41 protein-coding genes (2 of these 41 running past the window's edge) are annotated in these 57671 nt (G+C 53.2%); 30 read left to right on the top strand and 11 right to left on the bottom strand.

Annotation, left to right across the window (positions count from 1 at the left end):
* The 8 genes from KU854_RS05540 to KU854_RS05510 form a co-directional block, all read left to right on the top strand.
* Positions 1–199, top strand: partial view of an STAS domain-containing protein gene (locus KU854_RS05540; protein WP_054779156.1) — the 3' portion only. It extends 128 nt beyond the left edge of the window; the window shows 199 of its 327 coding nt (coding positions 129–327); its start codon lies beyond the left edge, outside the window; the stop codon is at positions 197–199.
* A gap of 26 nt (positions 200–225) precedes the next feature.
* Complete coding sequence (locus tag KU854_RS05535; protein ID WP_054779155.1) at positions 226–1032, top strand: OmpA family protein; 807 nt, start codon at positions 226–228, stop codon at positions 1030–1032.
* Positions 1029–3128: an SLBB domain-containing protein gene (locus tag KU854_RS05530; protein ID WP_218357449.1), complete on the top strand. Its 2100-nt coding sequence runs from the start codon at positions 1029–1031 to the stop codon at positions 3126–3128. The genes KU854_RS05535 and KU854_RS05530 overlap by 4 nt, the downstream gene beginning before the upstream one ends.
* Positions 3128–3835, top strand: a complete 708-nt coding sequence (locus KU854_RS05525; protein ID WP_054779154.1) for a P-loop NTPase family protein — start codon at positions 3128–3130, stop codon at positions 3833–3835. Before KU854_RS05530 ends, KU854_RS05525 begins: the two co-directional genes overlap by 1 nt.
* Before the next feature lie 3 nt (positions 3836–3838).
* Positions 3839–5395: a SpoIIE family protein phosphatase gene (locus KU854_RS05520; RefSeq protein WP_218357448.1), complete on the top strand. Its 1557-nt coding sequence runs from the start codon at positions 3839–3841 to the stop codon at positions 5393–5395.
* A 57-nt stretch (positions 5396–5452) separates the two neighbouring features.
* The gene (locus KU854_RS05515; RefSeq protein ID WP_255555431.1) at positions 5453–7681 is read left to right on the top strand and encodes a PAS domain S-box protein; all 2229 of its coding nucleotides are present in this window, start codon (positions 5453–5455) and stop codon (positions 7679–7681) included.
* Positions 7681–8520, top strand: coding sequence for a response regulator (locus KU854_RS24785; RefSeq protein ID WP_255555430.1), 840 nt, complete (start codon positions 7681–7683; stop codon positions 8518–8520). Before KU854_RS05515 ends, KU854_RS24785 begins: the two co-directional genes overlap by 1 nt.
* 154 nt (positions 8521–8674) lie before the next feature.
* On the top strand, positions 8675–10108 hold the full coding sequence (locus tag KU854_RS05510; RefSeq protein WP_218357447.1) for a sigma-54-dependent transcriptional regulator: 1434 nt from the start codon (positions 8675–8677) through the stop codon (positions 10106–10108).
* Positions 10109–10180: 72 nt separating this feature from the next.
* Here KU854_RS05510 and KU854_RS05505 read toward each other — a convergent pair whose 3' ends face one another.
* Positions 10181–11122 (bottom strand): NAD-dependent epimerase/dehydratase family protein, encoded by a 942-nt coding sequence (locus tag KU854_RS05505; RefSeq protein ID WP_218357446.1) that lies wholly within the window; start codon positions 11120–11122, stop codon positions 10181–10183.
* Between the two features lie 417 nt (positions 11123–11539).
* Between KU854_RS05505 and KU854_RS05500 the strand changes: the two genes are divergently transcribed.
* The 13 genes from KU854_RS05500 (at position 11540) to KU854_RS05440 (ending at position 26150) form a co-directional block, all read left to right on the top strand.
* Positions 11540–12541, top strand: coding sequence for a glycosyltransferase family 4 protein (locus KU854_RS05500; RefSeq protein WP_054779187.1), 1002 nt, complete (start codon positions 11540–11542; stop codon positions 12539–12541).
* 31 nt (positions 12542–12572) lie between these two features.
* Entirely contained in the window at positions 12573–13829 is a 1257-nt protein-coding gene (locus KU854_RS05495; protein WP_218357445.1) for a glycosyltransferase, read from the top strand.
* A complete protein-coding gene (locus KU854_RS05490; protein WP_218357444.1) occupies positions 13826–14968 on the top strand; it encodes a glycosyltransferase family 4 protein in 1143 nt (380 codons plus the stop codon). Before KU854_RS05495 ends, KU854_RS05490 begins: the two co-directional genes overlap by 4 nt.
* Positions 14965–16407: a lipopolysaccharide biosynthesis protein gene (locus KU854_RS05485; protein WP_218357443.1), complete on the top strand. Its 1443-nt coding sequence runs from the start codon at positions 14965–14967 to the stop codon at positions 16405–16407. The genes KU854_RS05490 and KU854_RS05485 overlap by 4 nt, the downstream gene beginning before the upstream one ends.
* A 246-nt stretch (positions 16408–16653) precedes the next feature.
* A complete protein-coding gene (locus KU854_RS05480) occupies positions 16654–17040 on the top strand; it encodes a VOC family protein (RefSeq protein ID WP_218357442.1) in 387 nt (128 codons plus the stop codon).
* A gap of 188 nt (positions 17041–17228) precedes the next feature.
* A complete protein-coding gene (locus KU854_RS05475; protein WP_218357441.1) occupies positions 17229–17378 on the top strand; it encodes a hypothetical protein in 150 nt (49 codons plus the stop codon).
* Positions 17379–17383: 5 nt separating this feature from the next.
* The gene (locus KU854_RS05470; protein WP_218357440.1) at positions 17384–18106 is read left to right on the top strand and encodes an acyltransferase; all 723 of its coding nucleotides are present in this window, start codon (positions 17384–17386) and stop codon (positions 18104–18106) included.
* Positions 18103–19227: a glycosyltransferase family protein gene (locus KU854_RS05465; RefSeq protein WP_218357439.1), complete on the top strand. Its 1125-nt coding sequence runs from the start codon at positions 18103–18105 to the stop codon at positions 19225–19227. The genes KU854_RS05470 and KU854_RS05465 overlap by 4 nt, the downstream gene beginning before the upstream one ends.
* A complete protein-coding gene (locus tag KU854_RS05460) occupies positions 19224–20702 on the top strand; it encodes a GumC family protein (protein WP_218357438.1) in 1479 nt (492 codons plus the stop codon). Before KU854_RS05465 ends, KU854_RS05460 begins: the two co-directional genes overlap by 4 nt.
* 11 nt (positions 20703–20713) lie before the next feature.
* Positions 20714–23071, top strand: coding sequence for a hypothetical protein (locus tag KU854_RS05455; protein ID WP_218357437.1), 2358 nt, complete (start codon positions 20714–20716; stop codon positions 23069–23071).
* A gap of 153 nt (positions 23072–23224) precedes the next feature.
* The gene (locus KU854_RS05450) at positions 23225–24307 is read left to right on the top strand and encodes a glycosyltransferase (protein WP_218357436.1); all 1083 of its coding nucleotides are present in this window, start codon (positions 23225–23227) and stop codon (positions 24305–24307) included.
* Positions 24297–25463, top strand: coding sequence for a glycosyltransferase family 2 protein (locus tag KU854_RS05445; RefSeq protein WP_218357435.1), 1167 nt, complete (start codon positions 24297–24299; stop codon positions 25461–25463). Before KU854_RS05450 ends, KU854_RS05445 begins: the two co-directional genes overlap by 11 nt.
* A gap of 33 nt (positions 25464–25496) precedes the next feature.
* Entirely contained in the window at positions 25497–26150 is a 654-nt protein-coding gene (locus tag KU854_RS05440) for a sugar transferase (RefSeq protein ID WP_255555429.1), read from the top strand.
* Between the two features lie 74 nt (positions 26151–26224).
* On the opposite strand, the gene KU854_RS05435 is transcribed toward KU854_RS05440, so the two are convergent.
* Together KU854_RS05435 and KU854_RS05430 are read right to left on the bottom strand one after the other, a co-directional pair.
* Entirely contained in the window at positions 26225–26659 is a 435-nt protein-coding gene (locus KU854_RS05435; protein WP_218357434.1) for a DUF4399 domain-containing protein, read from the bottom strand.
* A gap of 180 nt (positions 26660–26839) precedes the next feature.
* Positions 26840–28543 (bottom strand): FAD-dependent oxidoreductase, encoded by a 1704-nt coding sequence (locus KU854_RS05430; RefSeq protein WP_218357433.1) that lies wholly within the window; start codon positions 28541–28543, stop codon positions 26840–26842.
* 236 nt (positions 28544–28779) lie between these two features.
* Between KU854_RS05430 and KU854_RS05425 the strand changes: the two genes are divergently transcribed.
* From KU854_RS05425 to KU854_RS05410, 4 genes are all read left to right on the top strand, one after another.
* Entirely contained in the window at positions 28780–29205 is a 426-nt protein-coding gene (locus KU854_RS05425) for a YeeE/YedE family protein (RefSeq protein ID WP_218357432.1), read from the top strand.
* A gap of 9 nt (positions 29206–29214) precedes the next feature.
* The gene (locus KU854_RS05420) at positions 29215–29661 is read left to right on the top strand and encodes a DUF6691 family protein (RefSeq protein WP_218357431.1); all 447 of its coding nucleotides are present in this window, start codon (positions 29215–29217) and stop codon (positions 29659–29661) included.
* A gap of 584 nt (positions 29662–30245) precedes the next feature.
* Entirely contained in the window at positions 30246–30785 is a 540-nt protein-coding gene (locus tag KU854_RS05415) for a hypothetical protein (protein ID WP_218357430.1), read from the top strand.
* A 122-nt stretch (positions 30786–30907) separates the two neighbouring features.
* Positions 30908–31153: a Rho-binding antiterminator gene (locus tag KU854_RS05410; protein WP_218357429.1), complete on the top strand. Its 246-nt coding sequence runs from the start codon at positions 30908–30910 to the stop codon at positions 31151–31153.
* A 70-nt stretch (positions 31154–31223) separates the two neighbouring features.
* Here the strand turns inward: KU854_RS05410 and KU854_RS05405 are convergent, their stop codons facing one another.
* Genes KU854_RS05405 through KU854_RS05395 form a run of 3 tightly spaced genes read right to left on the bottom strand, consistent with a single transcriptional unit; the run spans position 31224 to position 36451 of the window.
* Positions 31224–34853 carry a sarcosine oxidase subunit alpha family protein gene (locus KU854_RS05405; RefSeq protein WP_218357428.1) on the bottom strand — a complete coding sequence of 1210 codons (3630 nt, stop codon included), beginning with the start codon at positions 34851–34853 and terminating at the stop codon, positions 31224–31226.
* Positions 34850–35161 carry a sarcosine oxidase subunit delta gene (locus KU854_RS05400; RefSeq protein WP_054779143.1) on the bottom strand — a complete coding sequence of 104 codons (312 nt, stop codon included), beginning with the start codon at positions 35159–35161 and terminating at the stop codon, positions 34850–34852. The genes KU854_RS05405 and KU854_RS05400 overlap by 4 nt, the downstream gene beginning before the upstream one ends.
* 39 nt (positions 35162–35200) lie before the next feature.
* Positions 35201–36451, bottom strand: coding sequence for a sarcosine oxidase subunit beta family protein (locus tag KU854_RS05395; RefSeq protein ID WP_218357545.1), 1251 nt, complete (start codon positions 36449–36451; stop codon positions 35201–35203).
* A 273-nt stretch (positions 36452–36724) separates the two neighbouring features.
* On the opposite strand from KU854_RS05395, the gene fdhD reads away from it, so the two are divergent.
* The 3 genes from fdhD to KU854_RS05380 all read left to right on the top strand — a co-directional run bounded on the left by fdhD (position 36725) and on the right by KU854_RS05380 (position 38722).
* Entirely contained in the window at positions 36725–37567 is an 843-nt protein-coding gene (gene fdhD, locus KU854_RS05390; RefSeq protein ID WP_218357427.1) for a formate dehydrogenase accessory sulfurtransferase FdhD, read from the top strand.
* A 157-nt stretch (positions 37568–37724) separates the two neighbouring features.
* Positions 37725–38132, top strand: a complete 408-nt coding sequence (locus tag KU854_RS05385; RefSeq protein WP_218357426.1) for a VOC family protein — start codon at positions 37725–37727, stop codon at positions 38130–38132.
* A 143-nt stretch (positions 38133–38275) separates the two neighbouring features.
* Positions 38276–38722 (top strand): GNAT family N-acetyltransferase, encoded by a 447-nt coding sequence (locus KU854_RS05380; RefSeq protein WP_054779186.1) that lies wholly within the window; start codon positions 38276–38278, stop codon positions 38720–38722.
* A gap of 13 nt (positions 38723–38735) precedes the next feature.
* Here the strand turns inward: KU854_RS05380 and cutA are convergent, their stop codons facing one another.
* Complete coding sequence (cutA, locus tag KU854_RS05375) at positions 38736–39071, bottom strand: divalent-cation tolerance protein CutA (protein WP_218357425.1); 336 nt, start codon at positions 39069–39071, stop codon at positions 38736–38738.
* Positions 39072–39079: 8 nt separating this feature from the next.
* Positions 39080–39274 (bottom strand): hypothetical protein, encoded by a 195-nt coding sequence (locus tag KU854_RS05370; RefSeq protein ID WP_218357424.1) that lies wholly within the window; start codon positions 39272–39274, stop codon positions 39080–39082.
* A gap of 241 nt (positions 39275–39515) precedes the next feature.
* Between KU854_RS05370 and KU854_RS05365 the strand changes: the two genes are divergently transcribed.
* The gene (locus tag KU854_RS05365) at positions 39516–40223 is read left to right on the top strand and encodes a DUF1223 domain-containing protein (RefSeq protein ID WP_218357423.1); all 708 of its coding nucleotides are present in this window, start codon (positions 39516–39518) and stop codon (positions 40221–40223) included.
* A gap of 28 nt (positions 40224–40251) precedes the next feature.
* On the opposite strand, the gene KU854_RS05360 is transcribed toward KU854_RS05365, so the two are convergent.
* From KU854_RS05360 to KU854_RS05350, 3 genes are all read right to left on the bottom strand, one after another.
* Positions 40252–42651 carry a hypothetical protein gene (locus KU854_RS05360; protein ID WP_218357422.1) on the bottom strand — a complete coding sequence of 800 codons (2400 nt, stop codon included), beginning with the start codon at positions 42649–42651 and terminating at the stop codon, positions 40252–40254.
* A gap of 320 nt (positions 42652–42971) precedes the next feature.
* A complete protein-coding gene (locus KU854_RS05355; protein WP_218357421.1) occupies positions 42972–44717 on the bottom strand; it encodes a two-component system response regulator in 1746 nt (581 codons plus the stop codon).
* Positions 44707–47403: a response regulator gene (locus KU854_RS05350; RefSeq protein ID WP_218357420.1), complete on the bottom strand. Its 2697-nt coding sequence runs from the start codon at positions 47401–47403 to the stop codon at positions 44707–44709. Before KU854_RS05350 ends, KU854_RS05355 begins: the two co-directional genes overlap by 11 nt.
* Before the next feature lie 383 nt (positions 47404–47786).
* Here KU854_RS05350 and KU854_RS05345 point away from each other — a divergent pair, with 383 nt between their 5' ends.
* On the top strand, positions 47787–57671 hold the 5' portion of the coding sequence (locus KU854_RS05345) for a VCBS domain-containing protein (protein WP_218357419.1). The gene runs 483 nt beyond the window's last position; 9885 of the gene's 10368 nt are visible here — the first part of the coding sequence; it begins with the start codon at positions 47787–47789; the stop codon falls past the right edge of the window.

The following is a 57671-nucleotide window of genomic DNA, read 5'->3' as shown; positions in this document are numbered from 1 at the left end:
CGACATCACCATGAACCTTGGTGAAGTTGACTTCCTCGACAGTTCCGGCATCGGTGCCATCGTTTTTCTGTTCAAGCGCCTTAAAGCCAAGGGGCATACCCTTTCGCTGTCAGACGTGCACGGCCAACCAATGGAAATTATCAAGTTGCTGCGCATTAACAGCGCAATCGCGGTGGAAGCAGCAGAAACCACCCAATAATCGAAAGCCACCAACAGGGATACGGTATGAGAAAGTTCCTCACTCTCGCCATCTCGATAGCGGTAACATCGGGTTGTTCAATGTTTCCTGACCAAGGTCAGGGGGGCATGGCTGAATCACACTATTCATCCCTGTCCCCTGTTATGGCCGGTGAACCGCTCGGCCCCGAGCACGGGTTGCGGTTTGAGTGGGAACTGGCTGCGCGCCACCTCGATGTACTGGTACTGGAAGGTGCGGAGCTTTGCTTTCCCGCTACCGTCCTTCAGGCGCGGCGCATGCAAGATCGCATCGTGCGTGAATTGCATGGTGGGTTGGAGTTTGATGCGGCGAACGACATCATCATCCAACGCGCTGCGCTAGAGCGCCTTGAAAAGCAGTTGGACGCCGTCAAACGCAGCGGCGCCTGCACCCCAAGCAATGCAATGGGTTACAACAATGTTGCAGACCTCGCTGCGGAAATTTACGCCCTGCTCAACGTCGACAACCAGTTTGCATTCAACTCGCCGGAAGTGAACCCCAAATACATGGGCCACTTGGCAGAAGCGGCACACCTGCTCCGTGACCTGCCGCAATACAGCCTGCACGTCACAGGCCACGCCGATGCCATCGGCAATGAAAGTGCCAACCAGAAACTCTCCCTCGCCCGTGCCAATCAGGTAAAACGTTATCTGCAAATATTTGGACTGGCTCCTTCACGTATCACAGTCGCTGCGGTCGGTGCGGCAGATCCGCTGTTTGAAGGGAAAGCGCCGCAAGACCGGTTGGTTAACCGCCGGGTATCTATCGAACTGGTGGAAACCGCCACGGGAAGTGATGCAGGAGGTGCACAATGATACGGATTTTACTGCTTTTCATGACATTGACCGCCGCCTTCTTTGTCAACGCAAACGGCTACAAAGTGCAGGTTGGCGACCAGATTGCCATTATGCTGCCGGGCGAAGTGAGCCTGAACCAGGAGTTCCAGATTGACCGCCAGGGACGCCTCACCCTGCCAGAAGTGGGCATGATCAACGCGGAAGGCATGACAGAAACAGAGCTTGGCAACGCCGTGCGTGAAACGCTTGGCTCCGTCATCCGCGACCTTTCCTCCCTGCAGGTGTTTGTCAGCAAACGCCAGTTGCTGGTCACTATTCAGGGCTATGTGATGGAGCCCGGTGAGTTCACCCTTGGCCAGAATGCCTCTATCCAAATGGCGCTTTATGCCGCCGGTGGCCTGCGCCCCGGCGCACAGCTCGACAGGTTCCAGCTGCGCCGCGGCGAGAAAGTCACTACCTTTGACTACAAGAAATTCCTCGATACCGGGGACGCCAGCCTGCTGCCAGCCCTTAAATCCCTCGACACCCTGTTTATTCCCGCCTCCCCCATGATTGGCAATGTCGAGCAAAGCTTTGACCCGTCCAAGCTGCCGGACGCTGGCGATGCTGCTGAAGACAGAAAAGCCATAAAGGTGTTTGGCGAAGTACTGCGACCCGGCAGTTTCTCGTCGAAAGATGAAAACAACCTGGTGGATTTGCTGATGCGGGCAGGGGGTGTCACCCGTTACGCCGCCGTCGAGCAAATCCGTGTCATCTCAGACAACGAGCCGAAAATATTCGACCTTAAACTCTACCTCGACTCCGGTGACGAAACCTTGCTGCCCAACATTGTGGAAGGGGCTACTATCTTCGTGCCAAAACAGGAAGAAGAGATCAAAGCCGGATCCAATACCGTTTATGTCATGGGGGAAGTCGCCAAACCCGGCGCGTATGAGGGTAAAGACAACGCCAACCTGATTGATATTCTTGCCAACGCCGGTGGCCCCAACCGCTTTGCCGACAGCCGCCAAATACGCCTTATCCGCCGCGACGGCAGCACGGTACCGTTCGATTTATCCCTGTTCTCTGAAGGCAAAATGCGCGGCCCACTGCCACCCATCAAACCCGGTGACGCCATTTTTGTTCCGGAAAAACTCGACCTGAATGAGAAGTCCTGGCTCAAAGTCGCACCGGATCGCGCCGTACGAGTCCTCGGGGAAGTGGTGCGCCCAAGCCGCGTGGAATGGTCTGATGAAATGTCACTGCTGGATCTGCTCGCTCATGTCGGCGGCCCCACATCCCGCGCAGATACCAGCAAAATCGAGGTGGTGACACCGCTTGGTGGCGACCGCACCAAGGCCACCGTGTTCAACCTCGATACCTTTATCAAAGAAGGCCGTCCGGATTCCGAACTGCCAATGATCCGCGCTGGCTCCACCATTCGGGTGCATGATTTGCCCGATGACCCGTCAGACAACAAATCCAAATGGGTTCGCCAAAGCTCGGACAGCTCCATTTATGTGTTCGGTCAGGTGGGTGCGCCTGGGCGCTACCGCTTCACCGAGCAAATGCATTTTCTCGATATCCTTTCCGCCGCTGATGGCCCTACCCAGAATGCCGACCTGCATAACATCCGCATTACTCATCTGGACGGCAAAACGGCGCGGGTCAGCCGCCTGAACCTCGCCCTGTTCTTTGAAACCGGCGATTCAAACCTGCTGCCCGATGTGAACATTGGCGACACCATCTATGTACCGGAAAAAGATCGTAACTGGCTCGATAAACCGAAAGAAGAAACCGTGCGCGTGCTTGGCGCGGTCAACCGCCCGGGCCGCTACAGCTTTGACGATCACATGACGATTCTCGACTTGCTGGCGGAAGCCGGAGGCCCATCCAACAACGCCTACATCGAGAAAATCACCGTGGTGAACCTTTCTTGCTGCCGTGACCAGGCACGCACGTTCAACCTGTCTGAATTCAGCCGTACTGCCCGCTTCCAGGATCTTCCCGTCTTACGGGTTGGTGACACGGTATACGTGCCCAACAAGGAAGAAAGCACCGCCGAAAAAATCCGCCAGGGCATTACTGATTTGTTCCAAATGGCCGGTATCGCAGCCCTGATAGGAGTGTTGTAATGATTATTTCGCCGTTAAACCTCGAAATTGAACGCATCTATTTTCAGGTTGTACGTAACGACTACAAAACACTGGCGATCACGGCCACAGAAGCGGGTGAAGGTGTCACGTCACTGGCAGCCGCGATTGCCCACCGCTCTTTGCTGGCTGGCCAGTCGACACTGGTTGTCGACCTTAACCTTTATCATCCAAGCCTTGTCAGCCAGGGCATGACAGTCACTACCTACGACAACCATTTCCTGCCCAACCCTGAGCTGGTCGGGATCAAAGATGAAAATGCCTTTTTCACCGGCATTATTGCCCCTTCAAAGCGGGAAACCATTATGGAGCTGCGTCGTCCCGGCTCGCTGGAAACCTACGTCGAGCAATGGCGCAAGGACTACGACCTGATCATTTTCGACACCTCTCCGGTATCACGCCTTAACGCCAACAATATTCCGCCCGAGCGGGTAGCAGCCGCGGCAGACGGCACCATTCTGGTGGTGATGTCCGGGCAGACGACCGAAGCGCAGGCGTCAGAATCAGTGAAAAAGCTCCATGACTCCGGTGCACACCTGCTCGGCTGCGTGATGAATGACATGAACAACCCGTCGCTCAGATCGGAAATCCTGCGGGAAGTGGACAGGCTGGCGAAGCGGTTCCCAAGGCTGACGCAGCGTCTTCGTAAAGCCATTTTTAACAGCCATCTGCTGCCGCTGGAGATTTAAGCCATGGTCTCTGTTGTTCACGAAACCTGTCGCCCAGCCACGTTGGAACGCGTCAGCCAGACGCGGAAAATGATCGCGCAGACCCTGAAAGCGCGAGGGGTCAGCGACCAACTTTCTAATAAGATCCAGCTTTGCTATTCCGAAGCCACCGCCAACCTGCTGGAGCACACAGACCCCATGCCAACCTTTATCGATGTCTGTCTGGAATGCAGCGACGGTAAATGGCTTTTGCACCTCAATGATGATGGGCAATCTTGGGATCCGACCTTGCCGGAAAGGGTACAGTCCCTGGATACCTTTGAAGAAAAAGAAGGGGGGCGCGGTCTGGCACTGATCCAGAGCATGACCGACGAAGTGGAATACACTCACCGTACCACGTTCACTGAAAACCGCCTGACCCTGAAATGGAAGATCCAACAGGTGGCCGCAACCAAGCCCAGCATTCTGATTGTGGAAGATGACGACAGCCAGCGACGCCTGATCACCGCTTATCTCTCCAGCGCGTTCCATGTCGTGGAAGCTGAAAATGGCGAGACGGCACTTAACTATCTCACCACCCACAGTGTGGATTTGGTGATTTCAGATATCCGTATGCCTGGCATGGATGGCATCAGCCTGAAAAAAGCCCTGCACAACCACACCAATACCTTGCTGACTCCGTTTATTTTCCTCACGTATGCAGACAGCCCGGATATCCGCGATAATGCCCTCGGACTGGGCATCGACGACTATCTGGTGAAACCGGTCAGCAAATCCGCCTTACTGCAAAGTGCGCGCCGCGTGCTTCACCGCTCAGAGCAGATATACCGCCAGCTCACCGACAAGGTGAACCAGCGCATCACGCAGGGGCTCACACCATCCCTGCCCTCCCTGTCCCATAACTGGAAAACAGCACTTGCCACGCGCAATACCGGAATTGGCGGCGGCGATGTCGTATTGCACCGCGACACCGCCAATTACTTGATGGTGAATCTGGTAGACATCATGGGGCACGATGTCGCGGCCAAATTCTTTTCCTATGCCTATGGCGGCTACCTGCGCGGTTTGATGTTCCACCTTGAAGACAACGACTCCCCATCTGCCAACCTGCTCAACCGCTTGTCAGATTGCGCGATGGAAGACAACTTATTGTCCCAGGTTATCCTGACCTGCTGCTCTGTATCCATGTTCGATAACGGCACCATCAGCCTTGCATCTGCCGGTCACCCAGCTCCAATCCTCATCACTCCAAACGGCAGCCGCTTTCTCGATGTGGGCGGCATTCTACCGGGCGTGCTCTACGGCGCAGAATACATTCCGTTATCACTTCAGCTTCAACCGGGCGAGCGGATCGCACTCTACACCGACGGTTTATTTGAAGCGGCGGAAACGCAGGAAGACCGCCAGAAGCTCGAACATGATGTGGTTGAAATGCTGCAAATCACCTCGTCACTCCCTCTGGATGAATCCGTCGAGCGTGTGATGCAAGTTTTTGATACAAAAGGGGATTGGCACAGAGATGACGCAACTATCATTTTGCTCGAATGGCAAGGGGAATATGCCGTAACTGGACTAGACTGAAACTAGACGCCTCAAAAGTGAGACACCCATTTTCAGCACAGGATTGCGAGGTTCGGTTTGAAAATCAGAATTAAAACCGTTTTCATCACTGCCTTTTTATTCGTCGTGATCCTTCTGACCACTATGATGGTGTCCACCTCATTCCTTCAGCGAGAACACCAGTCAGATCTCTATCGTCTTGAAGATCACATATCCCAGTTGGTGACAATGGCAAGTAAGCCCTATCTGGAGAGAAAGGATTTCGATGGTCTTCAGTTGCTGGCCGAAGACATTATCGACAGGGCAGGCATTGTCTACCTGACGATTGAGCATGGAAAAGACATTCTGGCTCATGCACACGTACCGGCAAACCCCAATCACAATGTGATTACTGTGCCACTGTATCTCGAAAACAGCGCTCTGGAAGATGTCAATGCCACCGTTGGGTTTCAGTCAGGCTCCTTCCACTCGCTCACTGGCACACTGGGGCAACTTGCCGTGGTCAGTACAATTGGCATCGCCTTGCTGGCAGTGCTAGTCATTCTCGCCATGATTATTCTTGCCCTGCGCCCATTGCAACGCCTGAAGAAACTCACCACGCCACAAGGCCAGACCACCGCAAATACCAATCTGGGTTTTTTCGAAGACATCGACCAGACGGTTTGCCAGGTTGCCGACTTACAAAACCGGTTGGAGAAGAGTTACAGTCAGCTCTACAACTCATTGCGGGAACAACAATACTCCTACAGCGAAGCGCGTCTTATTGAGGAGCAAAGTGAAGCCATTTATAAAGCCTCACACGATGCCATTATTGTTGCCAGCGATGACGATACCATTGTGGAATTCAGCCCGGTGGCAGAGCAGATATTTGGCTGGAAACGCAAAGACATTGTCGGAAAGACCATGGCTGAAACCATTATCCCACCTGCCATGCGCGAGATGCACAAAAATGGCATGAAGCGGTTTCTGGAAACCGGCAAGAGTGTGGTACTCAACAAACGGATTGAGCTCACCGCCATGCGCCGCAATGGCACTGAATTTCCCATCGAGATTTCCATTTCCGCCGCCAAAACAGTAAAGGGGCATCTCTTCGTTTCCTATATCCGGGATATATCAAAACAGCTGCAAAACCAGACAGAAATGAAAATTGCTGCCCGTGCGTTTGAAACTGCGCAGCCCGTTTTTATTGCCGATAACCTTGGCCGTATCATTCGCAGCAACCCGGCTTTTTCAAACATCACGGGGTACAGTGCCAGAGAGGTTATTGGTGAAAAACCCCGCTCCCTGATGACCAATGCCAAAGACAGCCGTTTTCACAAACAGGTATGGCGGATGTTGCACAAGAAAGGGAGCTGGGAAGGGGAAATGCCTTTCCGCCACAAAGAGGGATACGAGATCCCGGTACATCTCTCGATTGTTTCCGTGACCGATGAGAAAGATGTGCTCAGCCACTACGTCGCACATTTCTATGATTTAACCGACCAAAAACGCTACGAAGCCAACCTGCTTGAAGCGCAACAGTCAGCAGAAAACGCTAACCGTGCTAAAAGCCGCTTTCTTGCCGCCATGAGCCACGAAATCCGCACACCAATGAACGGTGTACTTGGGGTATTGGGCTTGCTAAAGGAGACGGAGCTAAATGAGTTACAACGCAAGCTGGTTAATACAGCACGTGGCTCCGGTGAACTGCTTCTCGGCATCATTAACGACATTCTCGACTTTTCCAAAATGGAAGCCGGAAAGCTTTCCCTCGAAAACACCATATTCGACATGTATGAACTGTTCGGACAGACCGTCGATATCGTCTACCCACAGGCAGAAAAAAAGAACCTGAGCCTGACATCACGCATCGCCGATGACGTGCCGCGATACCTAGAAGGTGATGGAGACCGTATCCGCCAGATTTTGCTGAACCTGCTTTCCAACGCCGTGAAATACACCAGCGCAGGCAGTGTGCAGGTCAAGATAAGCTGTATCCACCGTCACCCCTTGTCAGCCAAGCTGAAAATCGATGTGGTCGACACAGGGATCGGTATCGATGCCAAACACATCCCAACCCTGTTTGAAGAGTTCACCATGGCAGAGTCCAGCTACAACCGCAGCCACGAAGGCAGCGGGCTGGGACTGGCTATTTGCCAGCAACTGGTCAATCTGATGGATGGTGAAATTTCCGTGGTCAGCGAGCTGGGTGAAGGTTCAATTTTCACCGCGACCATGACTCTTAATGTCGCGATGAAGCTGACTATCAGCCCCCGTCACCAACAGATACGGACACGACGGAGATCGCGAAGGATCTGCGTATCCTGATGGCGGAAGACAATCCTGCCAATCAGATGGTGCTTCGTACTATGCTCGAATTATCCGGGCTGTCGGTCGATATTGTCAGCAATGGGAAAGAAGCGGTCGAAGCGGTATCCAGCATTCCCTACGACATTGTGCTGATGGACATTTCCATGCCAGGCATGGACGGCATGGAAGCAACCAAGCATATCCGGGCGCTACCGACGTCAGCAAAAGACGTTATCATTATCGCCCTGACCGCCCACGCACTGCGGGGAGACAGAGAACACTTTATCAATCTGGGTATGGATGACTTTGTCTCCAAACCCTTTACCCGCCAGTCCATCATGGAGTGCTTATCCCGCTGGCAACCCCGTCCGCCCAGTAAATCTGAGCCGGTCACCACTACTCTGACAAACGACGACCCCGCCTTAGGAAGTTCAGCAAACAGAGACAGTATCCAAACGGTGGACGACAATGCTGGGATTATGCCGCAAGAAGAAGAGCCAATAGTGAACGAAGCGATCCTTATGCGGTTGGCAGCCGACACCTCGCCTGACGTGGTGCCACAGTTGCTGGAATTCTACATCCGCGACGCCAAAGTGCGGATTGACAAGATCGCACAGGCCGCTGAAGACAAAGACTATTATGCGATCGAATTCGAAGCCCATACCCTTGGTAGCAGTGCTGGCGCACACGGTAATAGTCACCTGTGCAGCTATTGCCGGGAAATTGAAAAAAGCTGCCTGCAGCAACGTTATGACGACGCTGTCAGCCAGGCCGGTGATATCAGGCAAGTGGCCGATGCCTCTTTCGCAGCGCTGGAAGCGCGTTCAGTTCAAGGCTTTACCACAAGCACAAACTGATATCGCATACTGTTCTAACGTCCACAATTCCCGCCGATTTAGATGGTAAGGGAAAAAATCTGACTTACAATTTATACCTAAACACAACAACTTACGTCGCCTATTACTGTAGTGGCAGTCGGTATCAAGGCAAACGCATTTGGGGAAATGACGCATGACATCCACCTACCGCGTGTTGATCATTGAAGACTCGCTTCCGCTGACCAACATTTACCGTCAGTATCTGGCCAAAGAGCCGATTGAACTTGTCTGTCTGGAAACCGGACAGGCCGCGTTGGACTATCTCGAAAAGGCCACGCCTCATCTGATATTGCTCGATCTGAAACTGCCCGACATGTCCGGAGAGAAGGTACTAAAACAGATCAAGGATAAAGGGCTCCCCAGCGCAGTGATCGTCGTCACCAGTCACGGTTCCGTCGATACCGCCGTAGAGCTGATGCGTCTGGGTGCCATCGATTTTCTGGAAAAACCGGTCAGCGCCGAGCGTTTAAAAACCACCGTCCGGAACCAGCTGGAGCACAGCCGTCTGCAGGGTTTGGTGGAAGACATACAAAGCAGTTTTGAACGCAACACCTACCAGGGGTTTATTGGCGCCAGCCTGCCCATGCAGAACGTCTACCGCATTATTGATGCCGCCGCCCCCAGTAAAGCCACCGTCTTTATCACTGGCGAAAGCGGCACCGGGAAAGAGGTCTGCGCCGAAGCCATTCACCGCCAAAGTCCACGTTCCAGTGAACCTTTTGTAGCAATAAACTGTGGCGCAATTCCCCATGATTTAATGGAAAGCGAGATTTTCGGCCACGTAAAAGGGGCGTTTACCGGCGCGAGCAATGATCGCAAGGGCGCAGCGGCTCAGGCCAATGGCGGCACCCTGTTTCTGGACGAAATCTGCGAAATGGATTTGGAGCTACAGAAAAAGTTGCTGCGTTTTATCCAGACCGGACGTTACCAGAAAGTCGGCGCCAGCAAAGAAGAGAGCGTGGATATCCGATTCTTGTGTGCCACGAACAAAGACCCGCTGACAGAAGTGGCTGAGGGGCGTTTCCGTGAAGATCTCTATTACCGCTTACATGTGGTGCCACTGGCGATGCCGCCTCTGCGCGAGCGGGGAGATGACATTCTGGCAATCGCCACCAAGTTTCTGATCAGTTATGCCGCCGAAGAAGGAAAGCGTTTCACCAGCTTCTCTCCTGAAGCAGAAGTGGTGCTGCGGCACTATCCCTGGCCTGGCAATGTCCGCCAGTTACAGAACGTGATCCGTAATATAGTGGTATTGCATGACGGTGACTCGGTCACAATAAAGCAACTGCCCCCGCCGCTGAATGAAACCCTGAGCGATCAGGAAATCCGCTCGATTGCACAAACCCGAGTGTCAGAGCCCGTTACACCGCCCCAGGACATTGCTGCGACGCAGAGTGTTCAGGAGCCGGAAAGTGAGATCCGCCCGTTATGTGATATTGAGCGGGAAGCTATCCAGAAAACCATTGCCTATTGCGATGGGAATGTCCTGAAGGCGGCTGTATTGCTACAAATCAGCCCTTCGACCCTGTATCGCAAAAAGCAGGCGTGGGAAACCGACGAAGCCTGATCGACACCTTTTCACGGAAGAACGCCGCATTTAGCGGCGTTTTTGTTTCTTGTACCAGGCACGTTTCCCTGACTACCCCACTGAGCGTGACTCGCCGGTTTTCACCACATAATGCACCAGCTCGCGTAGCCCCTGGGTTACCGACGTCTGAGCGACAATCCCCAGCTCCCTTGCTGCTTGTGCCGGGCTGCCGATAGAAGAGCGGATATCACCGCGGCGAGCAGGTAAGTAGGCGACGCCCACTTGCGTGCCGGTCAGTGACATCAGGGTAGTCGCCAGCTGGTTGACCGAGAGGGCTTCCCCGCGGCAGACATTGAACACTTCCGGGGTTGTACTTGTCTTTTGCATGGCGGCACGCAGGTGTCTTACCACATCCCCGACATAAATAAAGTCGCGGGTCTGCTCACCGTCGCCGAATATGGTCAAGGGTTCTGAATCCATGATCTTATCAACGAAAATGGAAATTACGCCTGAGTAAGGCGATTTAGGATCCTGGCGCGGGCCAAATACATTGAAAAAGCGCATTCCCGTTGTAGGCACACCATGCACCATGGAGGCCACTCTGGCATGCAACTCAGACCCTAGCTTATCCGCCCCGTAGGCGGTTAAAGGACGCAAGACAGAGCGCTCGCACAGGGGCATCTCTGCATTGTCGCCGTAGACTGCTGCAGATGATGCGTAGACCACCGGCGTTTTGGCTTTGCGCGCAGCATCGAAAACACGGATGCTGCCCGTCAGGTTCACATCGTGGGTATCTACCCAGGCTTCATTGGAGCGTTCTACCGATGCAATGGCCGCAAGGTGAAAGCAGCCATCCATCTCTTCCATTGCATCTTCAAGCACACCGTCATTGCAGATATCCGCCACTCGAACTTCGCAGTGGGGCGGCACATTGCTGCGGTAACCGGTTGATAAATTGTCTACGACCCGGACATGGTGGCCGTCCGCTAACAGCGATTCAACCAGATGAGAACCAATAAAACCGCAACCGCCTGTCACTAAGAAACTTGCCATCTCTGCCTCACTGTTTTTTCAACGTTCTGGCAGTCACTTTGCAAAGGGTTTGCCATGTTTACAGATTTGATGGGTATTCGCAGGCTCTGCTCACTGCCACGTACCGGTACTCATCGCCCTGAGCCGCAGTGTTAATGCGTTTTCTTCCTTATTGCCGCCACATGTTAACCGACCGGAAAGTGCCTTTGTTTTCCCAGTTGCAGCAATCTGTTGCTATCACTTTCCTTCCTTTCCCCTCTTTTTCGTCAAATTGACATGCGCTTTGACGAATCCCACCACCAGGTTTGTCATTTTGAATCAGCTCTCGGCGGCAACTCCATCACTAACCATTAAATTTCAAATAGATAGCTAAGTGGCACTAACTTTGCCTTGCTCTGACTACGACAAGTCTTTTTCATGAATTCAGGTGAAACCACAATGAAGAAAACCAAGATATGGTTAATGTTGGACAGTCGCGGGTTTGGTGGAATTGAATCCCACGTTGAGCAGCTGGCACTTGGTCTTAGCAGTGTCCGGACTGAAGTCACCGTCGTTTTTATCAGTAACTATGGCAGTCATCCTGTACAACGCCGCTTGCTGTACGCAGGGCTCAACTGCGAATCTCTCGATGGACGCTTTGGATCGCTATGGCGCGCCATTAAAAATGGCCGTCCGGACGTTATCCATACCCACGGCTATAAAGCCGGGATTTTGGTGCGCCCCCTTTGCCGCCTGCTAAATATTACCTGTGTCAGCACCTTCCACAGCGGCGAAGACAAAGAAGGCTTAATTAAGCTCTATGACTGGTTTGATCGCCGCACCGCCTTTCTTGCCCACAAGGTATTCGCCGTCAGCCCCCCTATTCTTTCAACCCTACCCTGCAAGGCAGAGCTGGCGGATAACTTCGTGAACATGCGGGAAATCTCGCTTTCAAAAGGTGACCAAATTGCCTTTGTCGGCCGCCTGAGCAAAGAAAAAGGCACCGAGCGTTTTGTCTCTCTGGCCAAACGCTTCCCGCAGCTGGATTTCCACGTCTACGGCGATGGCCCGCTACGAAAACCACTGGAAAAAATCGCCCCTCCAAATGTCACCTTCCATGGCGCACAGGCTGATATGCATAAAATTTGGCCGCGCGTGGGGCTGTTGATTATCCCTTCCCGCGCCGAAGGCCTGCCTATGGCGTCACTGGAAGCCATGGCACGGGGCATTCCCGTCGCCGCCTTCAATGTGGGCGCGCTGGACCAACTTATCCAACACGATAAAAACGGCTGGCTCCTGCCCCAGAACGATGTGAGCGGCATGGTGGATGTTATCCATCGCTGGCGAAACAGCGACTCACAACACCGCGCCCGGATACGAGCCAACGCTGTGCGCACTATCCGTCAACGCTACTCGGCAGAAGCTGTCGTGCCAAAACTGTTGAAAGCCTATTCACAGTAAACAGACGGCCCAAGAGACCGGAGGACATATCATGATGTACACGGCAAAAAACAAACCCACACGCAAGCCGTTGCTATTTGTTCACTACGGCGATAACTGGATTCGTGGCAGTGAGCGCTGCCTGATCGACCTGCTCAACCACATCGACAAAGATGCCTTTGAACCCGTGCTGTGGTGCAACAATGAAGCACTGGCGCATGAAGCCCAAAAGATCGGCATTCCGGTGTATGTCAGCAACTTTACCCTGCTGTTCGGTGAACGCACGCCTAAGTGGGATGTTGTCGGCTACAGCAAACTGATCAAAGAAGGGTTGCGCATCATTGATAAACACAAGATCTCCCTGGTTCACGCCAACAGTGGCGCGCCGCTCCAGTGGCTCAACCTGGTCTCCCGCGCCCGGAAGCTGCCTCTGGTATTGCACCTTCACGCCCGTTATCCCCTGCGCGAACGCATTACGCTCGGCTTGCATCACGCCAGCATGGCTGTCGGTGTCAGCCAACCGGTGGTAGATCAACTGCTCAACGATGGTGTGCACGCCCAGCGGTGTCAGGTTATTCCCAATGGCATTGATGTAGACAGGCTGCTGAGCCAACCAGTTCAGGACATCAGGCACACCTATGGATTGCCCAGTGGTGCGTTTGTTGCGGTAAGTGTTTGCTCACTTATCCATCGTAAGGGCGTCGACCTGTTGATCGAAGCAACCCGGCAGTTACATGAACTGAAACTGCCTTTCCACCTGGTGGTTATTGGCGAAGGGCCGGATCGTGGCATCCTTGAGCAACAAATTGCCGAGAGTGGTCTGCAGGAATTTGTCCACTTAGTGGGTGAAAGTGATGACGTGGTTGGCCTGATGCGCGGCGGTGCCGATCTCTACATGTCTGGCGCACGCGAAGAAGTGTTCGGGCTGACACTGGCGGAAGCCGGTCTTGCCAGACTTCCTGTTATCGCCCCTTGTGTCGGTGGCATTCCAAGCGTGATTAAACACCAGAATGGCGGCCTGCTGGTCTCACCAGACAATGCCCATGCGCTGGCCAATGCCGCCTTCCACCTGTGTGTTAATCCGGAGCGCCGGATAGAGTTGGGGCAGCAAGGATATAAACATGTCACGGAGAATTTCGGCATCACCACCTACACCCACCGCTTCGAACAGCTCTATACCACGCTGCTCAACGACCCTGACATGATGACCCGCTGGATGAGCCACTGGCAGATATCTGCACCGGTCAAAGCCTCGATCAAGTTTATGAAGAACTATGCGGTGGCTGATTCTGCGGGGGCGACACAATGAGCAGCAGAAAACATATCCTGATCCTTGACCCGATACCATTTGCGGGAGGATCCAAGGTGGCAACCAAGCACATCCTCCAGCAGTTAGAAGGAGCGGCAACTCGCATTTCCATCCTGACGGCGGATCCGCAAAGCTGGGCAAAATCAGATGCCAGGATCACCCGCCTTCGCATGCCAAAGAAACTGGAGCGTACCGAACAGGGGATCGCTTATTTTCTTCGTCATGGACTGATTGCACTGCAAGTGCTGTGGCTACGCCTTTTTATCGGCAAGGTCGACGTCGCGCTTGCTGCATCCGGCCCCGGTGTTGACCTTGGGCTATACCTCGCCCGCTTATTGGCCGGGTTTGATATCATCCAGATGATTCACGGGCCTGTTGCCTGCTCACGCACGATTGGGCGGTGTTTGCTGGATGCTGACAAGGTGTTCTATCTCGACTCAACGCGCGATTCACTCAACCGTGCTTTGGAGGCCGCCAGTTCAGCGCTGGATGCTAATGAGTTTTCCCATTTCAAAACTTTCCGCAATGGGCTGCCACGCGAAACATGGCCGACCCAGTGCCAGTATGAGTCCGCCGCCGTTTTCTGGGCTGCCTCCTTGCTGAAATGGAAAGGTCTTGATGTCCTGACTGAAGCGCTGGGACGGCTTACGCCGTCAGAAAGGCCTGAAACCCATGTCTGCTATATCCGTCCCAAGCAAACCAACCTTGCGGTCAGTGATGCGCCTCAGCCTATCAATAAAGTCTTCTGGCACCAGGAGCCGGACAACCTCGATGCTATCCGCTCGGGATGCAATATTTTTGTCTCCACCAGCACCAAAGAGCCTTTTGGCCTTTCCATTCTGGAAGCCATGGCAGCAGGCATGTGCGTGTTGATCCCGGCCGATGGCGCTTATTGGGATAACCAACTGACTGACGGCGAAAACTGCCTCAAATATCAGGCTGATAACGCAGATGACCTGAGGCGCGTACTCAAGCTGGCGCAAAGTGACATGAGAAAGATGAAACAGCTGGGCACCGCAGCCAGTGTTCTGGCGCAGCAATACCGCGCGGAACACTGCTTCTCTGCCATTTGCGATGCCTTAACCCAAACCGCAGGCGGATCGCTGCGGTCACTGACCAGTGATGAGGTGCAAGGATGAAAGCACTGTCCCCGGTTTTAAAGCAAACCCTGCTGTATGGCAGCAGTATGGCGCTGATGAAAGGCATTTCGCTTCTGATGCTGCCTTTTATCACCCACCAGCTGCCACAGGCTGAGTTCGGTAAACTCGAAATTATCAGCAGTATCGCCGCGCTCGGTAGCATTCTGGTCGGGCTGGGACTGGAAGATGCGCTTTACCGCTTCGTCGGCCGCTGCCGTGAAGAAAAAGAGCGCCTGACCATGGCCGCGCGGATATTCACCCTCACCCTGATGGTTTGCTCGCTGGTCATGCCTGTCGCCTGGTTTGCGACAGATTTAATCGGCTCAGATTTGCCAGGCGGACTCACTGCTTATCAACTGAAACTGGTGCTGATCATGCTGGCGCTGGAAGGCTGCATTGCGGTACCGCTTGGCTGGATCCGGATGCAAAACCGCGTCATGACGTTTTTCTGTGTGGCAGTCGGCCGCGCCGGATTTCATGCCGCACTGACCATAGCAATGCTATTGGCAGGGCGTGGTGTGGATGGTGTGCTTGAAGCTGGCGTGATTGCCGCCGTTGTTCAGGCAGCGATCCTGAGTGTTATCCAAATCCGCGAGACTGGCATTGCCTTTTCGTCGCCTGTTGCCAAACAGTCATTGGTCTACAGCCTGCCTATTATGGCTAGCGGGCTGATGGCCTTTACCCTCAACGGCCTTGACCGCTGGGTGCTGGCAGAAGTCAGCACACTAGAAGATGTGGCGCAATTTGGAGTAGCCGCGAAATTCGGCCTCGCGGTGGTGCTCTTGCTGCAACCTTTTGGTATGTGGTGGATGCCCAAACGCTTTGACGTGCTTTATGACGTGAACGGCCGTGAACGCGCCGCCCGCTTTACCTGCTACGGTATTGTCGCCGTGATGCTGATAGCCGTTTTTGTCGCCTTCGCTGCCCCCATTATTATTGGCCTGATGCTGCCGGGAACGTACCAGTTGGCGGCGGCCTTTACGGTGTTTTTGATCATCGCCGCCCTCTTCAAGGAAATGGCAGAACTGGTCAACCTTGGCAGCTTTGCCGGTGACACCACGTACGCCCAAATGGGTAACAACGCCGTCTCTGCCATTCTGGCTGTCAGCACGCTGTGGTGGTGGGGTAACAGCTACGGGGTTTACGGTGTATTGCTGGCGCTGGTCTTTACCCAAGGCGTGCGTTTCCTGCTGTTTTACCTTGTCAGCCAGTACCTTTACCGCCTGCCCTACCCGGTTGGCGCCCTCACCCTTTGCGCCGTTTTCTGCCTGTTCTGGTTGTATGTGGCCAACCATGACTGGTCGATACTGGAAGGTATCGGCTTGATGATCGCCGCGCTGATTTCCACGGCTTTTGTCGCGCAAAAACAGGGGCTGCTGCCTGAGATCGCTTTGCTGGTAAACCGTCGTCAAATCGCCAGAGCTAAACCTTTCAATTGATCCTGATGCGTTACCTTTCCCCATTTTAGCCAGCAATTTGCTGGCTTCTTCTTATGCCAATTCCGCGTCAGGACTCGCTTCAGATATAGGGGTGATTTGCGACCCCTAACACCGTCTAATGCATCAACCCACAGGTAACCGTTTGATTGTGATAGGTTATCAATCACACAATAAAGAGACATCACCCTGGTTCCCAGATACATCGGGTAATCAACAACCCTGGATTCATCAGCATAAGGAAGGAAGATGAACTTAAATCAGGTGACCGTTGCGGTTCACGACATCAATTTGGCTGTCGACTTTTACAAGACGCTGGGCTTGATCCAGATTGTAAGTGCCGATCATTACGCACGTTTTTCATTTCCGGATGGTGATGCCACCTTTTCTGTCTACTTGGATACAGAAAAAGAAGGGCTGGACTGCCGCAGTGTCGTTTACTTTGAACATGAAGCGCTGGATAGCCTTGTTGAGGAGTTAAAAAGCAAAGGCATCAAATTCGACCAAGAACCTACAATGCAGACCTACCTTTGGAAAGAGGCGACGCTCAGCGATCCTTCCGGCAATAAAATCAAACTGTATTGGGCAGGCGAAAACCGGCTGGATCCACCTTGGAAAATCCAAGCAGATAACTGATACCTAATCAGCGCCTGTTAAATCCACAATCCCTTTCGTATTGACTGTCAAAATGACAAAACGCCATGTTACCGCATGGCGTTTTTATCTAACACTCTGATTTTAAACACCTAAAAAACTGGCTCACTTCCTGCTATCTCCTTGAAAAAGGCGCGTACCGGCGTGCCATTACTCCGAGGAGAAATGTTATGTGTGGGATCTTTGCAGCCGTATCAGAAACGTCTGTCACCGCGACGCTGGTGAACGCCAAACATCCCCTGTTCCTCGCCCGTGGCGTCGTGTTCCAGCTGGCGCAGGAAGGGGCACGTAACCTCGCGAAATCGGTAACCGTGGAGTAATTGCCATGACCATGCAAGCGACCCGACACTGGATTAAAAACAGCCCAAGCCCCGTTGCACGCGGGCTGTTCAAAGTCATCAAAGGCGTATTGCAGTTCAGCCTGCCTGCCCCAAAGCTCATCGTGATGCCGCTTTACCGCCTGACGGTGTTGGTACAAAGCGCATGGGCAAACCTGACCCGCACCCTGTGGTGGACGCCAGTGTTCAAGGGTCGTGTGCATCAGGTCGGCCGCGGATTTTACCTCTACGGCGGTATGCCTTATGTCAGCGGCCCTGTTGCCCTTTCTTTCGGCGATAACTGCCGCGTCTCCGGCCACACCACATTTTCTGGCCGCACCTGCAGCCCAACCACACCCCAGCTGATTGTTGGCAGCAATATCGACATCGGCTGGCAGACCACCATTGCTGTCGGCACCAAAGTAGTGATTGGCGACAACGTGCGTATCGCTGGCCGCGCATTCCTGGCGGGTTACCCCGGCCATCCGGTCAATGCCGCTGACCGCGCAGCCGGATTGCCGGAGCTTGATGAGCAGGTCGGCGATATTGTGCTGGAAAACGATGTCTGGCTTGCCACCGGCGTGTCTGTCATGGCGGGCGTCACTATCGGCGAAGGCACCATTGTTGCAGCTGGTAGCGTCGTCACCCATGACTTGCCGCCCTTTGTGGTCGCAGGCGGCGTGCCCGCCAAAGTCATCCGCCCCTTGAGCGACAGGGAGAAAGGACAATGAGCCGTGACCTGATTGTATTTGGCGAAGACTGGGGTGGTTTGCCTTCCAGCACCCAGCACCTGATCCGTTGTATCTCGCAGCAGCGCAAAATTGTGTGGGTCAATTCCATTGGCCTGCGCCGTCCAACCTTGACCCTGCGCGATGCCAAGCGCGTTTGGCACAAGCTTACCGCCAAGTCCGAGCCAAAGGCGGAAAACACAACGCAGTCTGTTCCTGAAAACCTGACGCTGGTGAACCCCTCTACCCTTCCTGCACCGCGCACCCAACTTGGCCGCAATGTGGCTTCCGGCATGCTGGCCAAACAACTCCAGCCCATCCTGAAAAAGGCTGGACTCCATGACCCAATCCTATGGACGTCGCTTCCTACGGCCGTCGACATGTCTGAAAAACTCGATGCTTCGACGCTGATTTATTACTGCGGCGATGACTTTTCCAAACTGGCGGGTGTTGACCACGCCACCGTTGCCCAGCGTGAAAGCGAGCTGGTCAGCAAAGCAGACCTTATCCTTGCCGCCAGCGAAACCTTGTTCAGCCGCTTCCCGTCATGCCGCACCCGATTGCTGCCTCACGGCGTCGACTTCAACCTGTTTTCCACCCCTGCAAAGGTGGCTGCGGATTTACCGCAAAACGGCAAACCCACAGCGGGATTTTACGGCTCACTTTCCGATTGGCTGGATTACGCCCTGCTCCATGAAACCATCGCCAAGATGCCGCACTGGAATTTCGTATTTATCGGCAATACCTGCCCCGCAGCAAAAACACTTAGCCAGCACAGCAACGTCTGTCTGCTTGGCCCTAAAAACCACCACGAATTGCCAAGCTATAGCCAGCATTGGACAGCAAGCCTGCTGCCTTTTACCGACAACGGGCAAATCCGTGCCTGTAACCCTCTCAAGCTGCGCGAATACCTGGCTACCGGGCGACCGGTTATCAGCACGCCGTTTCCTGCGCTGAACGAATACATGCGTTTTGTTTCTGTAGTACGCACCTCTGCCGAATTGGAAGAAGCACTCGAACTGGCTGCCCAAAAAACGTCGAACCATCAACAACAGAAAGCGGTCAGCCCCCACACCTGGGATGCCCGCGCGCAAGAATTATCAACTTGGCTGGATGCACTATGAATTCCCTGACCTACAAATTCCTGATCCTGCTTGATGGCGCATGGCGTCGCCGTTACGTGATTGTGATGCCGCTTTTCATTTTTCCTTTGATGGGGATTGTGATTGGCCTGTTGAGCCCGAAGCAATACGTGTCGCATACCAGCATGCTGGTGCAGGAAACCTCCAAGATGAACCCCTTTCTGGAAGATCTGGCCGTTTCATCCCAGATGAAAGAACGTTTCAGCGGGCTGCAAACCCTGCTGCACAGCCGCCATATTCTCGGCAAGGTGGCGTTGGAACAGGGGCTAGTGGATGAAAACGATCCGCCGGAAAAAATGGATGCGGAGATTGTGCGTCTTTCCAACAGCCTGACCATGCTCACCATCGGCAAGGATGTTATCCGCATCGACTACCGCGCCAGCAATCCTAATGGCATGAAAGAGATCCTGGAAACCGTCAGCGACCATGTGGTCGAGGAGCTGCTCGCACCGGAGCGCTCATCCATGAAAGATTCCAGCTACTTTTTAGCCGAGCACATTGAGTTCCGCCGAGAAGAATTGGATAAAGCGGAAGCGGCGCTGTCAGATTTTCGCAGCAAGCACGCCGACGGCCTGCCGGAGCTTCAGGTTGCCAACTACGCCCGCATTGAACAGCTGAAACAACGCCTGTCAGAAAAAGAGGCGGAAATGGCGGGGGCGCAGAGAAGCCTTGGCGGACTCGACCAGCAACTGTCCAGTACCAACCCTGTAATTGGCAGTATTGAAGATCAAATCGTCAAACTGCGCAGCGAACTCGCCCTGCTGAAAGCCCGCTATACCGACCAACACAGCCTGGTTCAGGGCGCCTTGCGCAACCTGCGCCGCCTTGAAGAGCAGCGGGCGCAACTGGTCGCCACCACCCAACAAACCATCGATACCAACCAGCTTTGGGACATTGCCAGCAGTGCACGCATGAATGCCGATGGAGAGTCCCAACCTTTGCTGATCTCCCAGCTCGAAAACCTGCAGTCCGCCCGCAGCAAAGTGGAAACGCTGGAAGAAGAGACAGCCAGCCTGCGCAAGATGATTGATGAGCTGCAACAGAAAACCAATATGTCCGGTGAGAAAGAACAGAAGATCCGCAAGTTGGAGCGGGATCTGGAAGTCAAACGCGCCCTGTTCCAGGAGCTGTTGACCCGCCATGAAAAAGCCCGTTTAACCAGTTCACTTGGTGTCTTTGAGCAGGACAAGCGTATCAAGATCATTGACCGCCCTTACTCGCCCAGCGCCCCGAGTAACCTGCCACTGGCCGTGTTTGCGATTGCCGGCTTGGTCGGTGGTCTATTCCTTGGCTGTGGGCTGGCCATTTTGATGGAGCTTACTGACACCACGATTCGCCGCATTGCCACGCTGGAAGCCATTGCCGGTGCCCCCGTCCTTACCCGCATTCCCAATATCAAGCAGGAATTCCCTGCGCTGGGTTCCCAAATGGAACCGAAAGTCCTTGATGTGAATTGAAGGAGCATTCGATGAAAAACTGGCTGCTGGCACTGCTTCTCATCCCCATGTTTGCCAATGCGGAACTTCGCCTTGAAAAAGCCGCGCTTGCGGATGCGCTGGATACCACCATGCTGGTGATTTCAGGCAATAACCCAGCTTCAAGCGATGCCATTGTGGTGATCCGCGCCGATGACAGCCGCAATCCTGGTTATGCCGATCGCGCGAACATTGAGCGGGTGATCCCACCCGGTGAATTTCACCTCGATGTGCCTTTTGCCAGTTTCCGCACCCCAGCTGGAAGACAGCTAGACCTGTCTGCACTGGAACAAATCATTGTCTTTGCAGGCAGGGAAACGGAAGGGTTTGTGATTCAGGATGTGTCGGTCAACAACCCGCCACCGCTGGGGAAGGGTATTTTTGCCTGGGATCTTGGCCCGGTAGGCAGCGCCATCTGGCCAGGGTTTAACCCCCTTACGCCCGATTCCCCATTACTGGCCGGGCACTATCTGCAGGGCATAGACAGAAGTGCTCGGATGCAGGCGGCCGATGCCCTGACATCTGACGGTATCCGCGGCATTGAAACCATGGCGTTGCCCCTGCCTGCCGGTAAATGGAACATCACATTGTGGTTGCGCGACCCCGGCGAATGGGAATACCTTCCCCACCCGCTGGAGCGTGAAATCCGCGTGGATGGAAGAACCGTGTTCCAGCAGCGCCGCAACCCACAGGCGTGGATTGATGAAGTCTACCTTGGACGCCAGAACGAGAAAGTGTCGCCCCGCAGCAGCAGTTGGGAGCATTTCGGCGAACGAAAAAGTGACCGCGTCACTTTTAATGTCAGCAGCTCTGGAAAACCTGTCCTGCTTTCCCTGCTTGGCGATACATCAGATGCGCAATTTGTCAGCGCCATTCTCGCCGCACCGGCATACAACCCACAAGTGCTGGAGATGTTGACCCGTCAGCGAAAACTTTGGTGGGACAGAAACTGGCCAGTTGCGGACTGGACAAAATGGCCAACCGGCCAGCCACGCCTCAGCGCCCGCCAGTCAAGCCTGGTCGCCGCACCAGATACCTCTGTGCTGGTCACGTTTGACTTTGAACAAGGCAACCTGCCCGGCGCCCCCTTAGTTGTTGTTAACCAGCCTCAACACCGTGGAAAACGCCTCCATGCCGACTGGCACTGGAGCCAGTGGCAACTCACCCGCACCCACTTAACATCCACCCTGCTTGCGCCGAATGATGACTATTTCCGCCACGGCATGATGCCGGAAAATGACGGTGTTGCCCTGCCCAGACGTTTGGTCGTTCGGGTCGGGATCCCTGCGAATGCGCAGCCTGGCGACTATAAAGGTCAGCTTCAGGTGAAAATGCAGGGGACAACCTTGAGTGCGCCTTTCTCGGTATCCGTGGTGAATACCACCATTCCTGCGCTGAATAAACCTGTCGGGATCTATCTTGAAAAGCCGGTGCATTTTGGCTGGTTTCCCGAGACCAACAATCTGGGGATAGATGCCATGCAGTGCGATTTGCGTTATCTGCATAAACTGGGACTGACCGGCATATCGCCGCCCTACAGCACGCCCCGCGACGAGAAATCGCGCGCCGAATTCAACCGCCTATCCGATGCACTGGCTACCCGTGGTTTTTTCTCACCCCTCGCGTATGCCCCGGCAAAACGCCTGACCCAGGCGTTGGGGGTAGGCAATGCCGCCATGGCGGTGCAGGAGATCGAAACCGAATACAAAAAACGCCTGCAACCGACACCTTATTGGTCGATTGCCGATGAACCGAGCAACCCCGGCAACAAGGATCTTTTCCTCGACATGCACAAAAGCTTTTCCATGTTGGCGCCGGAAGCCAAGTTAGCCGGACACCTCAACAGCCGCGAAGACAGGGCCTACCTTTCGATGTTCGATTTGGTTCTTATCAACGATGGTTTTGGCATTGATGTGGATGACGTCCAGGAAACTCAAAAGGACGAACGGGAGGTCTGGCTTTATAACCTGCCACACCCCCGCGCAGCGGCCGGGTTTTACCTTTGGCGCTCCGGCGCGGATGGCTTTTTGAAATGGCACGGCAGGATGCCGACTGCCGATCCGTTCGATCCTACCGATGGCCGCGAATTTGATGTGCAGCTTCTTTACCCTTCGGCACAGCCCTGCCCGGATGCCCCGGACATCCATGCAGATCTCTATGAGATCGCCCAGGGCATTGTTGATCACCGCTGGCTTCAATGGCTGGAAGAGGCCGCCGAAACCAACCCAAACGCAAAGTCGCTGTTATTGCAGATGACCAAACAGGTACCCGATACCTGGGAAGGGATGCTGGAAATTGATACCGCGATGCTCGAAACATGGCGCGCCCAGATCATTGACCTCGCCCGCTGACTCTCAGGGAGATTCTCAGAATGAGAAATCTCCCCGGAATTAGCGGAGAAAACCAGCACTGCCGATATATTTCAACGAGTTAAACAGCAATCAGAAAGTGGCACATCCTGTGCAAATACACGGATAACGACAAACGCACTGTTTGAGGTATCCATGAAAACCATTGTTCAGGTTGTACAGCATTTACGCCCCGGCGGGCTGGAAGTCATGGCGCTTGAGTTCATGAATTTTTCCCGCCACCGCCACAATATGAAAATCGTAAGCCTTGAAGGTGACCTGGAATCTGCCATCAAGGCATGGCCGCGCCTGGACAGCTACAAAGACCAGCTGATATTTATGAACAAACCGGTGGGCTTTTCCCTCTCCCTGATCCGCGATTTGAAAAAAACGCTGAAAAGTCTGCAGGCCGATGTCGTCCATACCCACCACATTGGCCCCTATTTCTATGGCGGCATCGCATCCCGCTTGTGTGGCATTCCTCACATGCATACAGAGCATGATGCATGGCACTACAACAACCGTCGCCACCGACAGCTTCACCGTCTGGTTTCGCTGGTCGCCTCCCCGGTTAAGGTCGCGGATGCGGACATCGTGGCCGACAACATGCGTAACTTGCCGGGAAACCGAGATTTACGGGTGATTAAAAACGGTGTTGATGTCAGTCGCTTTGTTCCAGGTGTCAAACACCACGCCCGTCGTGCATTCGGATTGCCACAAAACGCAAAACTGCTGGGTGCCAGTGGTCGACTGGAAGAAGTAAAGGGTCACGGCGTATTGATTGCTGCACTGGCCGCACTGCCGCAAAATTTTCATCTGGCCATTGCCGGTTCCGGCTCTTTGGCTGAGCAACTGAAAAACCAGGCTCGCAACCTGTCGGTTGAAAAACGGGTGCACTTTCTCGGTCATGTTGAGGATATGCCCCGTTTTTATCAGGCTTTGGATCTTTTTTGTCTCCCCTCGTTTAACGAAGGTTTTCCCCTTGCCCCGCTTGAAGCACAGGCTTGCGGTATTCCTGCTGCAGTCACCGATGTCGGCGGCGCAACGGAAACCCTGTGCCCAGAAAGCGGCTTGGTTTTGAGAGCTGGAGATCCCGCTGAGATGGCAATCAGGATCTGTTCCTACATTGCCCATCCTCCTGCAGCTTGCCCACGGGAGTTTGTGAAATCTAACGCGGATGTGCGTGGCATGGCACGAGCCTACGACTCATTGGCAGAGGGGATGTGTTATGGCGCATGAACTGATTTTCTGGATGACGGCCACCAGCATTGTGTTGGTGATATACCACCACGTTGGCTACCCACTCTTGCTGAAAATGCTGGTGCGCCTTTGCCGCACCTCACAGGAAGAAACCAGCAATGAACAAAACATGGCTGAGCTACCTTCCATCACGGTGCTGATGCCTGCCTATAACGAAGCGCAATGGGTCGCGGAGAAACTGCGCAACCTTGCCGCCCTCGATTACCCACAAGACAAACTGGAAGTGGTGCTGGCCTGTGACGGTTGCACTGACAACACCGCAGCCATCGCTAAAGCCACAGCGCAAGAACCCCTGTGTGCTGGCCTTAACCTTCGCGTGATTGAGTATGTGGAGAACCACGGCAAAGCCATAGTGATCAACAAAGCGATGGCGACTATCAAAAGCGAAGTGGTTGCCTTAAGCGATATTTCAGCGCTCATTTCCTTTGATGCACTGACGCTCGCTGCCGCCCACTTCAGCGCACCGGATGTTGGGGTAGTCAACAGCCGCTACTGCCTGCTTAAACCCGGCGAAGGCGAGCAGCAATACTGGGATTACCAGAACAAAATCCGCAGCAATGAAGCAGCAATAGGGTCATCGCTCGGTGCCCACGGCGCACTTTACTTCATTCGCCGCGAACTTTTCTCTCCCTTTGAATTCGACACCATCAATGACGATTTCATCCTGCCGATGAAAATCGTGGAAAAAGGCTACCGCGCTGTGGTTCAGGAAGAAATCCGTGCGGTTGAACTGGAGCCAACCAACACCCAGCAGGATTTCCGCCGCCGACTGAGAATTGGTGCCGGAAACTGCCAGCAGTTGTTCCGCTTATTGGGCTGCCTGAATCCCAGGCTTGGGGGCGTGGCCTTCACCTTTGCTTCCAGCAAGGGGCTCAGGGTAGTGATGCCGTTCCTGATGCTGACTGCGCTGATTGGCAGTGCTCTGCTGGCGCTGGAAAATCTCTTTTTTGCCGTCGCAGCAGGCGGACAGGCGACAGCATATGGCTTGGTCATGCTCTGGAGCCTCACAGGTTACCAGCCCAAATCCAGACTGTGCCGGGCACTGGCCTATCTGGTTGCCGGACACACAGCCAATGCCATTGGCACATTGCGATATATCACCGGATTGGAAAAAGGCCGCTGGCAACGCGTCTAGCCCTTTTCATTGCGTTTTTTAGAGGATGATGAAATGAACGTGAATATGAACACTCACATGGACATTAACCCCATCACAGCAAAAGCCAAACGCGCGATGGATATTGTGTTGTCAATGATTGGCCTGACTCTGACACTGCCACTTTTTCCACTGATTGCGCTGGCGATCAAACTTGATAGCCCCGGGCCGGTTTTTTACCGCCAGTTACGCATCGGCCGCGCTACGCCAGAATGCAGCCTGCTGTTTTTTATGATTAAATTCCGCACCATGCGCACAGATGCTGAAGCCGCCAGCGGTGCAACCTGGGCGGCGAAGTCAGATCCGCGCATCACCCGCATCGGCCGCTTCCTGCGTAAAACCCGGTTGGATGAACTGCCCCAGTTTTTCAATGTGCTGACCGGCGAAATGTCGCTGATTGGCCCACGTCCGGAACGTCCCGGTTTCTACCAGAAACTGGAGAACGAAATTCCCTACTTTGTCGAACGTACCTATGGCGTCACCCCGGGAATTACCGGTCTGGCGCAGGTCAACCAGGGTTATGACACCTGCATTGAGGACGTTCGCTCAAAAGTCGGATTTGACCATTCCTACGCCCTGTCTCTCTCATCGCCGCTGTCATGGCTGAAAATGGACATTTACATCATTTTCCGCACCTTGGTTGTTATGGTGTGCGGGCGCGGACAATAAGGCAAACTGCCAGAAGGGCGCGGTGTTGAAGTACACCGCGCCTTTTTATTTTCACCCTCTCGTAGTATCACGCTCTAACGCACATTAATGGTGATCTTTTCTGACAGCACGGGATGGGTGTGGGGTATGTGTTCACCGTCTGCCATCAACACCTGCAGGGTGTGTCTGCCCCGTGGCAGCGTAAGCCGTAGCCTGTCTTCGCCCCTGTCCAGATGCTGGATATTGGCGTTTTTAGGCAGTGGTAACGAGAAGTTTTCCAGTGAATCGACATCAATTAAGAGGTGGTGGTGTCCAGTATTGGGGAGCGTTGGCCCAGCTGGAAGTAGGCGCATTCCCCGCACACCAACGACGACAGTGAAAGTCTCAGGTACCGTTTCACCATCTTTTGGCTGGATAAAATAGACGTGCGCCCCCGAAGGTGCTGGTGTGGTTGCCCCCACCACCGCCGAAAACGGTACAACAAAAAGCAGGGTAGCCAGCACCAAACAGCGGTGGATGACCTTGTTCATGCATACGCCTTAACCATGGATTCCAGTGATTAGCATGAATCAAACACACGGTGTAAAAGTGTCAGGAAATGGGACACAGCCGAAATTTCACATTCCATCGCGAATTGTTCATCCGGAACAGTCAGCCAAAAACGAAAAATGCAGCCCGAAGACTGCATTTTAACGACAGATTACTGAAATTTACTGGTTTGAGGCGCGCCAGGTACGGTAACCACCCACCAGATTACGCGCCTTGAAGCCATTGTTTGCCAGCTGGCGGTAGGCCACGTTGCCACGCAGGCCAACCTGACACGCCACGACGATTTCTTTGTCTTTTGGCAGCTCATTCATACGGTCGCGCAGTTGGTCAACCGGGATATTGATTGCACCCGGGAAGGTGCCGACATTTTGCAGTTCGATTGGATTGCGAACGTCCAGCAGAACCTGATCGTCGCTCAGGTTAGCTATTTGGTCGTAGTGAATGGCTTTGACATCACCTTTCATGATGTTGGTTGCTACAAATGCGGCCTGATTAATCACGTCTTTCGCGCTGCCATACGGCGGTGCATAGGTCAGCTCCACATGCTGAAGTTGCTCAACAGTCATGCCCGCACGTTGTGCTACTGCCAGAATGTCGATACGTTTATCAACGCCATCTTTACCGACTGCCTGAGCGCCCAGGATCTTGCCGCTGTCTGGTGCATACATGAGTTTCAGTGAAACCACTTCTGCGCCCGGGTAGTAGCTTGCATGGCTGGCGGTGTGTACGTAAACCTTGTCGTAAGAGATGTCTTCGCGCTTCAGTTGTTTCTCGTTTTTACCGGTAGAAGCCACTGCCAAATCGAACACCTTACAGATTGCCGTACCCTGTGTGCCACGGTAGGTTTCGTTTGCGCCCAACATGTTGTCAGCAGCCATACGACCCTGGCGGTTTGCAGGGCCAGCCAGTGGCACCACGGTTTGTTTGCCGGTCACAAAGTCTTTTTCTTCAATCGCATCGCCTACCGCATAGATAGACGGGTCACTGGTTTGCAGCGCGTCGTTAACCCAGATACCGCCTAACTCACCGATTTGCAGGCCAGCAGCGCGCGCCAGTGAGACTTCAGGACGCACACCAATCGCCATGATCAGCATGTCTGTTATCAGAGTGTCGCCAGTGCTCAGAGAAAGCTGCAACTGGCCATGAATGTGCTGGTTGATGCTGTCTTCGCCCGCCTCTTCGCTGGCAATATGGGTCTCAGACAGATACTCAACGCCTGTCAGTGCAGTACCCAGACGCAAATCGATACCTTTGGCACGGATTTCCTGATGAACAAAGCCCGCCATTTCAGGGTCAACCGGGGTCATCACCTGATCAGCCAGTTCCAGCAAGGTCGTTTTAATACCCAGTTGATGGAAGGCTTCCATCATCTCAAGACCAATGAAGCCGCCACCAACTACAGTCGCATGCTGCACATTGTTCATCTGGATGCTGTTGATAATGCTATCCATATCCGGAATGTTGCGCAGTGAGAACGTCAGCGGGTTCTCAATTCCAGGGATTGGCGGAACGATTGGTGCCGCACCTGGGCTCAGTAGCAGGAAGTCATAGCTTTCCGTGTATTCCGAGCCATCCAGCAGGTTTTTCACCGTTACGGTTTTATCTTCACGCTGGATAGACACTACTTCGTTCATCACGCGCACATCCACGTTGAATCGCGCAAGGAAGCTCTCAGGGGTTTGCAACAACAGTTTGCTGCGATCCTGAATGTCACCACCAATGTGGTATGGCAGGCCGCAGTTGGCGAATGAGACATAGTTGCCCCGCTCGAACATGATGATTTCGGCATCTTCACTCAAACGACGGGCACGTGCTGCTGCTGATGCGCCACCGGCAACACCACCAATGATGAGGATCTTAGGCATGGTAAAGCTCCTGTATATCTATGAGGCCGAAAGCATTTAAAGTTTTGCGAGCCTTGGAGAGTTTTAAACTTACTCGATTTTCACTGCTGTGACGAGTTGATGGGAGAATCATATATTAGATAGATCTGATTCACAATCATCTAAATTAGAATTGACTTATATTCATGAGTCGATATCATTCCCTCACTTCTTGGCGTTTCCGCCACAGTTTTCACAGCTTTTTTTGGGGAGAGACAATGACATTCCAAATCCCGTGGGATGCCCTATTCGGAGGCATGCTTCTGGGCGTTTCAGGTCTGGTGTTGCTGGCATTGAACGGCAGAATTGCCGGTATCAGCGGCATCATCGGTGGCTTACTCAAACCAAGCAAAGGCGAGTTCTCGTGGCGCCTGTTGTTCCTGGCAGGCATGGTTGCGGCAGGTTTTACCGCCACAGCGATGGGTTTCGCGTTTCCGGACTTTGCGGCACTGGATCCAGCAGTAACGCCGCTTTCAGCCGTCGCTGCGGGCTTGTTGGTGGGCATGGGTACCAAGCTGGCTAACGGCTGTACCAGTGGTCACGGCATTTGCGGTATGGGTAGACTTTCAAAACGTTCAATTGCAGCGACTCTGACTTTCATGGCCGCGGCAGTTGTTACTGTCTTCATTCGCTTTCACGTTTAAGGAGTCATCATGTTATTTCGCGTTGTTTCGCTCATCGCTGGCTTTTTATTCGGCCTTGGCATGATGATCTCCGGCATGGTAGATCCGGCAAAAGTCATTGGCTTCCTCAATATTTTTGGTCATTGGGATCCGAGCCTCGCATTCGTTATGGGCGGTGCATTGATGGTATTTGCACCCGGCTATTTTCTGCTGGTGAAAAAGCAGCCAAAGCCTGTGCTGGCTGAAACTTTTTGCCTAAGCAACAACACCCAGCTGGATAAGAAACTGATTGGTGGTTCAGCGCTGTTTGGTATCGGCTGGGGTATCGCCGGTATTTGTCCCGGCCCTGCTATCACGGCTCTGGGTTCAGGTGCGCCGGTTGTCGGGTTGTTTGTACTGAGCATGGTCGCGGGTATGTTTATCGTGAGTATGCTTACAGAGAAAAAAGCAGCGTTTGCTCTTCGCTCACAAAGCTAAACCCCTACCCAGCACTAAAAATGGCAAGGTTAATTACCTTGCTTTTTTTTATCCAAATAACGCAATTTACAAGTATGGAAAACTAAATTCCTTACACATACTCCATAAATATCCAACTTCTTATTCACTGGCTATTATTTCATCGCCTCCTACTGAAACAATGAATCACGCTATACACCTAAACGACCTGAAGATGCAGGTTTCAGGTTATTTGGGTATTTTCCACTGTGATTATCTTCAAAGAATGAGAAATATAACTCAGTGTCTCATTTTGTTTAAAATTGAGATGAAAAAACCCGTTTCATATTAAATTCCGTGAGCAAACGCCAATTCATTACTTCATCTTATTCAACTTGTTAGCTATCAATGCATCCCTTCACTTTCAAGTGATGACTCATAAAAAAGACATCGCATGTATAGTGTAAAAAAATAAACTAGAACAAATTTGTAGATACTCTAAATTATTCTTCCAGACAAAATGAAAATACCACTTAACCTTATTATCCGGCTGATTGCTAATACAGGGATAGCTTTTGCAGTTGTTGCATGCTTTAAATTTTTAAACATGGCATGGAGGCGTAACCATGAAGTTTGTATTCGGTTCACTGGTAGGCAGCACAATCCTTTTAGCCCTTTCCGGCTGCAATACCACATCTGCCAATTCCACTGCTTATCAAGAAGCAAAAACCTCTGGCTATCCCGTCCACTATCAGTACAGCGTTGCTGTAAACGATAACGGGGTTATCCGCGCAAGGGACGAGCTGGATGCCTACCTGTTGCTGAACCGCAACGCGCTGGCCGTGTATGGCGCAGAAATATTCTGGCATGGCGAGGTGGGAGAGAAACTGGCGCAGAAGAGCTATCGCTGGCTGATACGCCAGGGAACGCCGGAAGACAAACTCTCTATGGTATATGTTGACGAACAACCAGAAGACACTGTGACGGTTTCAACCACGATTTACCAAGCGCATCAACCCGATTGCGCTCCGTCATCACAAACCTTGGCGATGGCCGATACCGATGGCTGCGTCGTGCAGACGCTACGCTGGGAAAACGATGTCTACCCGGAAACCGAGCTGGCGGGAGATCCGGGCAAAAACCAATTTGGAGACGTTGCCTTCTAAACGAATAAGTGACGCTGTCACATATAATAACAATGAAACATCCCTTTTGCTTTCCTCGGGTGCCTATGGCACCCTTTTTTCTGCTTAACTGATAAGCAATAGCCAATGACTTAGGAACTTACATGATCAGTTGCTCTGACTACGACTACGTCGAAATTGTCTGTCTGTTTCACTACCCCGTCAGGCTGACAATGAAAAATGGTGACGTCGAGGAAGGAACAGCCCAAGATACCGTCAGAAATGCCGATAAAGCCGAATGCATCGCCATTGAAACCCCAAGTGGCGACAAACTGGTTGTGCTGGACACCGTTTCTGTTCTCGAAGTCACCGTCGATAATCCGCACTTTTCCCGCGTCCGGTTTGATTAACCTGAATCTCGATGGATAAAAACAACAAAGCCCGCAGTTGATGCGGGCTTTGGGTTTGTTTCAATACAGATTAACAGTCGAGCGCCAATCCGTATTCTTCAGCCGATTGCTGGATCCACAGTGCGGTGTAATCGGCAAAACTGCGGCGTACAATCAGGTCATAGCAGTTTTCACTGTGGTGACGGAGAAACACCTGGGTTTTGCCGAACGTCGTCCCAACACATTTGCCCATCGGGAAATGGCTGCCGTCCACATCGTAAGAGGTCGATTTCTTCAGCACATCTTTGGCGTGGGAGCCTGTCAGCGTCAAAAGCGTCTGTCCGCCGCTGACATCCGTCACCGAATACTGGCCGCTCAGCGCTGCCCTTAGCTTCTCTTCCAGCGCTGCTGCGCTGTCGTCAAAGCCGAGGATCAGCCATTCATCCGGTGAAAGCCACCACACTTCAATACGTCCTTTCGATTCAGAAGTGCAGGGGGAAGTAGGTAAGGTCACTCCTAACGCCGATTCCACGCCCGCAGCAAACTCTGCCGTTGCCTCACCGCGCAACACCATCTGGCTCACTTCCTTACGCTCATGGAGGTGAACACCTGGCGAGTTATCAGGGTGGGTCTGCCCCAAATGTTGCAGGGCGCGACGCACAACAGGCGCGAATGAATCACTCAGTGGCGCAACCTCTTCGTCATGGGTTTGTGTCGGTTTTTCGTTTTTCACATCGTAAAAGACGGAGCTGACAATCTGCGCTTTCAAAGTGGTGCCATCTGCCAGGGGGAAGTAGACATAATCCCCTTCACGGTTAAGGCCGTTTTTAATCATGCCCATCGCAATCGAGTAACCCAGCGATGCGCTGTGATAAGACGAAGTTACATGGCCGACCATGGGCATCGGGATTGGGTGATTGGGGTTGTCCACCGCCTGAGCCCCTTCCGGGATCACTTTGCTCGGCTCGGTGCATCTCAGCCCAACCAGCTGTTTGCGATCACTGCGCGAGGTATCTTCCCGCGCCCAGGAGCGCCGCCCGATAAAGCTGTAGGTTTTCTGCTTGCCGGTGATCCAGCCCATGTTGAGATCCTGCGGCGTCACTGAACCGTCGGTATCCTGCCCGACAATAATGAACCCTTTCTCTGCACGCAGGATGTGCATGGTTTCTGTGCCATACGGTGTGATGTTGTAAGGTTTCCCCGCCGTCATCACCTGCTCCCAAACATAGAGGCCAAAGTCAGCGTTGACGTTGATCTCGAATGACAGTTCACCGGTGAAACTGATGCGGAACACCCGCGCAGGTACGCCTGCAACCATCATGGGTTTCCAGCTCATAAACGGCATGGCTTCTTCGGAAACATCTTCGTCGCCCACCAGCTGTTTGAGCACATTGCGGCTGTTGGGGCCGGAGATTGTCATGGTCGCCCAGTGGTCGGTCACACTGGTGAAATAGACTTCCAGCTCCGGCCATTCCGTCTGGTGCCACACTTCCAGCCAGCGCAGCACGCCCGCAGCGCCGCCAGAGGTCGTCGTCATCAGGAAATGATCATCTGCAATGCAGGAGGTCACGCCGTCATCGAACACCATGCCGTCTTCATGACACATCACGCCGTAGCGGCAGCGTCCCGGTGCGAGTTTGTCCCAGCCGTTGGTGTAAATGCGGTTGAGGAAATCCCGGGCATCTTTGCCCTGGATATCAATTTTGCCGAGCGTGGATGCATCCAGAATGCCGACGCTGTCGCGGGTGGCTTTACACTCCCGCGCCAACGCGTCTTCCATGGACTCGCCCTCTTTCGGGAAATACCACGGACGCTTCCACTGGCCGACATCCTCAAACTTGGCACCGTGCTCAATGTGCCACTGATGCATGGCAGTATAGCGCTCTGGGTCGAACAGCTTACCGACGTGTTGCCCGGCCAGCGCACCAAAGGTCACCGGCGTGTACATGGGGCGGAAAATGGTGGTACCGGTTTCAGCAATGGTTTTGCCCATCGCCCTTGCCGCAATCGCCATACCGTTGATGTTGCCGGTTTTCCCCTGATCGGTACCAAAACCCATGGCGGTATAGCGTTTGATATGTTCAATCGACTCATACCCTTCACGCACAGCCAGCTCGATACCAGCTGCTGTCACGTCATTCTGGAAGTCGACAAATTGTTTAGGTGCCCGGCTGACGGGCAAACGGTAAGGCACCAGATACATCGCCATTGCTGGATCGGTCTGGAAGGTTTCTACCACAGGCAACGCACTTTCCAGCGGCACCACATCCAGAGCAGAAGCTATGCGTGAAGCCGCGTCTGCCCCGCTTTGCATCACATCCAGCAGGGTGCCTTCTCCCGCGACAGACCCTGCGTAATCCATCCCTTCCACATTGCCCGCAGGGACGAAAGCGGCGATATCATCACGCCAGACAGGTCGGCCACCGGTGTGGCAGCTCAAATGCAGCGCAGGGCTCCAGCCGCCACTGCTGGCAACCAGATCGCAGTTGATCACTTTGATCGGGCCCGTGACCGAACGGCCATCTTTTTCTAACGGGACGATCTCTGCGCCGGTCACGCATTTACTGCCCTGTAGATTGGTGACCGCATGACCAAACAGCACCTCAATGCCCAACTCCCTGGCTTGCCTGACGCGCTCTCCATCCGAAAAGCTGCGGGTATCGACAATCGCCGCGACCGTCTTACCGCTTTGATGCCAGCTGATTGCCGCGTCGTAGGCTTCGTCATTGGTGGTCATAAGCACCAGGGTTTCACCCGGCGCGACCGCATAACGGTTGAGATAGACAGAAATGGCCGACGCCAGCATGCTGCCCGGCAAATCGTTATTGCCAAACACCAGCGGACGCTCAATGGCACCGGTCGCAAGCAAGACCTGCGCAGCGCGGATATGGTGGATGCGCTGGCGAATGCCCCGCACGTCATCACCAAGGTGGTCGGTTTTGCGCTCTACCACACCGACAAAGTTATGATCGTAGTAGCCAAATGCGGTCGCTTTCGGTAACAGGGTGACCTTGCTATCTGCCTCCAGCAGCGCCAGCGTTTCATCACGCCAGGCGGTTGCGGCTTTGGCGTCAATCTGCTCCCGGCAATGCAGTAAGCTGCCGCCCATTTCGGATTGCTCATCCACCACAATAATGCGAAGGCCAATGCCCGCAAGTTGTCTTGCCGCCATCAGACCCGCTGGGCCCGCGCCGATGATCAACACTTCGCAATGCTGGTGCATGTGATCGTACAAATCCGGATCCCGCGCTTTCGGGATCTCACCCAGCCCCGCCGCGTTGCGGATATGCTTTTCATAGGTCGGCCACAGCGATGGCGGGTTCATAAAGGTTTTGTAGTAGAAACCTGCTGGCATCATGGCACCGCCAACCTTGCCCAGCAGTGCCATGGCATCTCGGTCAAGGCTCGGCCATGCATTCACGGTGGTGGCATCCAGCCCGTCGTAGAGTTCGGTCTGGGTTGCACGTTGATTCGGTAAGGTGGTGGCGTCATCCAAACCCACCTGCAGGATGGCATTGGGCTCTTCCGCGCCCGAGCCTAAAATGCCGCGTGGACGGTGATACTTAAAACTGCGGCCAATCACTTTCACCCCATTTGCCAGCAACGCCGACGCCAGGGTGTCCCCGTTGTGCCCCTGATAAATCTCACCGTTAAAGGTAAATGTGAAAGAAGATTGGCGGTCAATGCGCCCACCTTGGTCCAGTCGGTTAATCTGACTCATGCTTTCGCCTCCCCAGCATTCCCTGAAGTTGTCGTCTCTGGGGCGGCTTCACCCATTTTGTAAACCGCTTCTATCTTGTAAGTCACCGTATTGCGCTGGACGTTGAAAAACTTGCGGCATCCTGTCGCGTGGTACCACATTTCGCGGTGACTGCCTTTGATGTTTTGGCGATGAAACAGGTAGTGTCCCCATTCTTCATCGCTGACTGCATCCGGGTCTTTAGGGCGGACAATGTGCGCCTCGCCGCCATAGCTGAATTCGTCTTCTTCTCTGTGCTCTTCACAGTAGGGGCAGTAAATCCGTAGCATTTTTCTTCCTTAATCCCGCAACGTTTTCAGACAGTTAACTCAGTGTGCAACACCCGCAGCGCCGTGTTCATCAATCAGGTAGCCGGTCACAAACCGGTTGAGATTGAACGGTGCGGCCAGCGGATGCGGCGAGTCATTGGCAAGGGTGTGGGCAAACACATGGCCGGATCCGGGCGTGGCTTTAAAGCCGCCGGTGCCCCAGCCACAGTTGAAAAAGAGCCCATTGATGTCGGTTTTGCTGATGATAGGACAGGCATCCGGGCAGGTATCCACTATCCCACCCCAATGGCGGTTCATTCGCACGCGGCTGAGGAAAGGGAACATTTCGATAATGGCGGAGATGGTGTGTTCAATCACCGGGAACGAGCCGCGCTGACCAAAGCCGTTATAGCTGTCGATCCCCGCACCAATCACCAGATCCCCTTTATCGGACTGGCTGATATACCCGTGAACCTGATTTGACATGATCACGGTATCAATACAGGGCTTGAGGGGCTCTGAAACCATGGCCTGCAACGGGTGGGATTCAACCGGCAGTGTCATGCCCGCCATGCGCGCCAACTCGCCGGAATTACCGGCCACCACGCAACCCACTTTGTCTGCACCGATAAAGCCTCTTGCTGTCTCCACACCCTTGATACGGCCATCTTCAATACGAAGACCCGTCACTTCGGTTTGCTGGATAAGATCAACACCCAGGCTGTCTGCCGCTCGGGCAAAACCCCAGGCAACAGCATCATGGCGCGCGACACCACCGCGCGGTTGCCAGCTGGCACCGAGTACCGGATAGCGGGCATTATCAGAGCAATCGAGCAGCGGCACCAAATCCTGCACCGCTTTGGTATCCAGCACTTCACTGTCGATGCCGTTCAGGCGGTTGGCACTGACCCGGCGTTCAATATCACGCATGTCTTGCAGGGTATGACCAAGATTCAGCACGCCGCGCTGGCTGAACATCAGGTTGAAGTTCAGCTCCTGCGACAGCCCTTCCCACAGTTTCATGGAATGTTCGTAAAGGTGTGCCGCTTCGTCCCAAAGATAGTTGGAACGCACAATGGTGGTATTCCGCGCCGTGTTACCGCCGCCCAGCCAGCCTTTTTCCAATACGGCGACATTTTTAACCCCGCACTCTTTGGCAAGGTAGTAAGCCGTTGCCAATCCGTGACCGCCACCGCCGACGATGATCACGTCGTAATGGGGCTTCGGTGTCGGATTGCGCCAAGCCCGTTGCCAGTTTTCATGAAACGTCAGCGCATGCTTGAATAACCCAAATCCTGAGTAATGTGTCATTCCTTTGTCCTGATTAGCCGGTTTGAGGATAACTGCAATGATGATCTCTGCACCGAAAAGTGTAGCCATTTCACCGCGTGTAGGCGGAAATCCGCCACCATAATGTGCTCATGGTAGAGTGCTGCGTTAAGGTGGAAATATGAGATTGCGCCTGACGGCATTGCGTTTGCGACAAAGCGTCATGTCACCGTTTTGGCATCCGTTTCAGCACAGTAGACTGTTAACTTTGATAGTGAACTATGATTAGGGTCTGAGCGGCTGAAAAGGTTTCCCATGACAAATCGAAAACGGATAGACGAGTCTGACACCCCGAATGCAGAATTGCCCCCACACTCGCTACACCACTATCTCGACAACGCCAATCAGTCCACTTGCTTTGCCACTTTGCCAAGCGAGACACCGCTGGCTATCAGTTATAACGGTGTCAGCCATGCGGTAATGATGACCACACCGCAGGATGTCGAAGATTTTATCTATGGGTTTTCTTTCACCGAGCGCATCATCCGTGACTGTACCGAAGTGCACGACATCATCATTGAGCCGCAGGACGATGCACTGATTGTGGATGTAAAACTCGCCAACCGCGCCCAGGCCAGACTTTCCCTGACCAAGCGACACCTGGCGGGACGCACAGGCTGTGGCATTTGCGGGGCAGAATCCCTCGAACAGGCCATTCCGGGTTTTGAACCCCAGCCTTTTGTTGAGCCCTTAAACGATGCCGCCATCCTGAAATTGCGCGACTCACTGCGCCAATGGCAGTCCCTCGGTCATATCAGTGGCGCCATTCATGCTGCATTATTGGTCGATGACAAGGGCGAGATCTTACTTTGCCGGGAAGATATTGGCAGACACAACGCCTTGGACAAGGCGATTGGAACCGCGCTTCGCGGTAAAGCGTTAATGTCTTCACAAGCGATTCTGGTGACCAGCCGGTGCAGCATCGAGTTGGTGCAAAAAACACTGATGGCCGGGGTAGGCACCCTGATCACCCTCGGTACCCCAACCTCACTGGCGGTCAGCACGGCCATCAAAACCAACCTGAACCTGGTGCACCTGCCTCGCACGGATTCACCGCGCTTCTACAACCGTGCTTCTCACGACACTCTTGAACCCTGATCGCACAACGCGCAAAAGTTGAACCGAATTTGTAAAAATTCGTTATCCTCAGAGCCGAACCTTCATTGATTGAAATATCACCACATTCTGGGTTTGCCGGCCTGTTTGCACCTGAAAAACCCGCTTTGATGACTGTCTGTCAGATTGGAAAGAAAATATGCTTGAAATTCTGGACATAGATCACCTGGTTCTCAGAACTGACAAACGCAATGAAATGGTCACGTTTTATACTGAGGTGCTCGGCTGTATCGTAGAGCGGGAAACCGCTCCCGAGGTTGGTCTTATCCAACTTCGTGCCGGAAATGCTCTGATTGACATTGTCAGCATTAATAGTCAATTGGGTGCACTGGGAGGCGATGCACCGGGTGAAACGGGAAACAATATGGACCATTTTTGCCTGCGTATCGCCGCTCAGGACGAGACTGCAATTTTGGAACACCTCGCTTCCCATGGTGTGAAAACAGAAGGATTCAAAAAGCGATATGGTGCACAAGGATTCGGCAATTCAATTTACATCCAAGACCCCCAGGGTAATACCGTCGAGTTGCGCTGCACCTTGGCTTAGTGAGCAACCTCAACCTGCTGCGAGCCTCACCGGACGTGGCCCAAGCACGAACCTAAAAATCTATGGCAGTAACAGAACCTTTCCGCAAAATGTCAACGCGCAGAAAAGCTGCGTTATCGAAAACCGACCATGCCAGCGATACTATGAATTTCGCTGAAATTTCACCCTTACAAATCCCGCCCAGCCTGTTGCTGGAAGCAGACCCTTCGGCCGCCAATATCGCGACTTATCTGCTCGATTCCTGGTGTTTTGGGGTATTGGATAAGGAAAACGTGGTCGGTGCCTGTGTGGTAACGCCGGAAAAAAGCCATGTCGCGGAGCTTTCCAACCTGGCTATCTCTCCGGATCTGCAGGGAAAAAACTGGGGCACCAGGCTGATGCGCTATGTGCTTACCTCGCTCAAAGCCCGTGACATAAAGCGGATTGAGCTAGGAACCGGTACATTCGGCTACCAGTTGGCGTTTTATCAGCGTTTGGGTTTTCGGGTGGAAAGCGTGGTGAAAAACCATTTTCTGGATAACTACGAAGAGCCGGTGTGGGAAAACGGAATCCAGCACAAAGACATGCTGCGTTTATATCTCGATCTGTAAGTGTGATGGAAGGTTAATCCCCTTTGGGTGAACAGCTTTCCTCCATCCATCCCAGATAGGCACCCAAACCTGCCCCAACGGGAATTTGCAGTATTTCGGGAACATCGTAGTCATGCAGGCGACAGATTTCCGCTTCAACCTGCGCGTAGAGTGATGTCAGGGTTTTGATGAAAACCAGCTTTTCGCTGTCGTTTTTCACTTTGCCTTGCCAATGGTAGTAGCTATGGATTGGCATCACCTGCACACAGGCGGCGAGTTTTTTCTCCAGCAAAGCATTGATGATACGTTTGCCGACATCCTCATCGGCAAACGTGGTCATTACAATGCAGGCTTCAATATTGTCTGCCATGCGCTGACTCAACAACGGCCTTTCTTGGCATGACCCGGAGGGCAGAATTTCCCCTTGCCTTGGTCATCACCATCGTGGTCGTAATCACCATCCCCTTTCGAATTTACCTTGATTTCCACATCATCGGTTTCACCTTCAATGCTGGTGATCCGGCAACCTGTGGCAACAAATAAAGTCAGAAGAAAAATAACCAGTACTCTCATAGCGCCTCACTGTCTTTGGTCTTTGGTCTTTGGTCTTTGGTCTTTGGTCTTTGGTCTTTGGTCTTTGGTCTTTGGTCTTTGGTCTTTGGTCTTTACTAATAGCATAGTCAAATGACCATTCAGGTTTGTTAAATGGCACAAGGATGAAGGTCAATTGAAAGTAAATCCTTTCTATTTTGGTCTGCTTTTGTACCTGAATTCGCTGAAGTTGCTGTCTTCAGTCCAGATTAGGAGCCTTATCATGCAATATCTCCTTGCGCTCAGTGTTGCCCTCACCGCTTTGTTTTCAGCATCGGCCAGTGCCCAGACTTGGGAAAATCACGGTTCACCGGCAACCGTTGTTGAGCTTTTTACATCAGAAGGGTGCAGCAGTTGCCCACCGGCGGATGCCGCCCTGAACCGGTTAGCAGCGCAAGAGGGGTTATGGACGGAGGTGATCCCACTGGCTTTTCATGTCGATTACTGGAATTACATTGGCTGGCCGGACCGTTTTGCCAAACCGGAGTTTTCCCAACGCCAACGGCAAAAAGTCACACAGGCCAGTGCCAGCGGCGTTTATACTCCGGGATGGTTTATTAACGATCAGGAGTGGCGTGGCTTTTTCTCCCGCCAGCCTGTGCCTTTCACAACAGGCCCGAAAGCCGCATCACTGACCGCAAACCTTGAAGGTTCAACCCTGAATCTGCACTACGGAAACGGGCAATCGCTTAAAGCCCATTACGCTTTGCTGGCGATGAACCAACGCACTGATGTGAAACGGGGTGAAAACCGGGGTAAAACGCTGGAGCATAATTTTGTGGTGGTCGCTTTTGGCGAAAAAGCAGGACAAAGCGAATGGCGTTTTACCGTGCCTGATACTGCCGCCGATGCGATTGCCGTTTGGCTGACTCCCACGCAAGGCGGCGATCCGGTGCAGACCGTGGCGGGTTGGCTGGGTGAGCCTCGTTGAACCACCCAGCATTCCCTCTCAACCTTCCTTAGAACGTTGATGATGTCAGTAAGATGTTTTCCTCAATCAACGTATTGATGATTTCCTGACCGCTTGAAGAGCCCATCATTTGCAGGCCTTCAGCGATGTCGGATACAGACAGGTTGGCCAGGGTGATCTGCTGATCAACCTCCTCACCCGTGGTCGCAACAGAAAGTACCGCTTCTCCCGCCCCGTTGTTTTCCAGCGACACCAGATAACTGTCGAGGGATTCACTGGCGACATCAGCGAGAATGTCGCTGAGATCAAGGCTGTCGTTGCTAAGGGAGAAATCGTGGATTGTATCCACTGTGCCCAATGCCGCATCAGATTGAAGGAATACAAACGTGTCAGAACCTTCACCACCATACATATCGTCCGAGCCTTGCCCACCGGTGATAAGGTCATTGCCCAGTCCCGCATCAATAAAATCGTCACCCGCGAAGCCCATCAGCACATTGTCCTGGCTATCCCCCAACAACAGGTCATTGTCTGAGAAGCCTGAAAGGGCATTGTCGTCGACCAAATCGCCGAGGTCTGTTATCTCAACGCCAGTCTGGATAGACAACTCAGCCGACATCTCATCGCCAACTTCATTGGCAAAGCCAAGTTCAAAAGTATCCAGCGCCTCATCCAAAGCGGCTTCGGAGGTTACGTGATAAACATAGTCACCCGCCTCATGATCATCATCACCGTAGCCATAAACCGTCAGTTCTCCACGCTCGGTTTCAATCACAGCAACGCCAACACCCAGCTCATAAACCGCGCCATTGAGGGTGATGGTTGAAACATGCCATCCGCCGACCAAGTCCTCGTTGTCGAGCAAATTTCCCGACGCAAGGAAATTGCCCTGACTGGCATTCACCACAGCGGTCTGGTCTAAAGAGATTTCAACCTGCGAGGTGTACGTAGCAAAAGCATCATCACTGGCGAAAATAAAATGGTCGTCAGTCAATTTATCGAGAGAAACATTGCTCAGCGTTAGCGTGTTACCGCCAATGGTCAGAACCGTATCCGCACCAACCTGCAGCAGTGCCAGACTGACCAGAGAAGTGAATCCCAGCGAACGGGGAACGACAATTTTGTCATCGCGGGTGCTGAAATCTGTCACCCTGTCGTTTCCGGCACCATCGTACACAACGATATTGTCGCCACTGCCGAGTGTCAGTGTGTTGTTGCCCGAACCACCATACACAATATCGCTGCCGCTACTGCCCAGAAGCAGATCATCCCCATCGCCGCCAAGCAAGGTATCGTCACCACTACCACCATTCAGATGATCATCTCCCTGACCGCCATCCAGCAGGTCATCGCCGTCCCCGCCATAGAGTTTATCAGCGCCTGTGTTGCCGAATACCTGATCGTTACCGTCACTGCCGTAGAGGGTGTCGTCACCACTGTCGCCTTTGACCAAGTCATTACCGACGCCGCCATATATCAGATCGTTATCATCACCACCGGCCAGGGTATCATTGCCCTTATCACCCCAAAGGCGATCCTCACCGGCACCGCCGAGCATAGAGTCATTACCTTTGCCGCCATACAGGCGGTCATCCCCTTCGTCACCCTTTAAAGTATCGTTGCCTACGTCGCCATAGAGGGTATCGTTATCCGCACCGCCCGACAGAAAATCTACGCCTTTTCCACCATAGAGAAGATCGTCGCCGCTTCCGCCATTGAGTATGTCTTTGGCATTGCCGCCATAGAGAAGGTCATCCCCCGCATCACCTTGCAGGTCGTCAGTACCTTCGCTGCCATACAAAGTATCATCACCTTCACCACCACTGAGCAGATCGTCTCCCTGGCTGCCGTAAAGACGGTCATCGCCCGCCAAGCCATAGACGATATCGTTGCTTTGCCGTGCGAAAACCACGTCGTCAGCATCCGTGCCTGAGATCTCCTCATCCTGAGATGTGCCAACAATGACGTTCTCATTCAGACGGTCTTCAATCTCGTCAGCGAGTTGCTCTAGAACATAGGTGCCATAACGGACAGAGAGTAACGAGGTAAATGCGGAGGAAGATAGGGAGACATCAGGGTTCAACGTACTGGTGGCCTCATACAATGAATCTAACAAAGAGCCGTCTTTGCTTTCCATCAGAGAGAAATCAACGGGCGACCCAACCTCCACCAGTTCAATTTGGTTGCTGACGATTTCTACGGTCAGTGCAGGTGTCGATGACGGCCAAACCAGGGGCGTGTCTTCATCACTCCCCATCACCACTGGCGAGTTGAGAAGCTCAATCAGATGTCCATCGACAGTGACCGATGCATCTTCCTGATACTCCGTTGCCAAAATGTCACCGGCCTTTAGCGATTCGCCCTCAACCAGTTGCGTTATTTTTCCCGCATTACTGATCACTGAAACGCTGCCTGTTACCGCTTCGACTGCAAGATCTCGTTTAGCCATCACATCCTCCAATCACTTCAAACTGAGTGACCATGGATCAATCAATAGCTGAGGCGGAAAAAGGTTTCAAATATGAAATTTGAGTCTCAAAATGAGAACGGAAATGAACAAGAAAAATGCTGCGCAACTGAAGCTATACCTATGTTTTATATTAGCTTTCATATTAAAGACTGAGGTTATCCGAACGGAGTTCGCTTACTTTTCCCTTAAAGGAATTTTTGACGTCACCGAGAGTGCTCAACGAACTGTGCAAACCCAGAAATATCTGGGCAGAAAAAAAGCGAACGCTAGGTTCGCTTTTTGGAGTGCCATCTTCTGGCTCAGGATTTTTCAATCTCACAATTTTCGGCCGCTTCCTGAGTAACGTCGCTGACCCCGATAAATTCCCTGAACTTGTCTATCTCCAACGGGCGGCTGAGATAAAAGCCTTGCGCCAAATCACACCCTTTGGATTTGAGCATTTCCAGTTGCTCGGCGGTTTCTACCCCTTCAGCAACCGTTTTCAGGTTCAGTCCCTGTGCCATGGAAATCACCGCGGTTGCCAGTGCTTCATTCAGCTCGACATCCGTGATGCCATCGACAAACTCCCGGTCGATTTTCAAGGCATCAAACGGGAACTGGAGCAGGTAGCTCAGGGAAGAATAGCCAGTGCCGAAGTCATCCATCGACAACGCAGCACCGATATTGTGTAGTTTGCCGATGATCTCTTTTACGTTGGGTTGATTGCTGAGCAGCAAGCCTTCCGTCACCTCGACTTCAAGACGCTCAGGGGCAAACCCGTTGGTTTCAAGAATGCTTTCCAAATCTCTTACAAATTCCGGCTGGCGGATCTGCTGCGGGGAGATATTCACTGCTACGTGGATTAACTCGCCCGCTTCATTGGTCAATGTCAGGAAATCACGGGTAGCAGTATCCAGAACAAACTTGCCGATTTCATGGATCAGGTTGGACTGTTCTGCGATGGGAATAAACTCGGCGGGAGACACATGCCCTAGCTCTTCGTTGTGCCAGCGCAACAAGGCTTCCGCTCCCACCACCTGGTTGTTTTTTAGATCAATCAACGGTTGGTAAGCCACTTTAAACTCACCGCGTGACAACGCCCACACCAGGTGATATTCGATACGCATACGGCGCTGTATGTTGTCATTCATCTCTGACGTGTAAAGACGGTAGCTGTCCCTTCCACCCTGTTTCGCCTGATGTTTGGCCAAATCGGCGTTGGCAAACAGCCGCTTGAAGTCATCCGAATCCAACGGTGAAAGGGCAATCCCCATGCTGGCTGTTACATGTACTTCCCCGCCACCACTAAGCTCCACCGGCTTACCAATCTCTTTTCTGAGTTTACTGGCGATCTGGGCGGCATTTTCGGTCTGGTGCAAGCCCGGCAACACGATCAGGAATTCGTCCCCACTGACGCGACCTACGGTGTCGACTTCCCGCACCGTTTTTCCAATGCGACGGGACAGTTCCACCAACACTTGGTCCCCCACGTCGTGGCTCAGGGTGTCGTTGATAATTTTGAAATTGTCGATATCCACCAGCATGACACCGGTCAGCAAACCGCGGCGTAAATCATGGGCAATGGCATAACGAAGCCTGTCGAGGGTGAGGTTGCGGTTGGCAAGCCCGGTGAGGGAGTCATAGAGTGCGCGCTGGACAATCAGTTCTTCATTGCGGCGGATTCGGAGTTGATTATAAATGCGCAGTTTCACCTCCGCGGGGGATACCGGCTTGGCGATGTAATCCGAACATCCGATACGAAAGCCCATTTCCCGCTCTTCGTCTTCCTTGTGCTCTGTAATGAGGATGATGGGAATATCTTTTGTCGCGGTACCGGTTTTAAACGACTGGCAAAGCTCAAAGCCATCCATGTCTGGCAAATCGATGTCCATCAGGATGAGTCTCGGGTTTTCCGATTTCGCCAGCACTTTGGCGGTGGCACCTGTTGTCGAAAAAACCACGCGGTATTCTTCGCCCAAAATGGCATTGAGAATGCGAATGCTGTTGGGCGATGCATCGATGATCAGCAGGGTGTCTTTTTCAGGCATATTCTGATTAACCAGCATTGGACATCCCCTTCTCTTCCGTGGCTTCGTCAAGCTCGTTGTCAGTCATAAAGATGTTAAGCGCCGTCAATGCCTGGGTGTATTCCAGTTCAATCAGTTTGTCGCCCACAGGTTTGAGCGCACTCGCCACATCGCAATAATCCATTAGCAACTGGTAGTAGGTATCAATCGCGATCAGTTCCTGCGATTTAATCTGGTTGCGGAAGGCACTCAGCCGCTGCAGGAAAGCGCCGTCAGAAAACGACGAAGGCTTGTTTTTCTCACTGTTTCTTGCGGGATCCGGCAGGGGTTTCAGCAAGTGTTCCGGCAGACTCGTGTTGCTGCGGTTAAGGAGGATTTCGCCAATTTCACGGATCGCATTGTTCATGTCCCTTTTGAAACGGGACAGGGCATTTTTGTAGTCATCCAGCGACATCAGGGTGTTTTGTAACTGCTTGGCCGATTTCCTGAGCGCATTGATCGACAGGTTCCCTGCACTGCCCGCGATGGTGTGAGCCTGCTCAGCAGCTTCTGTCTGTCTGCCGACATCAAGCAGGCGGTAAATCTGGTTCTCCTGACTACGGGCCTGATGGACAAAATCGCTCAGCAACTTGAAGTAGAGCGTTTCGTTGCCGATAACACGCTTCACGCCATCTTTGATATCGACATACTCATAATCGTCTGCATTTTCAGTGGCTTTATTGTCACTCGGTACCACTGAGGTCACCACCAAGCCCAGATATGCCGCCAGTTTTTGCAACAGGGCATCGGCATCCAGCGGTTTGGAAATGTGGTCATTCATACCCGCCTCAAGACAGCGTTGGCGGTCGCGCTCCATGGTATGGGCAGTAACAGCGAAGATAGGAAGTGCTTCCATGTCTGCTGTTTCACGGATGATTCGGGTCGCTTCCAGTCCGTTCATTTCCGGCATTTCGAGATCCATCAACACCGCGTCATACAATTCCGGAGCCGGACAGACTTTTGCCAACGCTTCTTTACCTGACCCTGCAAAGTCGACCTGAAAATCGTTGCTGATCAACACTTCTTTGGCGATTTGCTGGTTGATTGGCATATCGTCAACAACCAGCACACGGCGGCCACCACCACTGACGGAAACGCCAGACATACCGGCTTTGGCATCTAGGATGCGGCGGTGGGTTTTGGGCAGGTTATGTCCCATCACATCCATGATGGTGTCGAACATGACTGAGGCAGAAATGGGTTTGTGCAGGTAGCCGGCAATTTTTCCACGGCCACGTTCGCTGTCAATCTTCGCTTTGTCGAAGGCACTGATCACAATCACCAGCGGGTGCTTATCAGGCGCCAATTCGCCGTACAGCTTTTCAAGCAGGTGGAACCCTTTTTTGCCCGGCATGTGCCAGTCTAGCAGCACCAGATCATAGGCCTCCAATTCCATGTCCATATGCCCTTCTACGATAGCGTTGTAGGCTTCGTCGACACTGTTGGCGGAGTCAACCTTAAAGCCCAGCGACTCGATGATCGCTTGGTGAACGGCGATGGAAGACGGGTTGTCATCAACAATCAATACCCGCAATTCCCGCAGGTCTACCGGTACGGCAAAACTCTTGTCCGAGGTAGTTTTGGCCAGTTGCAGTTCCACATTGAAGTACACACCTGCGTCTTTGTCGCATTGCTCCTGTAATACTTCACCGCCCATCTGCTCAATCAGGCAGCTGGCAATCAGCAGGTTAACCGACTCATCCACTTCTGACTTCGCGATAGCGACACGTTCTGCCAGCTCCTCGAGTTCATCAAACATGGTATCGTCATCAGTGACCTTCTGGTTGATGGCAACCTCAAGCGTCACCGCATGGTCGGTCAGCTGTTTGGTGGAAATACTCAGGATAATCGGCTGGCCCTCGCCGATGACAATGGCTTCACTGATGATGTTGAGCAGGATGCGGCGAAAGCGATCCGGGTCGCCCACCAGTGAGCGCGGAACATCCAGCGGGACGTTAAACAGAAGCTCAACAGACCGGCTTTCTGCCTCTCCAATCAGATAATCACGTAAACTCCCCAGCAACTGGTCAAGGTCAAACGGCGTAGTCTCCAGAGCCAGCAAATCATTCGACAGTTCTTCAAAGTCACGCAGGTTGTCGGCAATAACCGCTGCCCGTTTCAGGCTTTTGTTCAACGTATCAACATACATAGCCTGTTTGTTGCTGAGCGAAGTCTGGCGCAGCATCTGGGTACAACTTCTTGCTGTCGCCATCAGGGGATACAGCGCCATGTTGGCTTCAGACAGAGTGTTGAAGCTGCGGCTTAACGCGCCGGCCACGCTTTTGCGCGCCCCGGCGGTCAGGTGCGTTCCCATTTTGAGGAACAACTCTTCCGGCGCAATCGGGTAAATAGTGTAGTCACAGGCACCTGCACGGTAAGCTTCCTGCTTCTGATCACTGGAATATTCTTGGGAAGTCACGACAATGCGCGTGTCCTGGCAGGTTGGTAGAAGACGTATTTTGCGAAGCTCTTTTGCAAGCGAGCCGCCGGTAGTGAAGGGAAAATTGATATCCACAACGAGAATGTTGACCGGATGCTGTTCCAGAATGGTCATCAGTTTTTCCGGAGTCGCCACGGAGCGGAGCCAGTAACCACTTTCGCCCAGCACCTGCTGGAAAAAATCAATATGAGAAAGATCTTCGTCTGCAAGCACGACGATTGGCTCGTTCTTAACCAAACCTTTCATTGGGCCTTCCTTATGACACTGTTGGTGACATCCAACTGTCGATTTATTTGACAGTAATTGGCGCCGTAACGTCTCGTATTTAAAACGCAACTTCGTCTCTTAAAACTAGTGGCAATTTAATCCGACTGCCAATTCCACATGATATAAATCACATTTAGGCACTTAAACAGCAAAGACTTTTTTCTCGGCAAGTCACTTTCTCTCCTCCCCCTGCAGCGCACATAGAACCCCGCTCGTCTCAACAATGAAACACTTTACTATCAAAAGTTTGTCTTTCCGCCCTGACGATTTATCAGCCGAGAATTTTCTGTACTACGTTTAACAAGCTGAGCGAATAGTAAACAAATGACTCCAATTTGAGTCATTCAAACCGGGAGATGATTATGGCTATCAACTTGGTTCTGAGTCAGGTAGTTGGACAGGCATTTATAGTGAAACCAGACGGCGAAGTCGTGCCGGCGTTACCAAACACCGCCATTGAATCTGGCGATGTGGTGTCTGTACCCAATGGAAAAAATGCCTGGCTAGTGACAGAAGAACAAGAACAAGTTGATGTGCTGGATGAAGCACTAATACTAACGGAAGAGGGTTTTTCCGGCCTGGATCTTCCTTCCGATGTTGCCGATATCATCGCTGCCATTGAAGAGGGTGATGACCCTACCCAGCAGGAAGGGACAGAAACAGCCGCCGGGGAAGCTGCCTCAAGCTCGGCTCTCACTTCCCAGGTGATCATTGAATCTCAGGTGATCATTGAAGGTAACACCTACGAGGGGCAGCAGGTCACCGCCGGATTCGATACCACAGCCCTGACTGATTCCGGGGTAACCTCAGCACAAATCGAATCTCTGGGCTACGCCCGTTATGGCAGCCTGTTCAGCACCGCCCAGGATGACCCCTACACCATACCCACCTTTAGTGGCCTTGATATCAGTGCAGAAGAAGACGGGGAAATTATTCTTTCCCGTGAAGATATCCTTGGCGCCATCACCGGTGGCGACAGCGACAATATCCGCATCACCGCCATTCGCTCTGACGTTGATGGTGTTTCGATAAAAGACAATGGAGACGGCTCGTTTACCCTTGTCCCGCCACCCAATTACAACGGGGACATCTCCTTCACCGTCGACATTACCGATGGAGCGACCTCTTTCTCCGGCAACGTGAATATAGACGTTGCTGCCGTGGAAGACCTTCCCGAGATAACGCTGACGCCGGTAGCACTGACCGAGGATGAAAATGTCTCCGAAGGCAGTCCGGTTGCGACCATTTCAGCCAGTGACGGGGATGGCGATACTCTGACGGTATCTATCACTAACGACCCAAATGGATATTTCCGCATTGAAGGCGATCAGGTCGTACTGACAGGAGCAGGCGCTGCTGCTATCGACGATGACATTCTCAACCTAAGTGAAATCACCGTGACAGTCAGTGTGTCGGATGGCAAAAACACGGTCGAGGAAAGTGTCACCCTGCCGATTACCCGCACCGACGATGATGCCACGCTGGAGGGCGATTTAACCGGTACTGTTACCGACGGCACTGGCACGGTTCCCGCTTCCGCATCCGGTTCGATTAACGTTATCGACCCGGACTCCAACAACGAAACCACCCTCAATGACTGCACGTACAAAGGGGAATACGGCACCCTGGTCGTCAAAGATGGCAACTGGACCTACACCGTCGATAAAGAAGCAGTTGCGCCACTGGCTGAAGGTGAGCAAGCCACGGATGTGATCACCATTACCGCATCAGATGGCAGCACTCATGACATTGTGCTGAATATCGAAGGCACCAACGACCCGGCGCTGATATCCGGCGATATTTCCGCCACCATCGTCGATAACAGCGGCGCGTTGCAAGCTTCCGGGCAACTGAACTCCGCGGACGTCGACGGTGAAGACAACACCTTTATCGCAGAGACGATTCCAACCCTGCGCGGGGAACTGACCATCAACGAAGATGGCAGTTGGAGCTACGTTTCCAACGACCCGACTGGCGCAATCAAGGCGCTGGGCGAAGGCGAGACCCTGACCGAATATGTGACAGTTCGCGCTGCAGACGGTACTGAGCAGCAGATTGAGATTACCTTTCAGGGTGTCAACGACGACGCGGTATTTTCCGCCATCAGCACCGGGGAGATCACTGAAAGCGATGGCGTCATGTCAACCATTGGCACCATCAATGTGGTCGACGCCGACAACGGTGAATCCTTCATGCAAGCAGGAACGTTTGAAGGCAGCTGGGGTTCAGTGGTGATTGATGCAGCCGGGAACTGGAGCTATACCGCCAGCGACAGCAGCCGCGATGCCATTCAATCCCTTACTGATGGCGAGAAGCTGACGGACACCATCACTGTGTACTCCGTTGACGGCTCGGAAACCCAGATTACCATCAGCATTAACGGCACTAACGACGATGCGGTTATTGGTGGGGACATCACTGCGACCATCACAGACAACGGTGGCACCATGTCGACATCAGGTACCCTGACCTCGACCGATGTGGACGGCAACGACAACAAGTTCATCGCTGAAACCATTACCACACCGCGTGGCGAAGTGACTATTGATGAAAACGGCAATTGGACATATACCACCACCGACCCCACGGGCGCTATCCAGCGCCTGCCGGAAGGAGAAACCCTGACTGAAGTGGTCACCGTGCGCGCGGAAGACGGCACGGAGCAGCAAATCGTCCTGACGATAGAGGGTATTAACGACGCCCCTGTGTTCTCAGCCATTTCCAGCCGTGACGTCTACGAAACCAACGATGTGATCAGCGTGTCCGGCTCAATCAATATCGTCGATCCAGATGCTGGCGAATCCTTTATGTTGGCCGGTACCTACATGGGTGACTACGGTTCGGTCACCATAGATCGCGCCGGTAACTGGACTTTCACTTCCGACCCAGCGCAAAGCGCAGCGCTCGACACCCTGAGCGAAGGCGAGAAAATCACTGACACCATTACTGTGCGCTCCGTTGACGGCACTGAAACTGAATTGACGGTGACCATCATCGGCACTAATGACCCGGCGCAAATTGCCGGGGATATCATCGGCACCATTGTGGAAGCAGATGGCACCATGAGCACGTCAGGTCAGTTGACATCTACCGACGTGGACGGCAATGACAACACTTTCACTCCGCAAACCATTACTGGACGCTGGGGTGAGCTGACCATTGATGCCGACGGCAGCTGGACATACAGCTCTGACGACGCCAAAGGCGCAATAAACCGTTTGGGTGAAGGGGATCAGCTGACCGATACCCTCTCTGTGCGCGCTGAAGATGGCACAGTGCAAACCCTTACCATCACGATTGATGGCACCAATGATGCCGCCGTATTTGGCGGTAAAACCGCCGTCACCATCAACGAAACTGACAGCGTGCTGACCACCAGCGGCCGTGCTACAGTGAGCGATGCTGACTACGGCGAATATTTCTTCCAGCCCGGCACTTACAATGGCAGCTATGGCGAAATTGTAATCGATCGTGCCGGTAACTGGACCTACACCTCCGACCCTGCCAACACCGCAACCTTTGATGCGCTGGATGCAGGGGATTCACTGCCTGAAACCATTACAGTGCTGGCAGAGGACGGCACGCCGCTGGATATCCAAATCACCATTCAGGGGACTGACGATCTACCCGTCGTGAGTGGCGAGTTTGGCGGCAGCCTGACAGACACCACCGATGGTGTCGCCCAGGCCGTTTCCGGCACCCTGTCTATCTCGGATGTCGATGCCGATGACACCCCGGCATTTGACAATACCCGCATTGAAGGCAAATACGGCGTACTGGAACTGACCGACGGGGAATGGACATACACCCTCGACAAAGATGCTGCTTCCACACTCAATCCGGGTGAGCTGGACACAGATGTCATTACTCTTACCGCATCAGACGGCACCCAGCAAAGCATTGTGATCAGCGTGACCGGCACCAACGACGAGCCGGTGCTGCGCGGTGACACCATAGGTTCAGTCTCAGACGGCGGTAACTTAACCACCTCAGGCACCATTGACCTGTTTGACCCTGACACCATTGACACGCCGACACTTTCCAACGACACCATCGACGGGCAATACGGCACCCTGGTGTTGGATGACGGCGAGTGGACTTACACGCTAGACCCGGATTCTGTAGTCTCACTGCCGGATGGGGAAACCACCACGGACGTGATTACCGTGACGGCGTCGGACGGCTCGAAACATGACATTACCATCACCATCACTGGCACCGATCAGGAACCGGTTCTGACCGGCAATACCACAGGAAATGTCACTGAGGGATCGGGCGTACTCACCACATCAGGAACATTGGGGTTAACCGACGCCGATGAAGGGGAAAACCCCACCCTGCCAAGCGGGACATTCGAAGGCCAGTACGGTTCGCTGGAACTGGTGAATGGCAATTGGACTTACACCCTCGACCCTGAACTTGCGCAATACCTGGATGAAGGGCAAACCACCACAGACACCATGAGCATTACCGCGTCTGACGGCACAGTGCATGACATCGTTATCACCATTACCGGCAGCGAAGATGCCGCCGAACTGAGCGGTGATACGTCAGGCAGCGTCACTGACGAAGCCGGTTCACTGACCACTGGCGGTTCACTAACCATCAGCGATCCGGATGCCAACGACAACCCAACCCTGCCAGACGCCAATCAGCAGGGTCAATACGGCACCTTCAACATGGTGGATGGTCACTGGACTTACACCCTCGACCCTGAGCTGGCGGAATCGTTGGATGCGGGGGTGACGGTCACCGACACCATTACCATCACCGATTCCATGGGTGGCAAACATGATCTGGTGATCAGTGTCACCGGCACAGAAGATGCCGCGACACTCACAGGCGATACCACCGGCAACCTGGTTGAAGGCGTGGATAGCAGTGTTTCAGGCACCGTCTCATTGGTAGATCCGGACAGCGGCGACGTCACCACAATCGACAACACAGAACTGGATGGCCAATACGGCAAGCTGACCCTGACGGACGGTGAGTGGACATATACATTAACTCCGGGGGCGGCTCAGTCGTTCGGTGCCGGTGAAAGCACCACCGAAACCTTCACCCTGACAGACTCTGAGGGCACTGATCACCAAATCGTTATCACCATTGAAGGGTCGGATGATGCACCGGTTGTTACCGGCGACTTTGCCGGTACCGTGAGCACGGCAACCGGCCCAATTGTGACAGTTCCCAACCTCTACGTACTGGGTGACGATGCAGACAGCGATGGCGAGTCGTTTGGTAACAGCAGCCAGCCTGACTCCCTTCACTTTAACAGCGCCGGCTTTACAGCCACTATCACTGACAGTGACGGCGCTCTGACCAACGCTGCGCAAGGCGATACCACCCAGACTCTCAAACTTGACGGGGTCGAATACCCAGTCACGGTAACGGCTACCGTTGACTACACAGATGCCTACGGTAACACCTACACCATGGGTGTGCTGAGTATTGGTGAAAGCCAAAACAACAGCTATTACGACGGCGGAAACGAACCCACGACAGTGCTGGTACAGATTGACGGGCCAGCTATTGTCCCCGGCACCGAGCTGACTTTGGTCGAGGGCTCCTACACTGAAACCAGCGCCATCAGCTACCTGAATATCGCCGAAGATGTCACAACAACTGGCTCCATCGGAATCACGGACGCCGACGCCAACGACACACCGTCGTTTGCCGATACCACGATTGAAGGCACGTATGGCACCTTCACGCTCGACAACGGCGAGTGGACATACACCCTGGATCCCGACAAAGCGGCACCACTCAAAGATGGCGAAGTGGTGCAGGATGTCTTCACCCTGACTGCAACGGACAACACCCAGCAGCAAATTACCATCTCGATCACCGGCAGTGATGATGCCGCCTATGTCTCCGGCGATCTCACCGCCACGATTTCAGATGATGGCACTTCAGGTTCAGTCTCCGGCAGTATCACCATTACCGATCCGGATGCAGCAACGCCACCAACGCTGGTAGACAGCAGCCAGGAAGGGGAATATGGCTCATTCAGCCTGGTTAATGGCCAGTGGACTTATACCGTTGATCCGAGCAAGGCCGCCACCATTCCCGGCGATCAGTCAGAGACGGAAACCTTTACTGTCTCAGGCTCAGACGGTTCCCAACATACGGTGACGGTTTCTGTCACCGGTATTGATAACGCGGCGGTGGTTAGTGGCGTGACAACCGGCAGCGTCAATGCTTCTGGGTTCACAATCAATCCCGATGTGGGCGCCAGCCTCTCGGCGAATGGCGACGCGGTAGACAACGGCAGCAATAACACTTGGACAACCACAACCACCACCATTGACGGCGTGCCGTATGTGGTCTCCACCAGCTTCGGATACAGTGGCGTGACCATCATTTCGCGGGTCGAAAATGATGGCACTCTGACCGAAACGGACCGCCTCACCTACGATTCCAGCGCCGGAACCGTCATAAGCACATCCAGCGGAGACATTACGGCCGCCCTCATTGCAGCCGGCATTTCCCCTGCCGCGCTGGGTAATGGTCTCACCCAGTCAAATATCGCTGACGTTGATGGTGAAACCACCCTGTTCCTCACCTCACAGAACAGCGGCTCCATCACCACCTGGGGCATTGGCAGCGATGGCAGCCTTTCTTTAGTCGGCGGCTTGTCAGAGTTTGGCAATTCCCAGTCCCAAACCCGTGGCGGGATAGTGCGTGAAAACGTGGTGTTTGAAGCGGATGATGGCACTGAGTATGTGATTGTCACCCGCCCTCACACGGACCGGGTCGACATACTTAGCTATGATGCCGAAACAGGTGCCCTTACTGAAACGGGTATGACGTTCGCCAGCAACGATGTTGTATCCAGTGTCGACATCATCAAAGTCGGCACGGTGACTTACCTTGCGACGGCAGGTTCTGATGGCATCACCCTGTATGTTGTGGACAACATTACCGCAGCCCTCACCACGGTTGACAGCAGTGCTATTCAAATTGGCGGTGGGGCTTCCGTGAATTTCTACCAGACCGGAGACGGCCGAACCTATGCTATTGCCTCCGGAAACACAGATGGCAATACCACCGTATTCGAACTCACCCAGAGCGGCGAACTGGTTCAGACAGATGCGATGACTGACTCAGGTGCTTACATGTCTACCGCCGGATATATTGATGGGGAACCCGTGTTTGCTACCCCGAATCCGGACGGCGGTGTCGATTTGTACACACTTTCACAGGATGGAAAACTGGTACTGCAAACCAATATTCCTGGAATCGAAAACGACAAAACACCGCCGGTTATCGTCCAGACTGCTGATGGCAGTTACTTCCTGGTAGATGCAGACGGCAACGCCGCTTCCGTGAAACTGGACGTTGGCACACCGTCCGACCTGACGGTATCCGGTACCTTGAATATCAGCGACGTTGATACCGATGACTCACCCTATTTTGAAAACACCTCCGTCGAAAGCACTTACGGTACCCTGACCCTGACGGATGGCGCATGGACTTATGTGTTGGATGAAGCCAAATCCGCCAGCCTCGCCGAAGGCGAAATCACACAGGATGTGATCACCCTGACGGCAAGCGATGGCACCGAACAGCAAATTGTTATCACGGTAACTGGCAGCGATGACAAGCCTGTCGTCACCGGGAATGTTTCCGCACAGATCAGTGAAGACAGCGCCAGCCAATCTGTCACAGGCACGCTGGCGATCACCGACCCTGACGCCGAGACACCACCCGCTTTCTACAACGTCACCCTTGGCGGAAGCTATGGCACCCTGGTGCTGGTTGACGGTGTCTGGACTTATACCCTGAATGCCAACGCCCAAACACTCACGGACGGTGAACAGCAACAAGAGGTGTTTACCCTCACCGCAACCGACGGCACAGTGCAGGAAATCGTCATTACCGTCACCGGTGAAAATGACGCTTCCGTCATTACCGGCACCTTCAGCGGCAGCGTGACAGAGGGCAATGCCGGAGATGTGGTCTCAACAAGTGGTTCACTTTCCGTGTCAGACGCCGATGGCGAAGCGGTCTCTTTCGAGGAAGGCACCCAAGTTGGCAACTATGGCACTTTCACCCTGATAAACGGTGAATGGACTTACACGCTGGACCACAACAAGGCGGAAAGCCTCAACGAAGGTCAGCAGGTAACGGACACGTTCACAGTAAAAGCTACGGACGGTACGACCCAGGCTGTCTCCATCTCAGTGACAGGCACAGAAGATGCCGCCATCGTCACAGGCGATTTCTCGGGCACTTTGGATACAACACCTCGGGAGCTCGGTGAAAATCTTCTTACAAATGGCGGTTTTGAAGACTGGGGCGATGATCTCGGTGCCAAATGGACAACGCTTACCAATTCTCAACTCAGCGGCTGGTACTCCCCCGACGATAGCAGAGTCGAGTTTCAACAAGGAACCATGGACGGAGCACCAACTAACTCCAACACCAATACGGTTCTAGAGTTAGACGGCTATGCCAACACGACAGTGCAGCAAGACCTCAATGTTTCTCAGTTTACCGCCAATGGCGACCATCTCTTTGCGCTTAGTTTTGACTTTGCAAGCCGATTGGAAAATACCAGTGATTTCGAAGTTTCAGTGCTTGATAAAAACGGAAACACGTTGTTTTCAAAATTCTTCAATAATGACCAGCCCAACGATCATTATGTGAATTTTGCTGCTGATGTTTTAATCCCGTCAGGCACCGATGAAATCACCGTGAGTTTTTCAGGTAAAGGCGATTCTGATAGTTACGGCGCTTTGATTGACAACGTCAGCTTGGCCCCTGTTGTTAACGAGAGTTTTGGTACTGTTTCAGGTTCGATTTCTATCTCCGACGCTGACGCTAACGACACACCGTACTTTCACAACGCAACCCTGAAGGGGGAATTCGGTACACTGGTGCTGACCAACGGTCATTGGGAATACACCTTCGACACCGATAAGACCCAGTTAATTGACGAAGAAACGCTGGAAACTTTTGTCGTTACAGACTCCGAAGGTGGTAAGCATGAGATTGTGATTGCCCTGCAAGGCACCGACGATGCGCCCTTGGTTACCGGTGTGTTTACCGGTGCGGTGACAGAAGGCAACTTTGGGGATGAAATCAAAGTCAGCGGCACCATCAGCATCACAGACCCCGATGCTGACGACACGCCGGAATTCCTTGATACCCAAGTCAACGGTACCTACGGCACCCTGACGCTTGAAAACGGTGTCTGGACCTATGAGCTTGATTCGGTCAAAGCGGAACCCCTGTCCAGTAACGACTGCGTTCAGGATGTGATCACCCTGACGGCAACCGATGGCACGGTCAAAGACATCACAATTTCTATCACAGGCACCAACGATGAACCGTTCATTGTCGGCACCAATAGCGCCACGCTGGTGGCACCGGATGAAATCACCAAAGACTATGTCGATATTGCCAATGTGTTCTGGCTGAATGATGGCTATTCATTCAGCAGTGGAGACATGCAATATATCGGCAATCATCCACCTGAGATCGATTTCCACAAATCGGCAACTGTCGCCCGCATTTACGATACCGACAGCATCATGGACGGTGACGGCACCGATGCCATGGGCACCAACGAGTACGTTTACGATACGACCCAGAAAGTCGAAGTGAACGGTGTGCTTTACAATGTAAACTTCGATTACACCATTGATTACAAAGATGCCTCAGGCAATGTCTACACCTTCGCAGTGGTGGATATTGACTATGACAATGACCGTTGGCACAACGCTGATCACAACGAGCAGGGTAATTTCCTGATCCAGATGTCAGGCCCGACGATCACGGCAGGCACTAAACTGGCCTTTGTCGATGGCTCGTTGGTACGAGACGGCAGCCTCAACTATCAGGATATAGCGGCGGAAACCGCGACATTCCAGGCACATGGTGCGCTTTCAATAGTGGATTTGGATGCTAACGATAGCCCTTCCTTCGCCAACACCACGGTCAATGGCCAGTACGGCACACTCGTGCTGGATAACGGAAATTGGACTTACACACTGGATCCGCGTTCAACGCCAACGCTGGGCGATAACGACTCGGTGAGCGAAGTAATCACCCTGACAGCGGACAACGGTTACCAGACCCAGGTGAACGTCACCATTGGCGGTTCTGACACTGCCATTGCCGAAGCATCGCTCAGTGGCGTCAGCAGTGTGCTGAGTGACGTAATAGCACTGGATGATGTGACCTTTGCCGGTACAGACAGCAACGACCGAATTGGAGGCAGTATCAGCGATGATGTGCTG

This window comes from Enterovibrio paralichthyis (assembly GCF_019209835.1).
GTDB classification, from domain to species: domain Bacteria; phylum Pseudomonadota; class Gammaproteobacteria; order Enterobacterales; family Vibrionaceae; genus Enterovibrio; species Enterovibrio paralichthyis.
This window is presented reverse-complemented; position numbering and strand designations above follow the sequence as displayed.

What these genes read in the sequence shown, in the direction of transcription:
- KU854_RS05535 (WP_054779155.1), top strand. Translation starts at nt 226, where the DNA reads ATGAGAAAGTTCCTCACTCTCGCCATCTCGATAGCGGTAACATCGGGT.
- KU854_RS05530 (WP_218357449.1), top strand. Translation starts at nt 1,029, where the DNA reads ATGATACGGATTTTACTGCTTTTCATGACATTGACCGCCGCCTTCTTT.
- KU854_RS05525 (WP_054779154.1), top strand. Translation starts at nt 3,128, where the DNA reads ATGATTATTTCGCCGTTAAACCTCGAAATTGAACGCATCTATTTTCAG.
- KU854_RS05520 (WP_218357448.1), top strand. Translation starts at nt 3,839, where the DNA reads ATGGTCTCTGTTGTTCACGAAACCTGTCGCCCAGCCACGTTGGAACGC.
- KU854_RS24785 (WP_255555430.1), top strand. Translation starts at nt 7,681, where the DNA reads ATGGCGGAAGACAATCCTGCCAATCAGATGGTGCTTCGTACTATGCTC.
- KU854_RS05510 (WP_218357447.1), top strand. Translation starts at nt 8,675, where the DNA reads ATGACATCCACCTACCGCGTGTTGATCATTGAAGACTCGCTTCCGCTG.
- KU854_RS05505 (WP_218357446.1), bottom strand. Translation starts at nt 11,122, where the DNA reads ATGGCAAGTTTCTTAGTGACAGGCGGTTGCGGTTTTATTGGTTCTCAT.
- KU854_RS05500 (WP_054779187.1), top strand. Translation starts at nt 11,540, where the DNA reads ATGAAGAAAACCAAGATATGGTTAATGTTGGACAGTCGCGGGTTTGGT.
- KU854_RS05495 (WP_218357445.1), top strand. Translation starts at nt 12,573, where the DNA reads ATGATGTACACGGCAAAAAACAAACCCACACGCAAGCCGTTGCTATTT.
- KU854_RS05490 (WP_218357444.1), top strand. Translation starts at nt 13,826, where the DNA reads ATGAGCAGCAGAAAACATATCCTGATCCTTGACCCGATACCATTTGCG.
- KU854_RS05485 (WP_218357443.1), top strand. Translation starts at nt 14,965, where the DNA reads ATGAAAGCACTGTCCCCGGTTTTAAAGCAAACCCTGCTGTATGGCAGC.
- KU854_RS05480 (WP_218357442.1), top strand. Translation starts at nt 16,654, where the DNA reads ATGAACTTAAATCAGGTGACCGTTGCGGTTCACGACATCAATTTGGCT.
- KU854_RS05475 (WP_218357441.1), top strand. Translation starts at nt 17,229, where the DNA reads ATGTGTGGGATCTTTGCAGCCGTATCAGAAACGTCTGTCACCGCGACG.
- KU854_RS05470 (WP_218357440.1), top strand. Translation starts at nt 17,384, where the DNA reads ATGACCATGCAAGCGACCCGACACTGGATTAAAAACAGCCCAAGCCCC.
- KU854_RS05465 (WP_218357439.1), top strand. Translation starts at nt 18,103, where the DNA reads ATGAGCCGTGACCTGATTGTATTTGGCGAAGACTGGGGTGGTTTGCCT.
- KU854_RS05460 (WP_218357438.1), top strand. Translation starts at nt 19,224, where the DNA reads ATGAATTCCCTGACCTACAAATTCCTGATCCTGCTTGATGGCGCATGG.
- KU854_RS05455 (WP_218357437.1), top strand. Translation starts at nt 20,714, where the DNA reads ATGAAAAACTGGCTGCTGGCACTGCTTCTCATCCCCATGTTTGCCAAT.
- KU854_RS05450 (WP_218357436.1), top strand. Translation starts at nt 23,225, where the DNA reads ATGAAAACCATTGTTCAGGTTGTACAGCATTTACGCCCCGGCGGGCTG.
- KU854_RS05445 (WP_218357435.1), top strand. Translation starts at nt 24,297, where the DNA reads ATGGCGCATGAACTGATTTTCTGGATGACGGCCACCAGCATTGTGTTG.
- KU854_RS05440 (WP_255555429.1), top strand. Translation starts at nt 25,497, where the DNA reads ATGAACGTGAATATGAACACTCACATGGACATTAACCCCATCACAGCA.
- KU854_RS05435 (WP_218357434.1), bottom strand. Translation starts at nt 26,659, where the DNA reads ATGAACAAGGTCATCCACCGCTGTTTGGTGCTGGCTACCCTGCTTTTT.
- KU854_RS05430 (WP_218357433.1), bottom strand. Translation starts at nt 28,543, where the DNA reads ATGCCTAAGATCCTCATCATTGGTGGTGTTGCCGGTGGCGCATCAGCA.
- KU854_RS05425 (WP_218357432.1), top strand. Translation starts at nt 28,780, where the DNA reads ATGACATTCCAAATCCCGTGGGATGCCCTATTCGGAGGCATGCTTCTG.
- KU854_RS05420 (WP_218357431.1), top strand. Translation starts at nt 29,215, where the DNA reads ATGTTATTTCGCGTTGTTTCGCTCATCGCTGGCTTTTTATTCGGCCTT.
- KU854_RS05415 (WP_218357430.1), top strand. Translation starts at nt 30,246, where the DNA reads ATGAAGTTTGTATTCGGTTCACTGGTAGGCAGCACAATCCTTTTAGCC.
- KU854_RS05410 (WP_218357429.1), top strand. Translation starts at nt 30,908, where the DNA reads ATGATCAGTTGCTCTGACTACGACTACGTCGAAATTGTCTGTCTGTTT.
- KU854_RS05405 (WP_218357428.1), bottom strand. Translation starts at nt 34,853, where the DNA reads ATGAGTCAGATTAACCGACTGGACCAAGGTGGGCGCATTGACCGCCAA.
- KU854_RS05400 (WP_054779143.1), bottom strand. Translation starts at nt 35,161, where the DNA reads ATGCTACGGATTTACTGCCCCTACTGTGAAGAGCACAGAGAAGAAGAC.
- KU854_RS05395 (WP_218357545.1), bottom strand. Translation starts at nt 36,451, where the DNA reads ATGACACATTACTCAGGATTTGGGTTATTCAAGCATGCGCTGACGTTT.
- fdhD (WP_218357427.1), top strand. Translation starts at nt 36,725, where the DNA reads ATGACAAATCGAAAACGGATAGACGAGTCTGACACCCCGAATGCAGAA.
- KU854_RS05385 (WP_218357426.1), top strand. Translation starts at nt 37,725, where the DNA reads ATGCTTGAAATTCTGGACATAGATCACCTGGTTCTCAGAACTGACAAA.
- KU854_RS05380 (WP_054779186.1), top strand. Translation starts at nt 38,276, where the DNA reads ATGAATTTCGCTGAAATTTCACCCTTACAAATCCCGCCCAGCCTGTTG.
- cutA (WP_218357425.1), bottom strand. Translation starts at nt 39,071, where the DNA reads ATGGCAGACAATATTGAAGCCTGCATTGTAATGACCACGTTTGCCGAT.
- KU854_RS05370 (WP_218357424.1), bottom strand. Translation starts at nt 39,274, where the DNA reads ATGAGAGTACTGGTTATTTTTCTTCTGACTTTATTTGTTGCCACAGGT.
- KU854_RS05365 (WP_218357423.1), top strand. Translation starts at nt 39,516, where the DNA reads ATGCAATATCTCCTTGCGCTCAGTGTTGCCCTCACCGCTTTGTTTTCA.
- KU854_RS05360 (WP_218357422.1), bottom strand. Translation starts at nt 42,651, where the DNA reads ATGGCTAAACGAGATCTTGCAGTCGAAGCGGTAACAGGCAGCGTTTCA.
- KU854_RS05355 (WP_218357421.1), bottom strand. Translation starts at nt 44,717, where the DNA reads ATGCTGGTTAATCAGAATATGCCTGAAAAAGACACCCTGCTGATCATC.
- KU854_RS05350 (WP_218357420.1), bottom strand. Translation starts at nt 47,403, where the DNA reads ATGAAAGGTTTGGTTAAGAACGAGCCAATCGTCGTGCTTGCAGACGAA.